This window comes from bacterium, from assembly GCA_004322275.1.
Classification (GTDB): domain Bacteria; phylum Desulfobacterota; class Deferrisomatia; order Deferrisomatales; family BM512; genus SCTA01.
Genome location: SCTA01000004.1, coordinates 1 through 45,592 on the forward strand (window position 1 = coordinate 1; position 45,592 = coordinate 45,592).

Here is a 45,592-nt window from a genome sequence, read left to right on the forward strand (position 1 = left end):
CGACCATGACCACGAAGCGGAGAGCGGCAGCAAAACCTGGGCCTTGCGAGAAGACCTTAATAAGGAAACCTTTAAGCGAAACCCAACAATACCGCCAGCATAGGCATTGCAAACGTCGGGCATCGCTTCGCTCCGCCCGACCTACGGCTCTGAGCGATAACAGGAAAGGGCTTTTGATCGGTTTTAAGATAGGTTCTTTTCAACGTCTGCGATTAGTTGCGCTGCGGAAACGCGGAACGTTTTCGCCAGTTGAATTATTGTGACGAGAGAGGGCTGTTGATGCCCGCACTCCAAAAGTGAAATAAAGGAGCGGTCCAGTCCGCTTTCAAAGGCGACTTCCTCCTGAGAAAGATTCCGCGCTTTTCTCAGTTCCCTCAGGGTTTTTCCAAAAGCTTCTTCTATAGTCAAGTCTGCATTCCTTCAGTAGCAGACCTAACACGAAGCCGGTTCTGAATCTGTTGACAACAATCAACAAAGAAGCATAAATAAGTTCTTCTCGTCCACGTGAATGTTTTGAGCGCATAATTTAAAACCGTATCAAAGACACTTAAGTGGTACCTCGTTAACGCTTTCCAGTGTGCTACGCGCATTTGAAGTAGTTTTTACCAACCCGGTTTGTCCCTGTGGAGGGAGAAGGACGACTGATGAAAAGACTTATTGGATTGTTCTCAATTCTTCTGATTGCCTTAACGCTCGGATGCGGGGGTGGAGGCGGCGGCAGTAGCGGTGGCGGAGGCACTACGGCTAAGACCACTTTCCTTGTCTACATGGTCGGATCGGATTTGGAAAACAATGGGGACCCGGAAGGTGGAGCAGCCACGGGCGATATTATCGAAATGGCTCAGGTCGGCTCAACTGCGAACGTTAATGTAATAATTGAGACGGGGGGAGCGGACGTTACTAACCAGATCGACTGGAAAACCGTTCAGCGTCACAAGGTTATCAAAGACGATATTGAAACAATCTCTAACCTCGGCTCCGTAAGCATGGGCGACCCCAATACCCTTAAGGATTTTATAACTTGGGGTGTGGCTACTTATCCAGCTGATAAATATCACCTCATCCTTTGGAACCACGGCGGAGGGACGGGTGGATTTGGATGGGATGAAGTTCATGGCAACGACAATCTTGAACTATCCGAAATTGATCAAGCCCTTTCACAGGCGGAGACCATAACTGGCGTTACCTTTGAAACCTTCGGTTTTGACGCTTGCCTAATGGCGACTATAGAGGTCGCTTCTCTAGCCAGTCCATACGCTAAATATTTCGTCGCCTCTGAGGAATCCGAACCGGGGCACGGGTGGGATTACACGCCAATCCTTACCGCGCTAAAAACAAACCCCGCTATAGCTGGCAATTCCTTGGGCAAAGTGATAGCTGATTCGTACAAGGCGCAAGCGGACGCAACAGCGGCTCAATACCGCGCCGCAGGTGAAGCATATAACCAGGAAAAAGAAATAACGCTCTCCGTAATGGATTTGTCAAAAATTGCAGATGTGTCCACTGCGTGGGAAAGCCTGATGGCTGTCGCCACTCCTTCTACACAACTCGAATATTACACTTTCGGAAAAGCGGTAGAGTCCACAAAACAATTTGGAGTGTCAAAAGACCCCGGGAATCCGAGCCAAGGGCTTGCGGATCTTTCGGATATGTCGTCAAAGCTTTCTGCCGATTACCCAACCGAAGCCAATGCAGTTAATACAGCCGTTTCTCAGGCCGTGATTTACAAGGTAGGCGGAAGCCTTCAAGCCCGCGCTAAGGGTCTTAGCGTGAAGTTGCCTTCCAGTCAGGAACAATTGACGGATTATGCATCTTACACAGACTTGACTGAATACGTAGCCGCCCTTGAAGGATATTGGTCTTTCCTCGTCCCCGATACAAACCCTCCCTCTTTCTCGAATGAATCGGTTGATTGGGGCACGGGAACCTATTACGCCGACGTTGCTGGCGACGATATAGCCAGTCTGTATACGACAGTTTGGTATTATGATCCGGTAAGCGGCAATCCAATGTTACTCGGCATGGATACTCCTGACGGATTTGATGGGACGACACTCTCTTATGGGTTGCCGGATTCATGGATTACTCTCGATGGTAATTTCGTTTCCGTCTTTGTATTGGAAGAGGACGGCGACAACTATCTTCTGGATATGCCGGTTCTTCTCAATGGCGAGCAAATGGATATTTTGGCATGGCTGGATACCGGAGCAGGAGAATATCAGATTTTAGGCGCTTGGCCGGGCTTTAATGGTCAGATGGCGGCACGCGAGATACTCCCCATTAAGAGTGGCGACGTCATAGCTCCTAATTTTGGCGTTTTGAACAGCACTACCGGAGATTGGGAGTATGTACTTGGAGATACTTTCACGGTTTCCGGTACTCCGGAGTTAGGCATCACTCCCCTTCCGTTAGGTGATTACGGCGTTGCTTTTTACGCAGAGGATTTTGCGGGAAACGGCGCTGTGTCAAATTTGCTTATTGGTCAGTACTCCCTTGCAAGGGGCTCACGCTCTGCTAGCCGTATGCCCCCGCTGTCCGGGGCAGCAAAAGAAGGGCTGCTTAAGCTGGTATCGCAAAAACGCGGAACAAAAGTGAACTAAAGTTCAAAAATGAGTGCATCTCGAAGAGGGCGGGCTACCCCGCCCTCTTCGACGCTAATGCTACAAATAAACCCTTATTCCTCCTCCGTCCTGCGTCCCGATTCTGCCGGTTTTCCTGAGGATTTCGCCGAACAGCTCCGCCCTGAAAAGCGGGATGGGTTTTTCTCCGGCGGGGGTTTCGGCGTGGAGGAGGCCGTCGTCAAGGAGGCGGCGAAGGAGCCTTGCTCCGAGGGCGTTTCTTCCTCCCAACCCGTCGGCGATTCCGAGCGCTTTTTCGATACCGGCCTCTTTTCCTCCCAGCGGCAATCCCTTGAGAAAATTTACGATTCTCGCTGATACGAAGAGGGTGAATATATCTTCCCTGCTGAAATTTTCGTTGTCTCTGCCCATCGCGGTGAGGCGGCAGCGGACGAAATCCGCCTCCGTGAAGTCAAACTCCTTCGCCATCGGCGACCCCGGCGCGAGGTAGAAGGGCGAGGCGCCCATCAGGACGGGGAGGCGGGCGAGGAAGGCGAAGGTTTCGGTCATCGAGGCGAGAGTTTCACCCGGCAGGCCGAGTATCTGGTAGGCGACGATGCGGTAGCCGAGCGAAAACCCGGTCAAAACCGTCTCGCGGAATTTTTCCCGGTCGAAGGGCCTTCCCGCCAGTTTTGAAACCCCTTCGTCGAGGCTGACGAGCGCGAGGTTGAGGTGTGTGAAACCGGCCCGCTTCATAAGGCGCAGCAGCTCTTCGTCGAGGCCGTGGTAAGAGACCCCGTTCATCGCCTGCAGGACAGGACCGTCTTCGGGAAATGCGGCGATTATCTCCCGGCAGAGTCCGGTGAAGAAGTCCCGGTCGAGGGTGAGGTTGTCGTCCTCGAAGTCGAAGACGCGGTAACCCGCCTCCCACCGGTTTTTCATCTCGCTGACGATATCGCTGACGGGCCTCGTACGGTAGCCGGAGCCGAAGACCGAGGAGACGGAGCAAAAGCCGCAGTTCACCGGGCAGCCCCGCGAGGCTAGCAGCGGAGCGAGGGGAAGCTTTCCCATCCGGTAGCGGCGCGGGTCGAAGTCCGAAAAATCCGGCGGTGGCAATTCCGCAAGCGGGTAGTTCGGTTCGACCGGGTTTTGCTGAATCTTTTCACCGCTACGGAAGGCGAGATTGGGAACCTTCGAGAGTTCCCCCGTTCCTCCAAGCGCCTTTACCAGTTCTACGAGAGGCCTTTCCCCTTCGCCGCGGATCACGTAATCCACGACTCCCGATTTCAGCAGGGAAGCAGGGGCCGACGACCCGTGCGCCCCGCCGGTGACGACAGGAACGCCGAGGCGGGCCTTGAGCTCCTTCGCCAGCGCGCGAGTGTCTTTATAGTAGGCGGAAAAGAGGCAGGAGATGCCGATTAAATCGGGCTTCTCCCTCTCGACTTCCCGCGCGATATCTTCAAATCCTGCTCCGAAATGATAAAAACCGTGGAAGGTTCCGAAGGGGCTCTTGTCGGGGTGGGGGTAGAACTCCCGGAGATCGGCAAGCTCCGGTAAAAGCTCTACGGTTCTTCTGCCGTGGCCCTGCCTGTAATCCCGGACTTCGACCTCAACGCCGGGGATGTGCTTCATTAGCGCGGCCTTGAGGGAACAGAGCCCGAGCGGCAGGAGCCTTAGTTCCGTGTCGTAGAAATCTCTCGCAGGAGGCTGGAGCAGGAGTATCTTCATCGCGCATTTCTATCACAAGGGACAAAAAAAAGCCCCGCTTCGATGTAAAGCGGGGCTCTCAAGGTTAATGAAGAGTTTTTTTACGGACGTGTTACCGCGTTGTCGTTGGCGGTGTCGCCGTCTTCCTGGAACCATTCCGCGACCACCGGGTAAGCGGAAAGGTCGAGGGCGCCGTCGAAGGTTCCGTTGTCAAGCTGGTCTATGGAGTCGAAGATTATTCGCTGCGCGTAGATGCGGTTGTGAGTGTAGGCTCCGGCCTCGCTGGCGAGAATCTTCTGGTTCTGGAGAGCGCCGTAATCGTTCAGCGTCACCAGCGGGTCGTTGACGTTTGTAGAGTTGTCGATGTCGAGGTCGATGTAGTTCTGAACGTCGTTGTTGAGGTAGTCGGAGAGGAGCTGGTTGGCGGCGGTGAAGCCGGTTTTCTGCTCTTCGAGCTTGGCGGCGGTAATCGCGTAGGGATCGACGTGGCAACCGGCGCTGTCGCAAACGGCCTGATTGGTTATGGCGGTGATTACACCCGCCTCGGTCGTGACCGCCGCGAGGGTGTGCCCGGCGCCGTCGTTCATGTGGCAGGACGCGCAGGGGCCTCTTCCGGTTTCAGGCGAGTCGGCGTTCAGGCCGATCTTGTCGTGCTTGAAGTAGGCCACGGGCGTGTAGCTGAGGCTCGGGAACTCGAAGAGGGTGTGGGTCTTCGCGGCGTAGAGGATGCCCGCCGCAGGCAGGTAGTGTATGCGCGTGCTGGTTGAGCGGGCCGCGGAGGTGGTCTTCAGGTATTCGCCGTTGGCGCGGCCGCCGTGGCACTTGACGCAGACCACGGATTCTCCCGCGTCGGCGGTTCCGAGGGTGGCGAAGGTGTTGCCGTCGCGATCGACGAGAATGACGGCGTCGGAGGTCTTGACGCCTCCGGCGTTGTTCTTGTGGCAGCCCCAGCAGTAGAGCATTTCGTTCTGGCCGGAGGAAACCGCCTCGTCCACGTCGGCGGTCGCCGGGTCGTCGGCGGTCCATCCGGCGAGATGGGAGAAATTGTTCAGAGAAGGATCGTAGGACGCGGGACCCTTTATGAAGTTGGAAAAGCCCGTCGCGGTGTGGCAGACCTGGCACGCTTCCTCGTCAGCGCTGTCCCAGTCAACGTCGGACCAGCTGGAGGCCGCGCCCGCGGCCTGCACCGCGACGCTCTGCGCGAGGGTCCTGTCCGTGGCTCCGGCCGCAGCGGTTTCCTTGGCTGCGAAGACGGTTCCGCCGTGGCCTGTTTTTGCCCAGTCCTCGTTGATCGCCACGCCGCCCTTGTGCACGTCGTGGCAATCCCTGCAGGAGCGCTCGCTTGCGTCCTTCACTACGTAGCCTTCGATTACGTCGGTGGTATCCGGGTCGTCGAAGTGGGTTGTAGCGATTATGCGGCCCCATCTCTTGGCGTGGTAGAGCAATTGGGTTCCGCCGGTGGCGCTGATCAGGCCGGTGTCCGAGGTGGAGCCCGCAGCGGCCGGGTACTGGGTGCCGGTCAGCTTCACGTTGTCCTTCTGGTGGCAGTTTATGCAGGTGTTGTACTCGGCGGAGGCTGTGACTTCGCCGGTATCCTCGTCTTCGTTCTCAGCCTTGAGCAGTTCGTTGGGATTGTGCGCATCGTGACAGGTGGCGCACTGGATGTTCGAGGCGGAGGGAACGGGTAGAACCAGTCCGGCGAGCTGCTCGACGGTGGTTACGTCCTTGTAGAGCTTGCCGCCTTCGTGATTGTGGCACCTGGCGCACTTGGCCGAGTTGAAAAGCTCGTCGGCCCCGCCGTGGCCGGATGACTGGTAGGCGGCGAGTATGTTGTTGCCCTCCGGGTGGTAGGGCAGGTGGCTGTCGGGGATGGTTGCGTGGCAATTTCCGCAGATGGCTACTCCCGGTGTGGGCACGGGCATCGGGCCGACGCCGAAATGTTCTCCGCCCGCGCCGTGGCAGGCTTCGCAGGTGACAGCGGCGAGCCCGCCTTCGGGTATATTGGCGGCGGGTATGGTTTCCTCCAGGGTGACGCCGTCGCCGACGGGATCGTGGCAGGTCAGGCACTCTTCCTCTTCGGCGGAAACGTGGGTGGAGTGAACGACGTGCTTGCTCTCAAGAAATTCCGAAACCGCCTTTGAGCTCCAGGTAAAGCCCTCATGGCATTCGATGCACTTGTCCGCGCCGGTGAAAGCCCTTCCCTCGGCGTCTACTCCGAAGGGGTTCTGAAGGCCGGCGGTTTCATCCGCAGCCGAATCGAGGTTGCTTGAGCAGCCGGTGATGGCGAGGGCCAGAAGGGCGGCGCTCGCGGGAACAATGAAAATATCGCGGGTTTTCATCTATTCCTCCTTTATTAGTGGCACTTGCGACAGGTCTTGCCGCCGCTGGCTTTATCCATTTTACCTTCAACGTCTTCCCACCCCTGGGGGTGAGGATTGACACCTATGCCCGTTATGGCGCTGTGGCAGGTCAGGCACTCGTCACCCTCTGGGTGGCATACCTCGCAGGTGGCGAGATTCCTTCTGGCCTCGCGGGCGTGGTCGCGGGTCCAGTTATGGGAGGGCAGCACCGAGCCCTCCGGGTGGCAACCCGCGCAGGAATCGGGATCTTCGGCGAAATCCCCGTGATTGGAACCGCTCACGGCTATCGAACTCCAGCCTTTGCGGTGAGAGAGCACCGAGAGGTCTTCGTCCCTGAAATCCTCGTGGCACTCGACGCAGTAAGAGTTCTCGTGGCACCTGGCGCACTTTTGCTGATCGGTGCGCGCCGCGATGGGGTGGCTGACGGCGAATTCGCCACGGTGGATGTTGAAGGGGGCGTTGGCATAGTCCCCCTGCTCGTCGGCTTTGCCGGCTTCGTGGCACTCCGTGCAGCCTATTGCGCCCTGGAGCTTCCCCTCGTCGTGGCATTTTTCGCAGGTCTTGTAGTCGCGCAGGGCGAAGGGGCCGTGGTCGAGGCTCCAGAGAGGGCCGTGGGACTTGAGACCCGTGAAGGTGACCTCCGCCATGAATTTTTCGTCATGGCATTTTTTGCAGGTTTCGTTCGAGGGAATGACGCTTTGGTCGCCGGGCAGGTGACAGGCGGCGCAATCGCCGCCGGTTACGTACTGGCTGACGTGGTCTTTCATCGAGAATTGCGCCGCGAAGGCCAAGGTAGCTCCGCCGAGGCCGACTAGCGCGAGGATCATGATTTTCTTACGCATCGCTTGTCTCCCTGGTCTAGAAGCGGTAATTCAGCCGTACGCGGCCGAGGTAATATTCGTCGTAAAGGGCGCTGTCGGCCCGTTCAAAATTGGCTTCGAGCGAGAAGGAATCGGTAAGCTCGGACTTTGCGAAGACCCAGTAGCGCCTGCTGAGCGTCTCGTCCTTCTCCTCGATCCTTCTTTCCAGCACGTCGTAATTGACGCCGAAACCGGGCTCGAAGTAGCGGTTGACGAGGTATGCGTAGCGCAGTTTTATACCCTTGAGGCTCTGCCCGTCCTCGTCGTCGCGGAAGGTGCCCAGAAGGTACCCCGACCAGACGCCGGTGCGCAGCTTTTCCGCGCCCGCTTCGTATACGTTCGCGTCGGAGTAGTCCTCGTACATCTCATTCGTGTATCTGGCGACTGCAAGGTACCCTTCGCCCATCCTGCATTCGTACTCCAGCCCCGCCTCCCTGTATTCGCTGACGGCGAAGACCGAGTAGATGGAGGTGGACCGGAAAACCGGGATATCGTAGAGGTAGCGGGCGCGAAGCGAATGGCGCTGAGACGGGTGGTAGTCCGCCTCGGCGAAAAAGTGGCTCGGCTGCATCAAAAGGAGGTTGTACTGCGCGGCTGCGAAGAGCTCGAAAGAGTCGCTAAAGTCGTAGCGGCCGTCGACACCCGCCAGCTCCTTTGAAAGGTCGCTGGACTCCCACTCCTGAAAGTAGGCCACGGAAAGGTCGCCGTCGTCGTGGAGGGCCAGCTTGGCGGAAGCCCCGTAGGACTTGTCCCCGGCTTCGTACTCGTCTTTCTGCGATACCCGCACGCCTCCGAAGGCTTTCAGCGTAACGGGCCCAAGCCCCCGCGAGGTCAGATCGACGCCGTCGATTATTCCGGCTCCGGCGGCGGTGGATACGAATTGCCTTCCGAGCCGAAGGTCGAGTTTTTCGAGGAGCTTTTCCTTTTCGATGTAGGCGTAGTAAAGCCTGCTGTCCCGGTCCACCTCGTTTTGCAGATCGTCGGCGAGTCTCCCGTAGCCCCTGAATTTAAGGCCGGAATACCCGCCGAGATCGCGGACGTTGAGAAAGCCGTAGAGGTAAGCCGGCACCGCCTGATCGCCTTCGGGGGTGTCGAACCATTCCACGGTCGCCGAGAGGCGACCGGAGAAGGATTGCTCTGCGCGCGCGCCCGCGATGAATGGCGCGCACAGCGCGAGCGCCGCAGAAAGTAACAAAATTTTCCTCATGTCTCCTCCCTGACCGGCTGGTTAAAGATTATTTTGTGAACCTACGAGGCGGGAAATTAATCCGCATGGCTTATGCGCAAATTCGACCCACCATGGTTAAATACTACAATGTTTTTATTTTTTTCCAACCCCGGAAGGACAATTTAATTGGTAAAGAAAAACATTTTTTCGCGGAATGCTGCTTCGCGGGTGTATTTCCGGCGGGCGTCGGACAAAAATTATTTACCGGATTCGGGCCTTCCCCAAGCGGATTTTTTGCATTAAGCTGTATATAAAGTAAAACGCTGTTTAAAAATGCGCGGAGGGGTTTCATGCATACGCAGGGCAGATCCATCCACGAGAGAATAGAGTGGCTCTTCGAGCTGGCCGAAAGGCATTCAACCGAGTACCGGAGCCCCGAAGCCTACCTCGCCCGCGAACACTACCTTGCCAAACACCCCACCGCCATTGCCGTCCTCAAGTGCATGGACGGGCGCATCAACATACCCGTCGCTACAAGAACCCCCCTCGGCATAATCAGCCCTTCAGGAACCTCGGGGGGATGTTCGACCTGGGGTGGCCCCACCTCGGCGAGGTGCTTGCCCACCACATCACGCAGATGGTCGCCAGCGGGCGAAGGGCGCTCATCTTCATCACCTACCATTTTTCGCGGGGAGACAATCACCGCAGCTGCGCCGGGTTCAATTACGACACCGAAAAGGCGATAGCCCACACTTACTCGATAAAAAGGCAGGCGGAACATATCTTCGGCGCGAACCACGGCACCGTGTACCCGATAGTCTGCGGCTTCGAGACCGACGAGGACGCGCTGATACTTCATGGCTGCAAGGGCGGCAAGCTCGACGTCTCGGCCCTTAAACCGGCGGACGCCAAATCCCTCGCCCCGCGCCTCTCCTCGCTCTTTCCCGATATGCCCGACCAGATGCTGGAGGACATTTTGCCCCTTTTGCGCGGTAACATGCTCCATATAGAGAAGGTGCGGCGAACACCCCGCCTGCTGGACATAGAGCACCGCGAGTGGATGATCTGCCTCGGGCGGGGGTTCGACTTTCTCCATACCCCGAACCTCGCCCTCATCATCGGCCCTTACAGCCCCGATCTCTCGGACCCTATACGCAAGGCCGCCTCGATAATAGAGTCAAACATGAAGGAGGGGAGGGTGCCCGACGACGGTTTCCTGCTCCTCGCCTCGGTTCCCTACGACGAGATAGGGGTGGACAGGGCGAGGGCGGAGCTTAAATCCCTCTTTTTGTCGGATTTCGCGGCGAACGTCATCCGCAGCGATTTCCCCGAGCTGGCCACGAAGATGTTTACCCACACCGCCGTGCTGGACTGGAGATCGAGGGCGTTGGAAAAGGTCTAGGTTCTCTTTACGGCGTCACTCCCGCGAATGCGGGAATAGACGGAAGCAGCCGGAATTATCAAGGTTTGCGTTTTCATTTCAGGTTTTTCGCTTTTTCCTCTATCGCCTTCAGGAGCGAATCGTAGGAATTCTGGAATAATTTCAGCCCGTCCACGAGAAGTTTGTCTGTGACCGCGTCGATGTCGATGCCTGCCCGCGCGAGCTCACTTCTGCGCGCCGCGGCTTTGTCCACGTCGTTTTCGATGGTGGGCAGAACCTTGCCGTGATCCATGAAGGCGTTAAGGGTGGCCAGCGGCATGGTGTTTACCGTCAACGGCCCGATAAGATTGTCCACGTACTTGGTGTCGGGATAGGCGGGGTTTTTCGTTCCGCTCGAAGCGATGAGGAGCCTCTGGTAGTGAGCCCCGACCTCTCCCAGCTTCTCGCAGTGGGGGGTGGTGAAGATATCCTGGAAGCTCTTGTAGGCGAGCCGGGCGCTGTCGATGGCGAACTTTCCCCGAAGATCGGTCCGCCTGGCGTTCTCAAGCTCCCGGTCCATGGCGGTGTCCAGCCTGCTCACGAAGAGCGAGGCCACGCTGGAGGACTTTCTCAGATCGCCTCCCTTGTATTGGCGCTTTTGAAGCCCCTCGACGTAGGCGTTGGCCACCGCCTCGTATTGGGCGAGAGAGAAGATGAGGGTGACGTTTATGTTCACTCCCTCGGCGGTCAGAGTCCTGAAAGCTTCGATGCCCTCGGGGGTGCCGGGAACCTTGATGAGGACGTTCGGCCTCCCGACGGCCTTGAAAAGCCTTTTGGCCTCTGCGACCGTCTTGTCGCGGTCATGGGCGAGGGCGGGGTTTTCTTCGAGGCAGACGAAGCCGTCAACCTCGTTCGAGGCCCGAAAGACCGGAAGGAGCGCGTCCGCCGCCATCCGGATGTCCTCGAAGACGAGTGCTTCGTAAAGATCCGCGGGGCTCTTCGCTCCGCCCCTGACGGCTTCGGCAAGAGCTTTGTCGTAATAATCGCTCTTGGCTATGGCGTTTTCAAAGATCGTGGGGTTCGAGGTGACGCCCTTTAGCCCTTTACTCACCAGCTCCGAAAGCCCTCCGGAGAGGACGAAATTCCTGTCGATGTAGTCGAGCCACGCTGATTGGCCTAGTGAGGCGAGGTCTTCGAGTTTTCCCATTTTAGAGCTCCTGTCGTTACCCTTTCCAGGTCCAGTTTCTTATTTCCGGCATGTCTTCGCCGTATTTTGAGATGTACTCCTTGTGGTCCACCAGCTTTTCTCTGAGGGATTTCGCCGCGTATACGCCCTTGGAGCCCAGCTTTGGAACGCGGTCGATGACGTCCATCACGAGGTGAAAACGGTCGAGATCGTTGCAGACCGCCATGTCGAAGGGGGTTGTCGTGCTGCCCTCCTCCTTGTAGCCGCGAACGTGGATGTTGGGATGGTTCGTTCTCCGATAGGTGAGGCGGTGGATGAGCCACGGGTAGCCGTGGTAGGCGAAGATTACCGGCTTGTCCTTCGTGAAGAGCGCGTCGAAATCCTTGTCCTTAAGGCCGTTTGGGTGCTCCTCGCTTGGCTGGAGGGCCATCAGGTCCACCACGTTAACCACCCTTATTTTCAGCCCGGGAAAATTTTCGCGCAGGAATTCGACTGCGGCGAGGGTTTCGATGGTCGGCACGTCCCCGGCGCAAGCCATCACCACGTCCGGCTCGAAGTCCCTGTCGTTGCTTGCCCATTCCCAGATGCCGATGCCCGCCGAGCAGTGTTTCAGCGCCGCGTCCATGTCGAGCCACTGGGGGTTCGGCTGTTTTCCGGCAACTATCACGTTTATCCTGTTGCGGCTGTTGAGGCAGTGGTTGGCGACGCAAAGGAGAGTATTGGCGTCGGGCGGAAAATAGACGCGCACTATGTCGGCTTTCTTGTTGACCACCACGTCTATGAAACCGGGATCCTGATGAGAGAAGCCGTTGTGGTCCTGCCGCCAGACGTGGGAGGTGAGGAGGTAGTTCAGCGAGGCCACCGGACGCCGCCATTCGATTTCTTTCGACGCGACCTTAAGCCACTTGGCGTGCTGGTTGAACATCGAATCGACGATGTGAATGAAGGCCTCGTAGCAGGAGAAAAAACCGTGCCTGCCGGTGAGGAGGTAGCCTTCGAGCCACCCCTGACAGGTGTGCTCGCTCAGTATCTCCATCACCCGCCCCTCGCGGGAGAGGTTCTCGTCCTCGGGGAGTATTTCGTCCATCCAGACGCGGCCAGTCACCTCGAAAACCGGGTCGAGCCTGTTGGAGGCCGTCTCGTCGGGGCCGAAGACCCTGAAATTCTTCTGCTCCATGTTCAGGGCCATCACGTCGCGAAGATACCCGCCCAGAACCTTCGTCGCCTCGGCCGAGGACGCCCCCGGAGACGGGACCTCGACCTTGTACCTCTCGAAATCCGGGAGCCGCAGCTCCTTTAACAGCTCTCCGCCGTTCGCGTGGGCGCTCATCCCCATCCGCCGCTCCGGTTCCGGCATCAGTTTTTCAAGTTTCGCAACCGGCTTTCCCCCGGCGTCGAAAAGTTCCTCCGGGCGGTAGCTTCGCAGCCATTTTTCCAGTATCCCGATGTGACCGGGCTTCGTGGCGAGGTCGGTCAGCGGAACCTGATGGGAGCGCCAGAATCCCTCGGCTTTTTTACCGTCGATCTCCTTCGGACAGGTCCACCCCTTCGGTGTCCGGAATATTATCATCGGCCACTGCGGCCTTGATGTGACGCCGTTTTTCGCAGCCTGTTTTATACCCCTTATGTCGGCGAAGACCTCTTCGAGGGTCCCGGCCAGAAGGTTGTGCATAGCCGCCGGGTCGTCTCCCTCGACGAAGTAGGGCTTGTAGCCGTACCCGATGAAGAGGGATCTCAGCTCGTTCTTGCCGATGCGCGCCAGAATGGTGGGGTTGGCTATCTTGTAGCCGTTCAGGTGGAGTATGGGGAGCACCGTCCCGTCGCGAGAGGGGTTAAGGAACTTGTTCGAGTGCCAGGAGGTGGCAAGCGGCCCGGTTTCGGCCTCCCCGTCGCCGACGACGCAGGCGACGATGAGCTCGGGGTTGTCGAAGGCGGCTCCGAAGGCGTGGGAAAGGCTGTAGCCGAGTTCACCGCCCTCGTGGATGGAGCCGGGGGTCTCGGGGGCGGCGTGGCTCGGTATGCCGCCGGGGAAAGAGAATTGGGTGAAGAGCTTTTTCATCCCCTCGGCGTCGCGGGATACGGAGGGGTAAAATTCGCTGTAAGTTCCTTCCAGATAAAGGCTCGCGATGACTCCCGGAGCGCCGTGGCCGGGGCCCGCGACGAAAAGGAGCTCGGCGTCGTGTTTTATGATTATCCGGTTGAGGTGCGCGTAAAGGAAGTTTATGCCGGGAGTGGTCCCCCAGTGTCCCAGGAGCCTTGGCTTTACGTGCGAAAGCGTCAGAGGCTCCCGAAGGAGGGGATTGTCCAGAAGGTAAATCTGACCCACGGAGAGGTAATTGGCCGCACGCCACCAGGCGTCGAGAACCTCCAGTTCCTCCACGGAAAGTGAAAAGCCCATAACCGCTCCCTTGCGCAAAAGGTGTTCGGGCCGAAGACCCCGATGGGGTTTAAGCGTACACCCTGCGCCGGAATCGGCAATCTTGAATGCGTAGCCCCGCTCTTTCCGCCCCGGTTGTCTTGGCTTCGGCTTTTTCCGCAATGCATCGTTGCCGCCTGCGCCGGACGCTCGCCGTATAAAACGATACTGTCTTCGCGTCCTTGCTCGGCGGCGCCTCGCCTGACGAAAAAATCCAAAGCCAAATAAAAAACAAGGGAGATGCTCCACCCTCTCGCTACGGATTACTCTTATTTCAGGGATTCGAGCACGGCTTTTTTATAGTCGGCGCGCAAGCTTGAGTTCGATTTCACATTGTATTGATAGCACCAGGCGTGATAAAAAACCACGCATGGAATTTAAAAATTCTTGTACCGCATAAAGAAATTAAATTTAAATTATTTTAGTCATAATTAGAGGTGACACAGCCGGAATAAAAAGAAGGGGAAAGGAGGCGCCATGCCCGGAGCGTACGCTCACATGACTCTGGTCAACCAGTCCCTGGATCAGCGGAAGCTGGACGAGCTCGGGTTTCCCGAGAGGGCCAAGGACGCGGCGGGTTTGTTTCTCAACTTTTGCGAGCTCGGCTCGGTCAGCCCCGACTACCCCTATCTGGTCTTCGAGGAGAGCTCGAAACGATGGGCCGACGCGATGCACTACACCCGCACGGGGGGGATTGTGCGCGCGGGGGTCAGGGCTCTTCGGGAAATGAGGGGGGACGCGCAGCTCAAATGCCTCGCGTGGCTCTTCGGCTACGCCTCCCACGTCGTCGCCGACGTCACCATCCATCCGGTCCTCGACATCAACGTCTGCACTTACGCGGAGCATCCCAAGCTCCACCGCATCTGCGAGATGCATCAGGATGTTTACATCTTCCAGCGCATGAGGGTCGGCGGGGTGGGGGAGCACCTCAAGACCGGGATAAGAAGCTGCGTCGGCAAAGGAAAGACGATCTACTCCAACATCGACAGATTCTGGTCCTCTCTTCTCCAGGAAGTTCACCCCGCCGAATACGCCGCCAACAAGCCCGGGATTAAAAAATGGCACGAGCGCTTCTGCCTTGTCATAGACGCCATCGACGAGGGCGACCATCTTCCCGAAATCTTCCAGCACATGCTTTCGGAGCAGGGAGCGGTGTATCCCTCCCTGCTGCAGGTAAAAAGCAGCTACCTGACCGGCATGCGGACCCCCGGCGGAGCCCGTCCCCTTCACTACGACGAGATCTTCGATCAGGCGGTCCTGAACGCGCGAAAAGTTCAGCTTGAAATAGCGCGTGGGGTTTTCGAGGGCGGGGAGGAGTACGCGAGCCTGATACAGGACTGGAATCTGGATACCGGAAAAGTCTCCGAAAACGGCCCCGTGGCCTTCTGGGAGGGATGAGAGCTTATGAGAACCATGCACAAAAACCTTGCCGCCGTAACCCTGATCGCCTTTATCGCCTTTTGTTTTTGCGGCTGCACCTCGAAGGCCGACGTGAACATCGACAGGATGGCCTCCTCGCTCACCAAACTGAGCGCCATCGCCAACCGCTGCGCGAAAAAGCCCGATTACAGCTGGCTCGGCGACGGGGAATTTCTTAAACAATGCGAAACTTATCAGCCCGGGATCCTCGACGAGTTCAGGGGACAGACGCTCAGGGTTTCGCGCTCCGGCGGCTACGCGGTGGTGCTGGTCTGCGACGGCGGCGGGAGCCATGCCCTTCTGGAAGACGCCGGGTGCACCGCTCCTTTGGACATCAACTACGGCGCCGCTTCGTCAAAGCCGTGCGGGTTCACCATAAACGCCCGGGAGCTTTGCTCGTCCTCCCGGTGATCTTGTCCGGCTGAAAATAACGGTGAAAATTTCAGGCATTCAAGAAGGAGGTTCGCATGACTCGCAAAACGCTTCCCGGACGCAAAATGACCCTCGCCTCCAAAGGCGGCGCGGCAAGCGTCCCCGTCATGCTCGAATCCCTTAAGGGGGATCCGGGCCTCTCCGGAAACGGCTCCGGCAAGAAGGTCTTTCACGCCATGTCCCGGTGCAACTACTTCTGCATAGCCTCCGACGAGCCGGGCGGGGAGTTCGTCATGACGGAATCCGGCGGCTCCCATCCCTCGCCGAGCTTCCTGATGGTCGGGATGCGCGGAGTCATACTGGGGCCGCCCGGAGGGGACCGTTTCAAAACCTCGGCGGAGATTCGCAGCACCTTCAAAGCCGTGGAATACATGGAGGGCGAGGGGCCGAGCGGCTTTTACATCGACGTGGACGACCTCTGGCTGCCCGCGTCGCTCCTTGTTTCGGCGGCTTCGGGCCAAAAGCAGAGGACCGGGACGGTCTACAGGCTTTCGCAGGAACTTTTCAGGCTGGCTTATTCCCACCGGCGCGGCTCCATCGGCGACGACGCCTATCTGAAAGAGTGTCTGCGCTATGAAGGAACCGTTGAGCCAAGCCCCGAGGAGAGTGAGTCCTTCCGCCAGTGGTGGAAAGAGGAACTTGAGATCTCAAGGGGAAAATATTACGAGGCGAAGGCAAAGGGACTTACGCTCAGGCGCCGCGAAGAGTTGACGCCGGGGAAGGGGTGAGAAGATGAGCGAACTTAGGATAACCCTTATCGACGTGGGGTGGGGCGACAGCATCCTTATCGAATCGGAGGACGAAAGCGGAAAAATCCACTGCGCCCTCATCGATTCCAACGACACCGGCGAGAGCCTCTCCTCCTTCCTCTTCCTTAAACGCCACTTTGAAAAAAGGGGGATAACCACCCCCACGAAGGAACCCCTCTTCGACTGGATAATGCTCTCCCACGGCCACGCGGACCACGGGCAGGGGCTGAAGGGGATAGTAAGGAGCTTCGGCGCGAAGCGCCTTTTGTACCCGAGAATGCCCGAAACCGATGCCATACCTTTCTTTACCGCCCTCGTCATGGAGGCGAACGGGGGAAAGGGGCGCATCGGAAATCATCAGGCGGTTGACGAGGGGACGCTGCTGGAGGATCTGGGCGACGCCTCGCTGGACATACTCTGGCCCCCTGCCGGTTATCAGACCGACAACCTCAACAATAAATCCATAGTGCTCGCCATAACCCTCGGCGAGGTCTCGGCGATCCTGACGGGAGACGCCGAGGGGGAGGTCTGGGACAAGATAGCCGGAAAGATTCCGGCCAACGCGCGCTTCTTCAAGGTTCCGCACCACGGCTCTAAAAACGGCGCCTTCTCGGGGAAAAAGACCCCCTGGCTGGACAGACTCTCCCCCGAGGCCACGGTGGGAATAAGCTGCCACATCCGGCCCTTTAACTTCCATCATCCCCACAAGCCGGTCCTCGACGCGCTGGAGAAATGGAAAAAGAAGGGGGCGAATCCCGGCGGGGAACCGGCGGCGCTTCGGACCGACGTGAACTACCACCTGACCTTCGCCACCGACGGGACAAGCTCAAGGACAACTTACAGCCACTAGGGTTCGCCAGCGGGGGAGACGACGTATTTTTCCGCCAGGAAGACCGGGTGGTAGCTCTCCTTCGCCTGGCGAAGGCCGGTGTCGCCGAGGTCCTGCTCCCGGTTGACGTACTCGTACCCCGAAAGGGAGTTTCGGCTAAAGTCGCGGTTCAGGACCTGCGCCAGTCCGGCCTGGGAGGGGGCGGTCTTTTCAAACTGCACGACGAAGGTTTCCTCGTTCAGGGGTTCCCCGAGGCAGTAGGCCAGCACCTTGCCCTCCCGCTTTATGACGGCTCCGGTGAGGCCCAATTCGGCGCGGTGTCTGAGCGCCTCCACCGCCGCCTCCGTCTCCTGCGCCGCCGAGGGGCGTTTCGCGGGGCAGTACTCGTCGCACCAGCTTTTTGCGATATCCACGCACTCGGGGACGTACTCATCCGAAAATTCCGCGTACTCAAGGCCCGCCCCCTCCTCGCGCAGAAATTTTTCCAGCCTGTTTTTTCTCTTGTGATACCGGGGGCCGGACAAGGAAGCCAGATCCTCCCGCAGGTAGACGTAGTCGGCCTCGTCCCTGTCGCTTCGCACCTTCCACTGCGGGCCGCTAAAGTGCCTCTCGGCCATTTCCTTCGGCACCGGAAAGAGAATCCGGGGCCGACCCGTTTCCCGGAGGTAGCCGAGAAGGGCCGCGACGGCCTCCTCGTAGTTCCCTTCGCCCCAAGGCGGAAAGGCGTAAGGAACCGAGTCGTACCCGCGCCCGAGCGCGAAGAGAAAATCCCCCCGCCTGCTGAGCCGGTAGCCGTGAGTATCGCGGAAGAGGTAGAGGTTGGAGAAGGTCATCTCCGAAATGGGGCGGTTCATTTTTCCCAGAACACCGGCGACCTGCTCGCGGTAATCGAGAGAAACCTCGCAAAAGTCCGGAAAAGACGTGATTTCAGCCATTTTTCAGATTCCCAAAAATCGTGCGCCGCGCTTTCGCGGTTAAAGCCAGCCCCACAATTGTCGCCCCGGCTGGCCCTTTTGCAAGAAATGATACATCGCCCCGAGAAAAACTCTGTGCTTTTTTGTTACCCGGTGGTTTGATTGCAGTATATGCAAGGTGTTGTTATTGTTTTCAGGTAGAATTTTACAAATTCCGAAATAATCTCCGGACTCCCCCAGCGGGACCCGGCGGCGTTTACATATGGTTTTCCCTGAAAGGGCGGTTAGTGAACATAGCTGATAAAACGACGGTAAAAAAGCATCGTTTTGACGGGTACGGGTTTGTGCTCGTCTCTCTGGTTATAGGGGCTCTTCTGCTCCCCGGATTCCTCTTCGCCGCCCCCGCAATGCCGCAGCCGGTAACCGTCGGGCAGCCTGACGGCTCCGTCCTGAAGATACGGGTCAGGGGCGACGAATTTCGGGCGTGGACCGAGACCGAAGAAGGTTACACGGTAATTAAAAACGACCGGACAAAGTTTTGGGAATACGGCCGGACCGGATCTTCCGGCGATATCGAACCCTCGGGAATAGTCGTCACTCCGGCCGAAAAGCCTCCCCAAACCCTGCAAAAGCACCAGAAGCCCGGATTCAACACTGAGAAATACGACAGGCTAAAGAAGCTGCTCGAAAACAGGCGCGCCGAAGTATACAAAAAAAGCTCCAGGGGCCGGGCGGCGACTCTTCCCGGGGCAAAGCCAGCCCAGGGCTTCGCCGGAGCGGCGGCGCCTTCTTCGGGTTATAACCCCTGGGATCCGCTGGAGGTTCCGCTGACCGGCACCCAAAACCTTCTGGTGGTGATGGTGAATTTTTCAAACAAATCTTTTGTCACTACCCCGGACAGCTGGAATTCGATCATCTTCAACACAACCCCGGGAGCGAAGTCCCTCTCCAATTTCTACAAAGACAACTCCGCCGGAATGATAACTTTTAATCCAGTTAACCACACCCAGCCGGGCAAGCCCAAAGGCATCGTAGCGGTAACCCTGTCGCAGGCGCACCCGAACAGCAAGGACAACTTTAATTACGACGTCGAGACGGCCTGGATAACGAGCGCCCTTTCGGCGGCGTCGGGTTACGTGAATTTCCCCTCCTACGATCTTGACGGAGACGGTTATCTGGGAACCGGTGAACTGAACGTTTACTTCATAGTCGCCGGTTACGAAAGTGCTACCGGTCCCGCATCGCCCGGTATCTGGGCTCACGCCTGGAGCGGGGATATCTACGTGGCCGGAAAGACAATCTCCCAGTGGGCGATGAACGGCGAGCTCTTCAACGACGGCCGGCAGATGACGATGGGAGTGATGACCCATGAGATGGGACACTCCATCTGCGGACTGCCCGACCTTTACGACACGTCCTACGCGAACGAGGGGCTGGGAATATTCTCGCTGATGGCGGGAGGGGCCTGGGGCTTTGTCTCCGGCGAGAGTTCAGGCGAGACCCCTGCCGGTCTGGATGCGTGGTCGAGGTATTACCTCGGCTGGACGGTTCCGTACGAACCGGGTTCAAACGGTGAGACCCTTACCTTTCCAAGGTCGCTCGATCAGCGGGACAACGTGGTCAAGCTCGTGGACGAGGCGCTCTCTTCAAAGGAGTACTTCCTCGCCGAGAACAGGTATGAATCGGGGTGGGACGCGAGCATATTCTACGGCTCCAGCGGCACCTCCGGACTCCTTGTCCTGCATGTGGACACCGCGGTCGGCAGCAACGACAGCAGTGCAGGACCCCATCAGGGGGTAATGGCGGTGGAGGCGAAAAGCAACGTCTGCTCGCCCTCGGGAGATTATGGCCCGCTCTGCGACGGACACTATACGAATCTGTTTTTCACCGGCAACAACGACAGATTTACCTACGAAACCTCTCCCGCCGCCAGATTGTACGACTCCCGGCCGGTAGACAGGGGACTGGTATCCGTTTCCGCCCCGTCTACAACGATGTCGGCCGTTTTATACAGGAATAACTCCGCCCCGCTGCTGTCCCCCATCGGCGACAGGCAGGTGGGCGTCAACGAATTGCTGGAGTTCACGGTATCCGCCGTGGACCCGGAAAACGGCGCTTTGACGTACAGCGCCTCAGCCTTGCCTTCCGGCGCACTCTTCGATGGCGTCAGCGGTTATTTTCGCTGGACTCCCACTCTCGCCCAGTCCGGCGTTTACAGCATCACCTTCACCGCTGCGGACAACGGACTGCCTTACGGGCAAAGCTCCAGCGAGACCATCACCCTGGTTGTGAACAACGATCCGCCGGTTCTGGGCTCCATAGGCGACAGAACCGTCAACGAGGGCGAACTTCTGGGATTCACGGTCCTGGCGGCCGACCCCGACGGCGACACTCTGACTTACAGCGCCGCCGGCCTTCCCTCCGGGGCAACGCTTGACGCGCTGAGCGGAGAATTCGCCTGGACTCCCGGCTACGCTCAGTCCGGCAGTTACAGCGTAACCTTCACCGTCAACGACAGGGGAGCGAATGTCGGGCAAAGTGACAGTGAAACAGTCACCATAACCGTAAACAACGTAAACAGGCCGCCCATCCTTGAGCCAATCGGAGGCAGAACCGTAAACGAGAACGAAACGCTCGCCATCGGGGTTGAAGCGGCCGATCCTGATGGAGACGCGCTTGCCTACAGCGCCGGGGAACTGCCCGCAGGGGCCACTCTCAACGTCGCCACCGGCGCTTTCGGCTGGACGCCGGGGTTCGACCGGTCGGGTACTTACGACGTGACCTTCGCTGTGACCGACGGCAGTCTCTCAGCCAGCGAGTCCGTGACGATTACCGTATTGAACGTCAACCGCGCGCCCGTGCTCACGGCTATCGGAAGCAGGAGCTTAAACGAGGGCGAGGGACTTGCTTTCACGCTAAGCGCCGTCGATGCGGACGGCGACGCGCTCGTTTACAGCGCCACCGGACTGCCGCAGGGCGCGAATTTCAACCCCACGTCGAAGACCTTCGACTGGACGCCCGGCTTCGATCAGGAGGGCTCTCACACGGTGACCTTTGCGGCGTCCGACGGCGCTCTTGGCGATAATGAAGAGGTGACGGTCACTGTAGTCAACGTGAACCGCGCGCCGGTGCTGACCGATATTCGCAACAAGGCCGTCAACGCCGGAGAGACCCTGAGTTTTACGGTGACCGCCGACGATCCCGACGGCGATTCGGTAACTTTTTATTTTTCCTCCCTCCCGGCGGGCGCGCTCTTTAACGCCGCGACCGGGGAGTTCGCCTGGACGCCGGGCGAGGAGATGAGCGGGAACGACTATAAGGTAATCTTCGGGGTCAGCGACGGCGGCTCGCCTAACCTCGGTGACAGCGAAGAGGTTGTCATAACGGTCGGAAGCAACGTCAACCGCCCGCCAGAGCTGAGTCCCCTTGCCGATCAGGCGGCGGAGGCGGGGCAAAACGTCTCCTTTACCGTTTCGGCGATCGACCCCGAAGGGGGCCTCGTCACTTACCAGATGGGCAACAAGCCGGTAGGGGCTTCCTTCGACAACGCCACGGGCGCCTTTGGGTGGACCGCGGCGGGAGAAGGAAACTATCTCGTTACCATAACCGCGACCGACAGCGGGGTTCCTCCGAAATCGGACACCGGCGAGGTGAACATAAGCGTGGGAGGCGTCAACCGCCCTCCTGTGCTCTCGAAGATCGGCAACCGCTCGATAAAGGAATTTGAAACCCTCGAACTGGTTTTGACAGCCTCGGACCCCGATTCCGACGTTGTCAACTACTCTGCCTCTTTACTCCCGGCGAATGCCGCGCTCGCGGGCCAACTGCTGGCATGGACTCCGGACTACGGTCAGGCGGGGAGCTATCCGATAACGCTGACAGCCACCGACGGCGGCTTTCCCCCCGCGCAGGACAGCGAGACCATCGTAATCACGGTCGGGGAAGTCAACCCTCCCCCCGTTCTCTCACCCATCGGCCCGAAGCAGGTAAACGAAAACGAACCGCTGGAAATTGTCCTTTCCGCCACCGACCCGGACGGCGACGCGCTGACCTTTTCCGCCGTAAACCTCCCGCCGGGGGCGACACTGGGCGCGGATACGGGAATCTTCAACTGGCTTCCGGGCTTTACCGACACCGGCAACTACAGGGTCACTTTCACCGTCCGCGACAACGACGCCGTTACGCCCCTTACCGACGGGGAAGAGGTGACAATCACCGTGGGCAACGTCAACAGGCCGCCGATACTAACTTCCATCGGCAATCAGAGCGTCACCGTGGGGAGCCCCCTGTCGCTTACGGTTACCGCCGCCGACCCGGACGGCGACGCGGTAACCTACGGCGCAACCAGCCTTCCCGCCGGAGCCGTCTTCGAGGAAGGGGAGTTCTACTGGACTCCCGGCGACAGTCAGGAAGGCGCCTTCAGCGTGATCTTCGTCTCCTCCGACGGCGACTTGACCGACAGCGAGACGGTCACAATCTCGGTCTATTCCCGGCTCTCCGGGGGCGGCGCGGCCGCAGGGTGCTTTATTGAGAGCCTCTGGCGGTAGAGAGAAGGCCCGCCGTTATTCCTTCTTCGGTTTGTCGGACTGCATGATGACGCCGGGTGCAAGCCTCTTTACATGGTATTTACCTTCGTATTTGTTTATGACGCTCAGATAGTTTCTCTGACTCCAGATCAGCATAAACTGATCCTGTTTTATGTAGATGATTTCACCTGCCACTGCGTTAACCTCCAGTTCTACTAGCCAGCGGTCCGAGCTGGAGAAAATCAGGTGTTTCCCGGGTTCCAGGCCAAAGTAGATGTAATCACTGCCGTTTGTAATACCCATCAGGGACGAGGGGTTATGGTCGTCGACAAATACCATGGTGGGCGTCGCTATAAGCAAGAAGGGCATTATTACAAGGAGTAAGGGGTGGGGGTTAGGGCGGACCACGTAGACCAGAGCCTTGCCTTGCTCGATGGATTTCGGGAGCGTGTCCCCGTCTTTTTGCATCTCGGCGAAGGAGGCGCACCCCTCGAAGAGGAGTGACAGAGCAAACACGGCCAGGAGAAGTATCCTTAGACTTTTCATGTGGCGGGTAGCCCCCGCGTTTTCCTTCGGAGCGGTCCAAAAATAGGAGTTTGCATGGGTTGTTACTTCGTTTCCGGCTTGTCAGCATGTTTTAGGACGCCGGGTTCGAGCCTCCTTACGAGGTATTTTCCTTCGCATTCGCTGACAAGGCTTAGTTCGTTCCAGTAAAGTTCGGGGAGGTAGCCCGTCCTCGGGCGCTGCCTTACGTAAATTATTTCGCCGGTTTTCGCGTTAACCTCCATCTCGGCCCAGTTTCCTGCGCTGGACAAAATCAGGTGTTTCCCGGGTTCGAGATTGAAACAGATGTACTGTCCGCCTCTTGTATACCCCATCTCAGAGGCAGGTTCCTTGTCATCGACGAAAACGTTAAAGATGTATCCGCCGCCGCCCGAGTAAGGACGAACCACGTAGATCATAGCCTTGCCGGGGGCGGGAGACTTCGGAAGAGTGTATTTTTCCCCATCTTTTTGCATCTCGTCGACAGGAGGCAAGGAGACGTACTCTTCGGGGTTGGCGGAATACCCTTGGAGTATGCCTCCCACCAGGACCTCGCATCCTGCGAGAAGCAACGGCAGCGCGAACACGGCCAGGAGCAGTATTTTCGTGCCTTTCATGCGGGCTCTTTTCGTTTGTTCCTGCGGGTTTCGTTTAAAAAAGGTTCGTGGCACAGAAAAAAACAGTCCGAAAAATTGAAGTTTCTTTTACTTTAGCAAGATGGCACTTTTTGTCAATAGCCGGGCTTTGTGCGTTTTTAAGGTTAAATCCCTCTCTTGTCCCTCTCCGTTCCTTGAAGTAAACTCCGTAAAACCTTAGGAATTTACTTCAGGGGTGAATTATGCTCATAGCGTCAGGTATTGCCGAAGCGATGCAGAAATCTTCCTGGATACGGAAGATGTTTGAGGAGGGGGCGAAGCTCAAGGCCTGCAAAGGGGAGGAGAACGTCTTCGATTTCTCAATCGGGAATCCGAACCTGCCGCCGCCGGAGGCCTTTTACCGGACTCTGGCCGAACTTGCAGGCGACCGCACCCCCGGCCTTCACGGCTATATGCCGAACGCGGGTTTCCAGGACGTACGCGAGGCCGTGGCCCTCCGGGTGAGCGTGGAGCAGGATACCGAGGTAAAGGGCGATTCGATAATAATGTCGGTCGGGGCGGGAGGGGCGCTGAACGCGGTCTTTCGCGCGATTATCGATCCGGGCGACGAGATAATCGTCCCGAAGCCCTTCTTCGTCGAATACGTTTTTTACGCGGCCAACCATCAGGCGGTGATACGGCAGGCGGCCACGACCCCCAGCTTCGACATGATAATCGCGACGATCGAGGCCGAGTTCTCGCCGAAGACGCGGGCGGTCCTCATAAACTCCCCGAACAATCCCACCGGAAAGGTCTATTCGGAGGAGAACCTTCGCGCCCTCTCCCGCCTGATCGAGAAAAAGAGCGCGGAATACGGGCGCGAGATATTCCTCATCGCCGACGAGCCCTACCGGGCGGTAATTTTCGACGGGGTAGAGGTTCCCGCCATCTTCCCGCTCTTCAAAAACGCCGTCATCTGTTCCTCCTTCTCCAAGACCCTGAGCCTCGCCGGTGAGCGTATAGGCTACATAGCGGTGAATCCCCGCGTGGACAACCTCCCCCTCCTCACCGGCGCGATTATCATGACCACGCGCATTCTCGGCTTCGTCAACGCCCCCGCGCTCGCCCAGCGGGCGGTGGCGCGCCTTCTCGACGAAAAGGTGGAGGTGGATTTCTACCGCGAAAACCGCGACCTTCTCCTCGAAGGACTTGCAGGCGCGGGCTACGAGTGCCGGAAGCCCGAGGGGGCTTTCTACCTTTTCCCCAAATCCCCGATTCCGGACGACGTGGCCTTCTGCAAACTTCTCCTCGATGAAAACATCCTCGCCGTCCCCGGAACGGGTTTCATGGGGCCGGGCCACTTCCGGCTGGCCTACTGCTCCTCGCGGCAGACCGTCACCGGCAGCCTGCCGGGGTTCAGAAGGGCGCTGGAAAAAGCAAAAGAGGGGTGATCCTCCATGATTCTGGTCGATGGACACAACCTTATCGGGCGTTCCCGCAGGCTCTCCCTCGACGAGGAAGAGGCGAGCAGGGAAGAACTGCTCCGGCGCATAGGCGCTGTAAAATCCCACAAGGGAGAGGCGGTCGTCGTCATCTTCGACGGCAACCGCCCAGGGGGAAACAGGGGGGAAAAGTCCGGCTCGGTAGCCGTCTTCTACACACCCTCCGGACTCAGCGCCGACGAGGAGATAATAAAAAGGCTCGACGCGGCCAAGGCTCCCCACACCGTCACCGTAGTAACCTCCGACCTCGGGCTGGCCGCAAGGGCGAAGGCGAGGGGGGCGCAGACATGCCCCTCCGAGCGTTTCTGGGAGACCCTTACACGCCCGAAAAACATGTCTCCTAAGAAGGAAAAGCCCGACCCGTCCGCGAAAGACGCCGAAATGTGGATGGAGATATTCAAAAGCGGGAAGAAAATACGGTAAATCCGCTAAATTTCAAAAAAACGTTCTTTCCGCTGGAAAAACGTCCTCAAAAAGAGTATGCAAAAATCGTCACGTTTTGATGGGGGGATTCACGGCGGCAAAACTCGATAAGGCCCACCCCGCCGCCGCAGGAAAACTCTCCCGTAAAAGTCGCTCATTTCCGCTTTGTTTCGCCTCCCGCATCGAGGAGGCGGTTTGGTTACTTCCGGTTAGTCTGCCTGATAAATCCGTCAGGCTTTCAACCATCGGGGCAACCCGGTAACTCAAGAGGGAGTGAAGATGAAAGCACGACTCGGAATCAGTCTCGCAATTTGGTCGCTCGGCGCATGCCCTGCAAAGCGCGCCCGCGTTGGCGGCGCAAAGCATCTACTCCTCCGACATCGTAGACGGCCAGGTAATGACCGCCGACCTCGCTTCGGGCGCGGTAACAAACGCCAAACTTGGCTCTGACGTAGAGGCGAGAATCGCCGCAGTGGAAAGCGCGCTTGCGAACCTGCAAACGCAAAACACGGCCCTCGCGAGCGCAGTCGCGGCCCTCCAGACGGAAAACGCGAGCCTCCAAACCCAAGTCAACAACAAGCAGACCCAGATCGACGCGTTAGCGAGCGATGTCGCCAATCTTCAAGCCACCAACACCAGCCTTCAAAGCCAAATCAACCAGCTCGGAGCGGACCCCGTTTTCGAGCTAGGCAACTACGTCAGCATCGACACAAACACCATCAACGACCTCGCCGGACCCCACGTCATCTTCACCGGGGCGAATGTGCATGTAAGAAGCGGATCGGGGTACACCGATGAGAATCCGATAACCGGTTTAGGCAACCTGATTGTCGGTTACAACGAAAACTTGCTTTTCGGGCATCTCCGCACCGGTTCTCACAATCTAGTAGTCGGTTCTGAGCACGGATTTACAAATAACGCAGGATTTGTGGCCGGGTACGACAATTCACTTCAGGCAGCTTTTGCAAGCATTTCTGGAGGGGAAGAAAATACCGCCGCCGGGGCAAGATCGAGCGTATCAGGTGGTATTCTCAATGAAGCCAATGGAAACCTCTCCAGCCTAAGCGGAGGCTATAACAACAGAGCCAACGGCGCTTATTCGAGCGTAACCGGAGGGCAGAACAACATAGCAGAAGCTTGGGCCTCGGCCGTATCCGGGGGCCAGCAAAATTATGCGCTTGGATATTCCTCATCCGTAAGCGGTGGAGCTGTAAATCGTGCAGAAGCTGATTATTCCTCCATAAGTGGAGGTGAACACAACTTCGCAAGGGGTCTTGTATCTTCTATTAGCGGAGGCTTCTACAGATCAGCCAACGGTTCACATGACTGGGTTGCTGGCACCCTCTGGCAGGACCAATAACCAAGTCCCAAAAGGGGCCGGGCGGACCGGCCCCTTTCTTTTCACATTTTTTGGATAACGCTCGCGAGACTGGCGCGGGCGTTTGGATCGTTGGGAGAAATGCGGAGGGCTTCACGGAAGTATTTGGCGGCCTCGGCGTACTGTTTTTTCTCAGCGAGGCCGGTTCCGGCAATCATGTTGGCCTTGAATTCGCCGCCCAAAGCTTTTATGACTACTCGATCTTGGCCACCGGGCCAGCGAGAGGCGTTTTCAAGCGCCTTTTTCGCCGCGCCGGGCTTGTCGCCTGCAAGAAGAAGAACCCCGGCGAGCCGGTCGTTGAAGTCGTAGTCATTGGGGTTTATGGAGAGTTCCCTCTTCAAAAGCGCAGCCGCTTCGGCGTAGTTTTCCAGCATGGCGACGGCAAGTCCCCTGTAACCGCTGGCCCTCGGGAAATTCGGGTCGAGCGCGAGCGCCTGACCGCAGTAGTCGTAGGCCGCGCGGTAGTCCTGGGCGTAAAAGCTGGCTATGCCGAGATACTTTTTCGCCGCCGGGCTTTTCCCGCCGGTGATCTTGTCTGTGCGTCCGAAGAGGGTGGAGGTGTCCTTCCAGAGGGAGACCTGAGGATAGCTGCGCGCGGCGAGAAGGGACAGCAGAACCGCCCCGAAGATGGCGAGCGGCCTTCGGTCTTCGGCGAAACGCTCGTAAAGACGCGCCGCTGCCCAGACTATCCCGGCCATCAGCCCGACGTGCGGCACGTAGGTAAAGCGGTCTGCGAAGGAGTTGACGCCGGTTTTGACGATTCCGCTTCCTGGCAAGAGGACTAGGAGATACCAGAACCAGCCGAAGGCGATCTCGGGGGATTTTTCGCGAAACCTCCAGGCCGGAAAAGAAATCAGCGCAATCGCCGCGAGACAGATAAGCCCGAGCACCGCGTCTGCAGTTACGTTGTATTCCTCACCCCGCAGGTAGAGGCCTGCGGGCCAGAAGGTTTCGTAAAGGTAGGCGAGGTAATTTACGGCGGCGTTTAATATTCCGCTTAACCCGGTCCTTTGCCCCAACTCGCCGCCTTCGATTTGCTGCGCCTTTATCGTTACGACCGCGAAAACCGCCGAGAAGGCGAATAGGTGGGCTTTTTCGAGAAGAAGAGTTCGCCAGACGGGGAGATTCTCTCTGAATTTTCCTTTCGGGATGCGTCCCAGCGGCCAGAAGTCCAGAAGCAGAAGCGCGGCGGGCAGAACCACCACTACCGGCTTCGACATCAGGCCCAGAAGAGTCAAAACCGCGACCGCCGCTAGCCAGAGCCGCTTCCCGGTCTTCGCGTAGCTGACGTGGCCGAGGCAAGCCAGCAGAAAGAAAAAACCCGCCAGCACGTCTTTTCGCTCGGTCACCCATGCCACAGACTCGGCGCGTAGCGGGTGGAGGCCGAAAAGCGCGGCGGCGAAAAAGCTCTTCCAGTTCGAGCCGGTGGCCGAGCGAAAGAGCCAGAAGACTAGGAGGACGTTGAGAAGGTGAAGTATTGCGTTGGTGCGGTGAAACGCTCCTGCATCATTGCCGAAAAAACTCGCGTCGGCCATGTAGGAGAGCCAAGTGACTGGAATCCAGTACTGCTGCTGAAAATGCGAGAACGCCACCTTGACGCCCCCCCAAGCAAGTCCGCCGGTTACAAGGGGGTTTTGGAACACATAAGCGCCGTCGTCGATGTTGACGAATCCAAACCCCGTCGTTTGCCAATAGACGGCGAGCACGAGCAGAGAGAGGAGGAGCGCGGGAAGCGCCGTCGAATATTTTCTGCCGATCATGTGCTCATGATACACAAATCTCCCCTTGCGGTTAAAGTTTTTACTGCTTCCGCCTGAGATTCTCGAACGCTACCGAGGAAAAGATAATCCACAATATCTAGTGCCCGGCAAATAAAAAAACCACTTTCCCTAGTGCGTTTGCCCTTTACACCCCACCCTTCCTCGGCTAGAATTACCCCTCTGAAGGATTAAAAACCGGCGGCAAAGTGTAGGATGGGCTTTAGCCCATCGCTTGATTCCTTCCTGCATCAGCCCCGCCAAGCTTTTCGGGACGGGCCATGAAGATAAAGAAACTTGAAATCTTCGGTTTCAAAACCTTTCCAAAACCCACCGAGATTCTCTTCCACGAGGGTATAACCTCCGTCGTCGGGCCGAACGGCTGCGGCAAGTCGAACATCATCGACGCTATGCGCTGGGTGATGGGCGAAAAGTCCGCCAAGGGGCTTCGCGGCGAGGCGATGGGCGACATAATCTTCTCCGGCTGCGAATCCCGAAAGCCTCTCTCTTACGCCGAAGTCACCCTGACCCTCACCGACGTGGAGGGGTGCCTCCCCGAAAAGTTCGGCAATTACCACGAGATCGCCGTCACCAGAAGACTCGACAGAAACGGCGAGTCCGAATACTTCATAAACAAGACCCCCTGCAGGCTCCGCGACATCACCGAACTCTTCCTCGACACCGGGCTCGGAAAGCGCGCCTACTCGATCGTCGAGCAGGGGCGCATAGACGCTATCCTCTCCTCCAAGCCGGTCGAGCGCCGCTACCTCATCGAGGAGGCCGCCGGGCTCTCCAAGTACCGCGCCCGCCGCGACGAAGCCCTCGTCAAGATGCGCCACACCTCCGAGAACCTTGAGCGCCTCACCGACATAATGACCGAGGTCGGCAGGGAGATGGGGAGTTTGAAGCGGCAGGCGGGGAGGGCCAGAGCCTTCAAGGAGCTTCGCTCCGAAAAGCGCGGGCTGGAGCGCCAGTCGATGATTCACGGCTGGCGGGCGCTCGCGGAAAAGCTGGCGGCGGCGGCGGACGAGGTCAAGCTCGCCGACGAGGCGCTTGCCGCGGCGCGGGTCGAAGCCGACCGCCTCTCTCTGGAGCTCGAAGCCCTCCGCCTCTCCCTCCTCGAAAAATCGAAGAAGCACGAGGACTGCCAGCGCATCATCTACTCCCTCAAGGGGCAGATTTCCGAGCGCGAAAGCCGGTCGGGTTTCCTCGAAAAAGAGACCGGCGGCCTCGCCGAGCGCAGCCGGGGCGCGGAGGAGGAGTCAAAGAACCTCGAACGCCAGTCCGCCTCCGTCCTTGAGGAGATGAACGCCCTTGACGAAGAGTTTCAGCGCCTCTCCGCCCGCATAGAGGCCGACGAAGACGCCCTTGTCGAGCTTATGGAGGCGCAGTCGAAGACCCACGAAGCCAAACGGAAGGCGGAGCACGCCATCGAGGAGAAGAAGCGCGACCTCTTCGCCGTCTCCTCCAGGCTCTCAACCCTCGCGACAAACCTCGACCACGCCCAGCGGCGCGAGCGCGAGGCGCAAAGAAGGCTCGGCGACATCGAAAGGGATATGGAAGACCTCTCCGGCAAGATTGACGAGGTCAGCGCCGAGGCCGAATCCCACAAAAAAGAGCTTCACACCGCCAAAAACGCCCACGAAAACGCGCTGGAGGAGAGGGAGACGGTAGCGGAGGACTTGGAAGACGCCGTCCTTCACCGCGACAACCTCCAAAAGCGCGTCGAGACGACGAGGCGCGAGCTCGGGGCGGCAGAATCGCAGCTTGAAGCCCTCTCCAGCCTCAAGGACAACCTCGACATTTACGGCGAGGGGGTCAAGGCCTACCTCCGCCACGCGAGGGAGAAGAAGCTCTTCGGGGTGCGCGGCGTCATGGCCGACGCTATCTCCGTCCCCGGCCGCTACGAGGCCGCGCTGGAAGCCGCCCTCGGCGAGAGGCTCCAGTACGTCGTCGTCGCCGATTCCCTCCAGGCCTTCGAGGCGGTGGATTACCTGAAAGGAGCGAAGGCGGGCAGGTCCTCCTTCGCACCCGTAGATGCGCGCGACCTCAAGGCTGTAAAGATGCCCGAGGTGAAGGAACCTTGGGCCCACGGCCCGCTGGTGGACCTCGTGAGGATAGAGCCGGGCAGCGACAGGCTCGCCCGCGCCCTCCTCGGCTCCTTCTACGTCGTCGAGCGCCTCGAAAACGCCCTCGAACTCTGGCGCTCCGGCGCTTCAAACGCCACCTTCGTCACCCTCGAAGGCGAAACCGTCTCCCCCGAGGGCGTGGTCAGCGGCGGCGTCTCCAGCGTCGAGAACGCGGGGCTGCTGAAACGCAATCGCGAGATTCGCGAGCTTTCCGACCTGGTATCGCGGCAGAAAGCCGCCCTCGAAGAGGCGGAGGAGAGCTACGAAGAGGCCAGAACCCGCCACCGGGAGCTTGAGGCGCGGATAAATTTCATAAAGGAAGAGGCGCACCGCCACGAACTGAAGGTCGCCGACGCCAAAAAGAACATGGACATCAACTCCGAGCGCAAGACCCGCCTCGCGGAGCGTTACGAGGCGCTCGAATTCGAGCGCGACAACGTCGAGAGGGAGCTTTCACGCCTCACGGAGCAGATGGAGGAGATGGAGGAATCCCGCCAGAACCTCCTCATGGAGCAGGAGCGCGTCGACGAAGAGCTTCACGAGCTGAAAACCGCGCAGGAAGACGCCCAGATAGAGCAGGACAGGGCGCAGCAGGCGCTTTCCGAGGCCAAAGTGCGCACCGCCGCCGACAGGGGAAGGAAGACCGGCATCGGCGAGCAGGTGCGCACCCTCGGCCAGCAGCGGACGAACTTCGCCGAGCGCGCCAAAAGGCTGAAGCTGGAGGCGCAGAACCTCGAAAAAGAACGCGAAGAGAGACTGGCCGAACTCCAGAAGGTAAAGATCGAGCGCGAAGAGCTTGAAAGAGAACTCGGGAGGCGCGAGGAATCCTTTTCCGAGATAATGGAAAACCTCGGCGAGGAGCGCGGGGCGGTCGGCGAACAGGAACGCGCCGCCTCAGAGGCCAGAAGAAGCGCCGAGATAAAGAAAGAAGCCCTCACCACCGCGCAGTTCGGACTGCGCGAGCTGGAAATTCAGGCCGGGGCTCTGCGCGAGAAGTTCTCCGAGCACACCGAAGTCCAGGAGGGAGCGGACGCCGGGATGTCCTCCGACGAAGAGCTTCCCGAGGATTTCGACCCCGCGAAGGCGCAGGAAAAGATAATCGCCCTTAACGAGAAGCTCAAATCCTTCGGCGAGATAAACCTTCTTGCCGACACCGAGTACGAAGACCGCAAGACCCGCTTCGACTTCCTCGAAAAGCAAAAAGCCGATCTCGACCAGTCGCTCGAATCGCTCAAGAGCGCCATTCAGCGGATAAACAGGATCTCGCGCGAGCGCTTCGACGAGACCTTCAACGCCGTCAACGAAAAATTCCAGGAGGTTTTCCCGACCCTTTTCCGGGGCGGCAACGCCGAGCTTTTCCTCACCAACCCCGAAGACCTCCTCGAAACCGGCATCGACATAAACGTCCAGCCCCCCGGCAAGCGCCCGCAGAACCTCAGCCTCCTTTCAGGCGGCGAAAAGGCCCTCACGGCGGTCGCCCTCATATTCTCCCTCTTCCTCGTCAAGCCGAGCCCCTTCTGCATCCTCGACGAGGTTGACGCGCCGCTTGACGACCCCAACGTCGAGCGCTTCACTGACATGCTGCGCCAGATGGCCGGGGCGACCCAGTTCATGGTCGTCACCCACAACAAGATCACCATGGAGGCCGCCGCGCACCTCTACGGAGTTACTATGACGGAACCTGGGGTAACTGATCTTGTATCTGTAAGATTGACGGCGGGGTTGTCGGAAGTGGCGGCATAGGATTAAGTATATTCATGAAAATAAAAATCAATAAAGACTCACTTTATGAACATTTGAAGGAACAATTGTCTTTTATTCATAGGTCAGCGAAAGCGTTCGACGAAGGTTTTGAAGAGGAATCTAAACGCATGGCTGTGGCACTAAGGATTCTTTTTCATGATACAAAAAATTCGAGTTCGCTTCTTCGGCAACTTGGAATCAAAAATTCATATTTGTATAGAGATACCTATAAATATCATTTTACGCCAAACATAAGTGGACCTATTGAGGGCCTTACTGGTTTTTGCATAAAAGCTGATGGGACTGCAAATGCGTATCCTCTGTTAGATAATTTGCCAATAGAAAACAATTTATTAAGGTCATTTGAAAATTGGTGGAATCAGCAGGTTATAAGAGATAATCTAAATTCTGTATTTACAAGATGCAATCTTGTTCTTAATATTGCCGATACTGATGGCGGAGCGCATGTAGACCCAAGACTTGATTGTGAGTACGAAAAATTTGTAAAACAAAATTCTATGGAATGGTGGGTAATTGATAATGGAAATAAGAAACCAATCGGCGCACCGCATTTAGCAAGTATTCGCCAGATAGTTCATGAACTCTTTAGCAGCTTGTTTCAAGTTTACCCAGAGTTTAAAAATGATGCTAATATCGAAATTGACACTAACAAAAAAGTAGAATTTGCAAAAATACCAATAGAAAAAAATTGCCTTGGAAGAAATGAGCTTTGCCCTTGCGGGAGCGGATTAAAATTCAAGAAATGCCACATTTCAACGCAATCTAATTATAATTTGCGCAAAAACAATATAAAAAAAAGCACAATAAGTTGTGCCACTCCAACAAGTTTTATGCTTAAAAAGTCATAGCCCGTAGGTTGGGTGGAGCGAAGCGATACCCAACAATGACAATGAAGGATATTTGCAACTTGTGGGGCTGGCCGCCCCACTCCCGGCCCCACTTCTTTCTAAAAGAAGTGACAAGGGGAGCGGGGCAGAGCCCCGCAACCATAGCCCGATGGGCTAAAGCCCATCCTACATAACTGTAAACGTGCGAAGCACGCAAAAGTCACTGGTTTCCCGCTTTCGCGGGAATGACGCCGGGGAAGTGGTGCGTTACGCCGCTTCGCGGCTAACACACCCTACACAACCTGCCTTTTGCAAGGTATCAATCAACACGGCAATAAAAAAACCCCGCCAGTGGCGGGGTTTTTTACGTCTTCAAAACAAGCTCTAGCTGACGAACGAGCAGCAGTAGTCGCTGACCGTCCTGACCTTCATGGTGAACTTCGAGTTGGCGGGAACGTCGAAGGACGCGGGGCCCTTGATCGTCTTCCACTCTTTCGCGCCGGGGAGGAGCACGTCGAGCTCGCCCGACATTATCTCCATTATCTCGGCAGCGCCGGTATTGAACTCGTATTCGCCGGGCTGCATAGCGCCGAGGGTCTTCTTTGTGCCGTCGGCGAAAAGGACGGTTCTGGAGATTACGCCGCCGCCGAAGTAGACGTTGGCTTCGCGCACCACGGTAACATTCTTGAACTCGGACATGTTAATCCTCCGCTGAAAATTGCTTTTTGATGTTGTTTCAACGGCCTCGACTTATACAACTTTATTTGGCGCTCCCGAAAGGGAAAAGCACGGGAAGACTTTTGAAAAACGTCGCAGCGGTTTTTCTTACTCCACCGGCGCCTGTCCGGGGGCGGAGATGCCATAGGCGTCGAGAAGCGCGCCTTCCAGCCGCTGGAGTTCAGCGAGGGCCTTGAGATATCCCGCCGAGGCGCGGACGGTGCCCAGATGCGCTTCCATCTCGTCGCGCCGGGCGAGAGCGACTTCGTAGCCGGTGGCCCTGCCGACTTCGTACCTTTCGGAAGCCGAGCGGGCCTTTTCCGCCTCCAGCCTCTCCGAGGCCTTCGTCGCCTCTATCTGGTCCAGCTGCCTTCTCGCCTCGATGTGCGCCTTTCGCACGTCGGCTTCTATAAGCTGGAGGAGGTTCCCCAAGGCCTCTTCCGCCTGGCCTTTTTCGAGAAGCGCGCTCTTTTCGCTTGCCCTGGCGGCGCGGTTGCCGAGGGGAAAGCTGAAAGTGACCCCGGCGGAGGCGTCGTAGCTTTCGCCGAAGAATTCCCCCGCGGCTTGGCCGAAGGAGTCGGCGTAGCCGCTCTTGCCGAGGCGTATGAAGAGGTCGAGCTTGGGCAGAAGGCCGTTTCTGGTCTTGGCGACGGAAAGCTCGCCCCGCCTGATGTCCAGCCTCGCCTGATTGGCCTCCGGCCGAAGCTTTAGAGCGCCCCTGACCCCTTCTTCGAGCGGGGGGAGGGGAGGCGCGGGCAGCTCCTTGCTTTCGGCGGGAGCGATTTTAAGCGCGAAGAGGTTCTCCGAGGGCGGATTGAGAAGGCGAAGGAGGTCTATCCCGGCCTTTTCCAGCCTGCTGTCGGCGTCGATCACCGCCTGCCTGCGAAGGGCGACCTCCGCCTCGGCGGTCACCCGCTCGGATTCGGCGAGCTTTCCCGCCTCTATCCTGCCGTTGGTCTCGTCGAGCCCTCTTTGGGCCAGCGCGAGGGATTCCTCGACGATCTTAAGCTCCATGAGCGCCAGAGAGTAGTCCCAGTAAGCCGCTATCGTCGAACTGGCGGTAGACTCGGCGAGGGCGCGGACCTCGTATTCGGAGGCGTCGGCGTCGAGGCGGGCCAGCCGGACCTCGTAGAGGTTGGCTTCCTCGCCCTTTCCCTGCATCAGCGGCGCGGTGACGGCCGCTCCGAGGCGGACGGAGGAGGTTCCGGGGTCGGTTATCGAGGCGTTGGCGCTTCCCTCCAGTACCATTCCCATTTCCAGCTTTTTTGTGACCTTGCCCTCGGCGTCGAGGGTGTCGCTGGACTTCGAGGAGGGAGTGGATACGTCGGTGAACTTTTTCCCGGCCGAAAGGGAGCCGGAGACGACCGGGTCGAAGGCGGCAAGGGCTTTCTCCTCGTTCTCCCGCTTTATCGCCGTTATCGTCTTTTTGACCGCGTAGGCGCGGTTGTGCTCGAAGGCCATCCTGACCGCCTCTAAGACCGTGAGGCGAAGGGGCGAAGCGACGTTTTCCGCCGGGTAGGCGGGAAGGGCGAAGGCCAAGAGGAGCGCCGTGAGGCAGAGGCGGAGAGTTTTTTTCACTTTAATCTTCCTATTCATGGCGCAGCGCCTCGATCGGGTCGAGCCGCGAGGCTTTCCAGGCCGGGTAGAGGCCGAAGAAGATGCCGATACCGGCGGAGACTCCGAGGGCGAGGAGGGCGCTGTCGGTTTCCACCACCGTTTGCAGCGAGCCGAGCTTCGGTATCAGCAGTGCCCCGCCGACCCCGATAAGAAGCCCGATGAGGCCGCCGAAGCCGCTGACTATCACCGACTCGACGAGAAACTGCATCAGGATGTTCCCCTCGGTGGCGCCTATCGCCTTGCGGATGCCGATCTCCCTGGTCCGCTCGGTCACCGTCACTATCATCACGTTCATGATGCCGATACCGCCGACTATCAGGGAGATGGCCGCGATGCCGCCGAGGAGATATTTGAAGATGTTGGTGACCTCGGAGGCGCTCTTTCGTATCTCGTCCATGTTCATTATGTTGAAGTCGTCTTCGGCCCCGGGGAGGGTGCGGTGGCGCTTCCGAAGGAGGGTTTTCACGTCCTGCTGGATGTAGGGAATCTCCGTCTCGGAGACGGCCTGCACGTCTATCTCCCGGAGGTTTTCGACGCCGAGAAGCTGGCTCATGGCGGTGGTGTAGGGGATGAAGACCTGATTGTCGGGGCTTCCCCACCCTTCGCCCTTGGCCGCGACCTTCCCGAGGACTGTAAGGCCGATGCCGTTGACCTTTATCACCTCGCCGACAGGGTCGTTTTTGCCGAAGATCTTCTGCGCGATCTGGTCGCCTATGAGGGCCACGCGCATGCTGCGCTCGACCTCGCGCTCGGTGAAGATTCTGCCCCGGTCGATCTGGATGTCGCGTAGGGTGAAGTAGCTGGCCGAGGTGCCGAAGATGGACCCCTGGGTGTTCTGGTTGAAGTACTTGACCTGCGCGGAGCCGCGCACCACCGGAGCCACCAGCGAGACGCCGTCCACTTCCCGGGCTATGGCGAGGGCGTCTTCGAGCTTGAGATTCTGCTGGGTGCCGGTGGCGGCCCCCCGCGTGTCCCGCGAGCCCGGGGTGATTATCATCACGTTCGCGCCGAGGGAGGAGAGGCGCGCCAGAACCTGCTTTTGCGCTCCCGAGCCTATGGCGAGCATGGCGATGACGGCGCCCGTGCCGATTATTATGCCGAGGGCGGCGAGGAAGGAGCGGAGCTTGTTGGCCCCGAGACTCCTTACGCCGACTTTTATCGTCGAGGCGAGGTACATGTCCTAGACGCCTCCTTCGACGATCTTGCCGTCTACAAGGTGAATTCGCTTCTTGCAGTGGGCGGCGACGTTCGGGTCGTGGGTGACTATCAGAATCGTCCTGCCGCTGTCGTTGAGCTGCTGGAAGAGGGACAGAATCTCCCTGCCGGTGGCGCTGTCGAGGTTGCCGGTCGGCTCGTCGGCGAGGATGAGGGCGGGAGAGCCCACAAGCGCCCTCGCTATCGCCACTCTCTGGCGCTGTCCGCCCGAGAGCTTGGCGGGCTCGTGGTACATGCGCGAGGCGAGGCCGACCGTCTCCAGAGCTTCCATCGCCCGCTCCTTAGAATCGCTTCTTCCCGCGTAGACCAGCGGCAGCTCTACGTTTTCGAGGGCGGTGAAGCGCGGAAGGAGGTTGAAGGTCTGGAAGACGAAGCCGATGTAGCGGTTTCGTATCTGGGCGAGGCGGTTTCGCGGGAGTACGGCCACGTCCTCCCCGGCGAGGTAGTAATTGCCCGAATCGGGGTGGTCCAGGCACCCGAGGATGTGCATCAGGGTGGATTTTCCGCTCCCCGAGGCCCCGGTTATCGCGCCCATCTCGCCTTCCCTGACGCAGAGGGAGACGCCGTCAAGGGCGTTGACCACCTCTTCGCCGACCTGATAGCGCTTCGTGATGCCGCAGGTTTCTATGATTGTGCGTGGCATTTAACTTAACGCCCGAAGGGCATGGGGGGGCCGCCCTGCCACTTGCTCTCTACCTGCTGTTTTTTGATTATAACCGCCTCTTCTCCGGAAAGGCCGGAGACTATCTGGGTAAGCTGGCCGTCGGAGATGCCGGTCACGACGGGCCGGTCCTCATTTCCGGCGGGAAGCTGCACGGTCACGAATTCGCTTCCGTTCTTTCTGAAGACCGCCTCGGAGGGGACGCCGAGCACGCTTTCCCTCACCTCGATTATGATGTCCGCGCTCGCGGTCATCTCGGGCTTCAGCATATCCTTGTTTTGGGAGAGCACCTCTATCTTGACCTCGAAGGTGACGACGTTGGAGGTGTTGATTCCCCGGGGTGAAATTCTTTGCACCTCGCCCTGAAATTTCTCGCCGGGGAAGGCGTCCACCCGGAGGACCGCCTTCTGCCCTTCCTTGACAAGCCCGATGTCCGCCTCGTCCACCGAGGCGAGGACGAAAATCTTGTCGAGGTCGGAGATGATCATGATAGTGGTGCCGCCGCCGACGTTGGACATGGGCGAGGAGATTATCTGCCCGGCCTGAACGCTTCTCTGGGTTATGACGCCGCCGAGGGGAGCGAAGACGCGGGTGTTCTTGACGCGCTGGTCGGCGATTTCGAGGGCGAGTTTGTCGCTCTCGACGTTGGCTTTCGCCGCCTCAATCTCCTGCCTGTCCAGTTCGAGCGCCTTTTCCTTCGCGTCGAGCTCCGCCTCGCGGAGTTTCGAGGTTTCGATGTCGGATCTGGCCTGAACGGCCTGGGTCTCGGCGCTTTCCGCTTCCTCGGCGCTGGCGAGCTTTCTTTGAAGAAGCTCCCTTGTCCTCGCGGCCTTGGCCTCGGAGTCTTTTGACAGGGAAACGGCCGAGGCTAGGGCTACCCTGGCCTTTTCACGCTCGTTGACCAGAGCCCGCTCGTTGACCCTGAGGTTTTCCTCGGCGATCTTCTGCCGTGCGAGGGAGGAGGCGAGGGAGGTTTTGGCCTGATTGAGGGTGCGGTGCTCGTCGGTGGGGTCGAGTTCGAGCAGGAGATCCCCCTTCCTGACCTTGTCGCCCTCTTCGACGGGAAGATTTACGATCTCGCCGCTGGCCTTGCACTTTATCTCTACGTCGAGGTTGGGAACGACCCTGCCGCTGGCGGTAATCTTCTGTACGATGCTGCCCTTCGTCACTGCGGAGGTCTTTTCGGTTTTGACTACCTCGACCGGCCGGAGTTTGTACCAGGCGAAACCGCCCACCAGAGCCGCAACGGCTAAAACGACAAAAATCCACTTTTTCAAAGCATTCTCCAAGGGTCCCGGAGGAGCCGCTGTATATGTTCAAACAAACGTTTAAGCGCTTGGCGAAGACTTGTCAAGGGCCGTAAGTGCTTAAAAACATTACTTTACAAAAGTTTACTTAATTTCGTGACGGAACTCGTCTACGAGGACTTTTCCCGCCGCGACGACCTTGGCCCTGATCGTATAAGCGCCCTTCTCGGTCAGGTCCACGTTTGCGCCGTAGCCCTGGGTCATCTCCTGCGCCATAGCCTGCGCCTTGTTGCCGGAGGGGGCGATGACGAGGAACCCGGCGGTGCCTCCCTTGACGGGGGTTTTGTCCGGGGAAACGGGAAAGACCATCAGGTGGTGGGATTTCGTCTCCATCGCCGAGTGGTCCATCTTCATGCCTTTTGCCGCCTCGGCGGACATTCCCGCCTTGTTGTCGAGGAGGCGGTAGGTGAAGGAGAAGTTCTCGACTTTGGACTCGTGGATAACCTTGCCGAAGGTCTTTTCGTCTATGACTTGTCCGGCCTTCTCCACGGCGAGCGCCCCGGCCGCGAAGAAGAGGGAAAAGACGAGGCAGAGAACCGGCGATGCGAATTTTGTCTTCATTTGGCTTCCTTTCGTTTTTCGCTTTTGACGCGGCAAACGCTTGAACGTAGTACCGCTTTACAAAAATTAAAAGATATTTACAGGTTGTCAATTTGTGCGCAAAACGGCTGCCCGCCGCAGTAAACAATTTGCATACACATAACAACATTCAGGGGTTATAGTTAAGGGATGAAACTCCAGATAACAATGTTTTTCGCCATCGCCATCTCCATCTACGCGCTGATGCACCTCCTCGCCTGGTGGGGGGTGAGCCCGCTCTTTTCGGGCCATCCGCTCGCGGCGAAGGTGCTTTTGGTCCTCCTAGTTCCCCTTCTTTTCTCCATGCCCCTCATCCACATGTTCGAGGGCGCGGGGCTCGTCGGAATCGCGAGGGCGTTCGCCTGGGTCGGCTACACCTGGATGGGGTTCATCTTTCTGGTCTTCGTGTTCTCCGCGCTGGCGGGAATCCTTCACCTTCTTTTCTATACCGCCGCGAAGATCAGCCCCGGGTTTCCCGGAATTTCGATACAGGGAGTCTTCACCGCGAAGGCGATTCTCTTTCTTGTCCTCGCCCTTTGCCTCTACGGTTTTTACGAGGCGGGCGACATCAGGGTCGAGAGGGTAAAAATCGTCACCGGCAAGCTTCCCGCAAGCGTCAAATCGATAACGATAGCGCAGATAAGCGACGTGCACATAGGGCTGATAAACCGGGAGGCGAAGCTCAAAAAGATTGCGGGCATGCTGAGAGAGCTTAATCCCGGCCTCCTCGCGGCCACCGGCGACATAGTGGACGGGCAAACCGACTACCTCGACGGCATAAGCTCGCTCTTAAAGGATTTAGATCCCCCTCTCGGGAAGTTCGCGATACTCGGCAACCACGAGCATTACGCCGGTCTTTCCGGCAGCATCGACTTTTTGCAGCGGGCGGGTTTTACGATGCTCCGCGACGAGGTCGTGACGGCCGGGGGGGTGATAAACGTCGCAGGGGCGGAGGACCGGGCGGCGGGCGACGGAGCGCCCTATCTGAAAAGTACTCAGAATAACCTCTTCACGCTTTTTCTGAAGCACCGGCCCCTTTTCGACCCGCTGACGGAGGGGAATTTCGACCTCCAGCTCTCCGGCCACACCCACCGGGGGCAGATATTCCCCTTCAATTACATAACCGCGCTCAATTTCCCGCTGCAGGACGGTCTTTACGACCTTCCCGGCGGGTCGAAGCTGTACACAAGCAGGGGGACGGGGACGTGGGGGCCGCCGATGAGGGTTTTTTCGCCTCCGGAGATTACTTTTTTCGAGATTGTGCCGGAGTAGTCCGGCTTCCTCTTTCGTCGAAGGGCGGCGTCGTTTCTCGGGCGCGCTCCTTGCCGTATAAACGATACTGTCTGCGTCGCGCGCCCTGCGGACTCCTTGCCCTTCGCCGAAATAGTTTGCCGGAAGTTGAAAAAATCTTCCATGTTCCCCTCGCCAATCGGGGACGTTCTCAACTATAATTTCACAAGTTGTACAAATCCTTCCTGAAGCGGAGATCATGAAAGTCGAGATAAAACTCTACGCGGGGCTTGAGGAAAAACTTCCGGGAGGGCAAAGGAAGGTCGAGTCGGAGCTTCGCGAGGGGGCGACGGTGGGGGACGCACTCAAATTTTTGGCCCTTAAGGAACGGTTTTTAGCTATCATACTGGTCAACGGGGTTCATGCCGGGCCGGAAACGGTTCTTCGCGAGGGCGACGTTGTTTCCGTTTTTCCGCCGCTCGCGGGCGGTTGATTGATTTTATTTTACATTACTGGAGTTGCACAACTATGGCCGATACCCACCAGAAAGCACTGGAGATAAACCTCGACCCCGAAAAGTACGGGGTCTTCGCCGAGATAGGCGCGGGGCAGGAGGTGGCCCGCTGGTTCTTCCGCGTCGGCGGGGCCGCCGGGACTATAGCGAAGACCATCTCCGCCTACGACATGACCTTCAGCGACGTCATCTACGGCCCCTCGCAGAGGTACGTGAGCGAAGAGCGCCTCTGCCAGATGCTCCTTCACGAGTACGGACTTCTCGAAGAGCGCCTCGCCGGGAAGCGCGGGTCGAGGACCGCCTTTTTCGCCTTCGCCGACACCGTCGCGGCAAGGAGCTTTTCGCGCATCGAGGACACCCACGGCTGGATGGGGATTCGCTTTCAGCACGCGCCCGGCTCGCAGTGCTCGCAGGCGATAATCCACGTTAGAATGCTCGATCACGACAGCGTGACCCAGCAGGAGGCCCTCGGCATCCTCGGCGTCAACCTCATCTACGCCTCGCTTTTCCTCCATTCCGACAGGGATGCTTTCATCTCCTCGCTCCTCGACGGCCTCTCGCTCGAAAGGGTGGAGGTGGACATGATCGAGCTCGCCGGCCCCGCTTTCAGCGGCATAGACAATCGGCTTATGAGCCTGAGTCTCGTGCAGAAGGGGCTGACCCACGCGGCTCTCATCTCCTCCTCCGGCGAGGTGGTCCAGCCCGCGGCGATACTCTACAAAAAGCCGATAATGGTGGTGCGCGGCAGCTTCCGCCCCCTTACCCTCCAGATGCTCGACATGGTCGACCGCGCGATGGCGCAGTTCGTTCAGGAGCCGGAGATCGAGGGAAAGGAGGTAATCGTCCTCTGGGAGATGACCCTCCAGAACCTCATGCAGGGCGGCGAGATAAGCCACGAGGACTTTCTCGCGAGGGCGGATATGCTCGGCGCACTCGGCAAGACCGTTCTCATCTCCAATTACGACAGGTATTTTCGCCTCGCGGAGTACCTTTTCGGCTTCACCCGCGAGCCGATAGGGCTGGCGATGGGCGTCCCGACGTTAAAAGAGCTTTTCAAGGAGCAGTACTATCAGGACCTGCCGGGAAAGATACTCGAATCCTTCGGCAGGCTCTTCGAGACCAATCTTCGCATCTACGCCTACCCGCAGCGCGACGCCGTGACCGACGCCCTCATCGACGCCGACAATCTGCGCGTCTCTCCGCACCTTAACCACCTCTACGCCTACCTGCGCGAGAACAGGTTCATCGAGCCGATACGGGGCTACAACGAAAAGTGCCTCTCCATCTACCGGGGCGAGATACTCGACAAGCTACAGTCCGGCGACGACACTTGGGAACTGATGGTGCCGCCGGAGGTTGCTAAAGTCATCAAGGAACGCGGGCTCTGGGGATATGGTGAGTAGAAGGAAACCTCAAAACCGTGGTGAGCAGCCCCAAGTTCAAGGAGCCGCACAGCGAGAACCGAAGACATAACAAATAGTTAGTCAAGGTTCGAGCGAGCACGCGACACAGAAATTGGGGCGCACAACAGGTTTTGGTAAAGGGAGTTGGATGAACGTAAGCGTCAGGCTAGTGCGGCAGGAGGGGGAGGTTTCCTTCGTCCGGGCGAAGGACGGGAGGCCCCTTTTCGGCGGCCTGCGCTTCGCTGACCCGCAGGAGGCCCGGCGCTACCTTCACGAGGCGAACAAGAAAAGCGCAAGCAGCAGGTGGACGGAAGATGATTCCCAAGTGGGGAGAGAGCAGCTGAAGTTGATCTTCTAACCCTCGTCATTCTCGACCGAAGGTCGGGAATCCAGCGGCTTTACACGTATTTCTGGACCCCCGCCTTCGGCGAGGGTGACAGAGATGTAGGGTGGGCTCGGCTCACCAATCTATAGTTTGCGGGGTTTTTGCCCGCCGCCCTTTCTGCCTTCGCTCGTTGCTTCGCGTACGGGCCCGAAGAGGAGACGTAAAGATGGCTCGCCGATAAGCGTTGTGTTTGTTCGCTTATCGGCTCGAAGGTAAGTTTGTCTACACTACTTCTCATAACCTCCACTAAAGAGAAATCAATTTGAAGTTTTCATCCAGGCGGGCGGGGCCGCTGATGGCGCTCCTGAGCGCCCTTTTTTATTCGACGAAATCGCCTCTGGTGCGGATCGGGATAGAGGCAGGGGCGACCGTGCCCGCGCTGGCAGGGCTGCGCATGGTTTTTTGCGCCGCTATCTTTTTTATCGTCTCCAGATTCAGGAAAACCCGCCCGGGGTCCGGGCTCTGGCGCTCGCCCGCCCTGATTGCCGCCTCGCTCCTCTTCACAGTCTCGGTCATAGCCAGCTTTTACGCCGTCGCCTTCGCAGGGGTCTCGCTGACGGTGATACTCGTCTACTCCCATCCGGTTTTCGTCGCCCTTCTTTCGCGGATTTTCTACAAAACTCCCCTCGGCCCGGTGAAATCCTTCCTTCTGCTCACCGCCTGGGCGGGTTGCGCTTCGATAGCTCTCACCCAGCCGGGAGGAAGCGGGGGGAAGGACGTGCCGCTGGGATCGCTGCTGGCGCTTTTTGCCGCCGCGACCTACGCGGGGTATCAGCTTCTGGTTCAGCGCTTCTCCAAAAAAGCCTCTGCCTTCGAGATAGCCTCGGCGACCAGCTACTGGGCGGTCGCGCCCTCGCTTCTCATGTGGCGCTTCTCGCCGCCGACCGTGCCGCTGAAGGCCCTTGCCGTCACGGCCGGGCTGGGCTTTTTCTCCACCTTTCTGCCGCTCGCGCTTCTCGCCGGGGCGATCTCGCGCATCGGCGCGGCGCGGACATCAACCATAAGCCTCGCCGGACCCCTCTTCGGCCTCCTTCTCGCCCGCTTCCTCTTCGGCGAAACCCTCACCGCCGCGCAACTCGTCGGCGGCGGAGTCGTTTTCGTCTCCGTTTCGGCGCTGTACCTGATAAAGAGCCGCTGAGCCATTTCGTTCGACGGCTTCGGCTTTTGCCGCGGGGCTTCGTCGCTACTCGCTCGCGCTCCTTGGCGTAGGCACGCTACTGCCTTCGTCGCGCTCCCTGCGGGCTCCTCGCCCGGCGACAAAATCCTATGCCGTATTTAAAAGATGACGCAGCTTGCAATCCCTCCCCGGATAAAATATCCTCGCTTGGGACTGGACGAATCCTCGTGCGGGGATAATTATGAAAACCACAGATAAGATTGTTGCCGTTTCAGCGGTTATCGCCCTTGGTTTAACCATTATCGGTTGGGTGGCAAACTGGAAAACGGCAATAACCGAGCTTGTATTAGTCGGCGGAGGCGTATTATTTGTTGCGCTGTGCCTTGGGATATATCTATGGAAAAAAGATGAGCCAGCAGAGAAAGGAACTAGCCTAAATAATTCGCCCTCCGGTGAATCGTTCGACCTCCTTGTAAAACAAAACTATGAGCTTAATCGTGAGAACAAGGAACTTCGCGACGGCCATCGGAAGAAAGACGACGAGCTAAGAGAGCTTCAGGAGATAACCAAGGGACTTAGAGAGGCAAAACAGTCTCTTTCCGCCGAAGGCGAAAAGGGCGACAAAGACGCGGCCAAGGCCGCCGAACTGATGCGCGAGGGCAAGTTCGACGAAGCTGGCGAGGCTCTGGACGTTCTCATTCAAAAAGGTCAGGCGAACCTCAAAACCCTCGCCTCGCACCACTACAGCCGTGGACAGATATTCAAACTCCTGAACGACAATCCCTCCGCTCTTAAGCACTTCGAGAGAGCTTATCAGTTGGATCCGGAAAATACGGACTACGTGTTCGCTCACGCGCTCTCGCTTCAAAAAGGCTGCAATTTCCGCGAAGCCGAACTCGTCTACGCTAAACTTCTCGAACGTTACAGGGAACTCGCCCGGAAGGATCCGGGGGCGTACCTGCCTGACGTGGCGATGACCCTCAACAACCTCGGGATACTCCATAAGAATACCGGCAAGCTGAAGGAGGCCGAAGGGGAGTACGGCGAGGCGCTTGGGATATACAAAAAGCTGGCCGAAAAAGCCCCGGGAGCGTATCTGCCCTACGTTGCCGGTACCTTCAACAACCTCGGTTTGCTCCATTCAAACACCGGCAAGCTGAAGGAGGCCGAAGGGGAATACGCAGAGGCCGTTTCCCTCTATGAAAAGCTGGCCTCGGTTTACCCCGAAGCTTACGGCAAAAATCTTGGAATAGCCCGCCGGAACCTCGATGGGCTTCGCCAGAAGATGAAACAGCCGTAACATACGGTAACAGTACCTTCGAGTCCAAAAACATTCCGTTAACCTGTTTTTGGACGAGCCATCCTTTCGTCCTCCCCGTGGCCCGTAGGTGACGCAGGGAGCGGAGGCGGAAAGGGCGGCGGGGGGGTCTTAGTGAGCGCAGCGAACGAGTGCCCCCTCACGCCC

General features: G+C 58.2%; 34 protein-coding genes and 1 pseudogene. 18 read left to right on the forward strand and 17 right to left on the reverse strand.

Going from position 1 to position 45,592, the window contains the following annotated elements; translation table 11 throughout:
• Positions 1-183: 183 nt before the first annotated feature.
• The gene (locus tag EPN96_00910; GenBank protein TAL18577.1) at positions 184-408 is read right to left on the reverse strand and encodes an XRE family transcriptional regulator; all 225 of its coding nucleotides are present in this window, start codon (positions 406-408) and stop codon (positions 184-186) included.
• Between the two features lie 236 nt (positions 409-644).
• Here EPN96_00910 and EPN96_00915 point away from each other — a divergent pair, with 236 nt between their 5' ends.
• Complete coding sequence (locus tag EPN96_00915) at positions 645-2,600, forward strand: hypothetical protein (protein TAL18578.1); 1,956 nt, start codon at positions 645-647, stop codon at positions 2,598-2,600.
• A gap of 60 nt (positions 2,601-2,660) precedes the next feature.
• Here EPN96_00915 and EPN96_00920 read toward each other — a convergent pair whose 3' ends face one another.
• From EPN96_00920 to EPN96_00935, 4 genes are all read right to left on the reverse strand, one after another.
• Positions 2,661-4,286 carry a B12-binding domain-containing radical SAM protein gene (locus tag EPN96_00920; protein ID TAL18579.1) on the reverse strand — a complete coding sequence of 542 codons (1,626 nt, stop codon included), beginning with the start codon at positions 4,284-4,286 and terminating at the stop codon, positions 2,661-2,663.
• An 80-nt stretch (positions 4,287-4,366) separates the two neighbouring features.
• Positions 4,367-6,604, reverse strand: coding sequence for a hypothetical protein (locus EPN96_00925; protein ID TAL18580.1), 2,238 nt, complete (start codon positions 6,602-6,604; stop codon positions 4,367-4,369).
• Positions 6,605-6,618: 14 nt separating this feature from the next.
• A complete protein-coding gene (locus EPN96_00930) occupies positions 6,619-7,467 on the reverse strand; it encodes a cytochrome C (protein TAL18581.1) in 849 nt (282 codons plus the stop codon).
• Positions 7,468-7,483: 16 nt separating this feature from the next.
• Positions 7,484-8,692, reverse strand: coding sequence for a hypothetical protein (locus tag EPN96_00935; protein TAL18582.1), 1,209 nt, complete (start codon positions 8,690-8,692; stop codon positions 7,484-7,486).
• 311 nt (positions 8,693-9,003) lie between these two features.
• Between EPN96_00935 and EPN96_00940 the strand changes: the two are divergent.
• Positions 9,004-10,055, forward strand: a pseudogene (locus EPN96_00940) (hypothetical protein).
• A 73-nt stretch (positions 10,056-10,128) separates the two neighbouring features.
• On the opposite strand, the gene tal reads toward EPN96_00940, so the two are convergent.
• The gene (gene tal / locus EPN96_00945) at positions 10,129-11,220 is read right to left on the reverse strand and encodes a transaldolase (protein TAL18583.1); all 1,092 of its coding nucleotides are present in this window, start codon (positions 11,218-11,220) and stop codon (positions 10,129-10,131) included.
• A 16-nt stretch (positions 11,221-11,236) separates the two neighbouring features.
• Positions 11,237-13,597 (reverse strand): phosphoketolase family protein, encoded by a 2,361-nt coding sequence (locus EPN96_00950; GenBank protein ID TAL18584.1) that lies wholly within the window; start codon positions 13,595-13,597, stop codon positions 11,237-11,239.
• A 495-nt stretch (positions 13,598-14,092) separates the two neighbouring features.
• Here EPN96_00950 and EPN96_00955 point away from each other — a divergent pair, with 495 nt between their 5' ends.
• From EPN96_00955 to EPN96_00970, 4 genes are read left to right on the forward strand one after another with little or no spacing between them, the layout of a single operon-like run.
• Positions 14,093-15,013: a hypothetical protein gene (locus tag EPN96_00955; protein ID TAL18585.1), complete on the forward strand. Its 921-nt coding sequence runs from the start codon at positions 14,093-14,095 to the stop codon at positions 15,011-15,013.
• 6 nt (positions 15,014-15,019) lie between these two features.
• A complete protein-coding gene (locus EPN96_00960; GenBank protein ID TAL18586.1) occupies positions 15,020-15,445 on the forward strand; it encodes a hypothetical protein in 426 nt (141 codons plus the stop codon).
• Between the two features lie 56 nt (positions 15,446-15,501).
• Positions 15,502-16,194, forward strand: coding sequence for a hypothetical protein (locus tag EPN96_00965; GenBank protein ID TAL18587.1), 693 nt, complete (start codon positions 15,502-15,504; stop codon positions 16,192-16,194).
• A 4-nt stretch (positions 16,195-16,198) separates the two neighbouring features.
• Positions 16,199-17,065, forward strand: a complete 867-nt coding sequence (locus tag EPN96_00970) for an MBL fold metallo-hydrolase (GenBank protein ID TAL18588.1) — start codon at positions 16,199-16,201, stop codon at positions 17,063-17,065.
• On the opposite strand, the gene EPN96_00975 is transcribed toward EPN96_00970, so the two are convergent.
• Positions 17,062-17,979 (reverse strand): DUF2156 domain-containing protein, encoded by a 918-nt coding sequence (locus EPN96_00975; protein TAL18589.1) that lies wholly within the window; start codon positions 17,977-17,979, stop codon positions 17,062-17,064. The two genes, EPN96_00970 and EPN96_00975, sit on opposite strands and share 4 nt — an antisense overlap.
• Before the next feature lie 266 nt (positions 17,980-18,245).
• Between EPN96_00975 and EPN96_00980 the strand changes: the two genes are divergently transcribed.
• Positions 18,246-22,505, forward strand: a complete 4,260-nt coding sequence (locus EPN96_00980; protein ID TAL18590.1) for a tandem-95 repeat protein — start codon at positions 18,246-18,248, stop codon at positions 22,503-22,505.
• Between the two features lie 15 nt (positions 22,506-22,520).
• Here the strand turns inward: EPN96_00980 and EPN96_00985 are convergent, their stop codons facing one another.
• Positions 22,521-23,030, reverse strand: a complete 510-nt coding sequence (locus EPN96_00985; protein TAL18591.1) for a hypothetical protein — start codon at positions 23,028-23,030, stop codon at positions 22,521-22,523.
• A gap of 62 nt (positions 23,031-23,092) precedes the next feature.
• Complete coding sequence (locus EPN96_00990; GenBank protein TAL18610.1) at positions 23,093-23,503, reverse strand: hypothetical protein; 411 nt, start codon at positions 23,501-23,503, stop codon at positions 23,093-23,095.
• A gap of 362 nt (positions 23,504-23,865) precedes the next feature.
• Here EPN96_00990 and EPN96_00995 point away from each other — a divergent pair, with 362 nt between their 5' ends.
• The 3 genes from EPN96_00995 (at position 23,866) to EPN96_01005 (ending at position 26,887) form a co-directional block, all read left to right on the forward strand.
• Positions 23,866-25,053, forward strand: coding sequence for a pyridoxal phosphate-dependent aminotransferase (locus EPN96_00995; GenBank protein ID TAL18592.1), 1,188 nt, complete (start codon positions 23,866-23,868; stop codon positions 25,051-25,053).
• 6 nt (positions 25,054-25,059) lie between these two features.
• Positions 25,060-25,527: a hypothetical protein gene (locus tag EPN96_01000; GenBank protein TAL18593.1), complete on the forward strand. Its 468-nt coding sequence runs from the start codon at positions 25,060-25,062 to the stop codon at positions 25,525-25,527.
• A 397-nt stretch (positions 25,528-25,924) separates the two neighbouring features.
• Complete coding sequence (locus tag EPN96_01005) at positions 25,925-26,887, forward strand: hypothetical protein (protein ID TAL18594.1); 963 nt, start codon at positions 25,925-25,927, stop codon at positions 26,885-26,887.
• 41 nt (positions 26,888-26,928) lie between these two features.
• Here the strand turns inward: EPN96_01005 and EPN96_01010 are convergent, their stop codons facing one another.
• On the reverse strand, positions 26,929-28,680 hold the full coding sequence (locus EPN96_01010; protein ID TAL18595.1) for a tetratricopeptide repeat protein: 1,752 nt from the start codon (positions 28,678-28,680) through the stop codon (positions 26,929-26,931).
• A gap of 263 nt (positions 28,681-28,943) precedes the next feature.
• Here EPN96_01010 and smc point away from each other — a divergent pair, with 263 nt between their 5' ends.
• Positions 28,944-32,534, forward strand: coding sequence for a chromosome segregation protein SMC (gene smc, locus EPN96_01015; protein TAL18596.1), 3,591 nt, complete (start codon positions 28,944-28,946; stop codon positions 32,532-32,534).
• Between the two features lie 14 nt (positions 32,535-32,548).
• Positions 32,549-33,403, forward strand: coding sequence for a hypothetical protein (locus tag EPN96_01020; protein TAL18597.1), 855 nt, complete (start codon positions 32,549-32,551; stop codon positions 33,401-33,403).
• Positions 33,404-33,766: 363 nt separating this feature from the next.
• Here the strand turns inward: EPN96_01020 and EPN96_01025 are convergent, their stop codons facing one another.
• From EPN96_01025 to EPN96_01050, 6 genes are all read right to left on the reverse strand, one after another.
• Positions 33,767-34,081, reverse strand: a complete 315-nt coding sequence (locus tag EPN96_01025; protein ID TAL18598.1) for a pyrimidine/purine nucleoside phosphorylase — start codon at positions 34,079-34,081, stop codon at positions 33,767-33,769.
• A 126-nt stretch (positions 34,082-34,207) separates the two neighbouring features.
• Entirely contained in the window at positions 34,208-35,695 is a 1,488-nt protein-coding gene (locus EPN96_01030) for a TolC family protein (GenBank protein ID TAL18599.1), read from the reverse strand.
• Entirely contained in the window at positions 35,688-36,893 is a 1,206-nt protein-coding gene (locus EPN96_01035; GenBank protein ID TAL18600.1) for an FtsX-like permease family protein, read from the reverse strand. The genes EPN96_01030 and EPN96_01035 overlap by 8 nt, the downstream gene beginning before the upstream one ends.
• 3 nt (positions 36,894-36,896) lie before the next feature.
• The gene (locus EPN96_01040) at positions 36,897-37,574 is read right to left on the reverse strand and encodes an ABC transporter ATP-binding protein (GenBank protein ID TAL18601.1); all 678 of its coding nucleotides are present in this window, start codon (positions 37,572-37,574) and stop codon (positions 36,897-36,899) included.
• A 5-nt stretch (positions 37,575-37,579) separates the two neighbouring features.
• Positions 37,580-38,881, reverse strand: a complete 1,302-nt coding sequence (locus EPN96_01045; GenBank protein TAL18602.1) for an efflux RND transporter periplasmic adaptor subunit — start codon at positions 38,879-38,881, stop codon at positions 37,580-37,582.
• 102 nt (positions 38,882-38,983) lie between these two features.
• Positions 38,984-39,460, reverse strand: coding sequence for a hypothetical protein (locus tag EPN96_01050; protein ID TAL18603.1), 477 nt, complete (start codon positions 39,458-39,460; stop codon positions 38,984-38,986).
• A gap of 168 nt (positions 39,461-39,628) precedes the next feature.
• Between EPN96_01050 and EPN96_01055 the strand changes: the two genes are divergently transcribed.
• The 6 genes from EPN96_01055 to EPN96_01080 all read left to right on the forward strand — a co-directional run bounded on the left by EPN96_01055 (position 39,629) and on the right by EPN96_01080 (position 45,427).
• A complete protein-coding gene (locus EPN96_01055) occupies positions 39,629-40,750 on the forward strand; it encodes a metallophosphoesterase (protein ID TAL18604.1) in 1,122 nt (373 codons plus the stop codon).
• Between the two features lie 217 nt (positions 40,751-40,967).
• On the forward strand, positions 40,968-41,201 hold the full coding sequence (locus tag EPN96_01060; GenBank protein TAL18605.1) for a MoaD/ThiS family protein: 234 nt from the start codon (positions 40,968-40,970) through the stop codon (positions 41,199-41,201).
• Positions 41,202-41,236: 35 nt separating this feature from the next.
• Positions 41,237-42,625: a TonB-dependent receptor gene (locus tag EPN96_01065; GenBank protein TAL18606.1), complete on the forward strand. Its 1,389-nt coding sequence runs from the start codon at positions 41,237-41,239 to the stop codon at positions 42,623-42,625.
• Between the two features lie 148 nt (positions 42,626-42,773).
• Positions 42,774-42,983: a hypothetical protein gene (locus EPN96_01070; GenBank protein ID TAL18607.1), complete on the forward strand. Its 210-nt coding sequence runs from the start codon at positions 42,774-42,776 to the stop codon at positions 42,981-42,983.
• A 289-nt stretch (positions 42,984-43,272) separates the two neighbouring features.
• Complete coding sequence (locus EPN96_01075) at positions 43,273-44,148, forward strand: DMT family transporter (GenBank protein ID TAL18608.1); 876 nt, start codon at positions 43,273-43,275, stop codon at positions 44,146-44,148.
• Positions 44,149-44,368: 220 nt separating this feature from the next.
• On the forward strand, positions 44,369-45,427 hold the full coding sequence (locus EPN96_01080) for a tetratricopeptide repeat protein (GenBank protein ID TAL18609.1): 1,059 nt from the start codon (positions 44,369-44,371) through the stop codon (positions 45,425-45,427).
• Positions 45,428-45,592: the final 165 nt, after the last annotated feature.

Coding starts and splice junctions, on each gene's coding strand:
- EPN96_00950 (TAL18584.1), bottom strand. CDS start 13,597: ATGGGCTTTTCACTTTCCGTGGAGGAACTGGAGGTTCTCGACGCCTGG.
- EPN96_00960 (TAL18586.1), top strand. CDS start 15,020: ATGAGAACCATGCACAAAAACCTTGCCGCCGTAACCCTGATCGCCTTT.
- EPN96_00925 (TAL18580.1), bottom strand. CDS start 6,604: ATGAAAACCCGCGATATTTTCATTGTTCCCGCGAGCGCCGCCCTTCTG.
- EPN96_01065 (TAL18606.1), top strand. CDS start 41,237: ATGGCCGATACCCACCAGAAAGCACTGGAGATAAACCTCGACCCCGAA.
- EPN96_00985 (TAL18591.1), bottom strand. CDS start 23,030: ATGAAAAGTCTAAGGATACTTCTCCTGGCCGTGTTTGCTCTGTCACTC.
- EPN96_00970 (TAL18588.1), top strand. CDS start 16,199: ATGAGCGAACTTAGGATAACCCTTATCGACGTGGGGTGGGGCGACAGC.
- EPN96_00935 (TAL18582.1), bottom strand. CDS start 8,692: ATGAGGAAAATTTTGTTACTTTCTGCGGCGCTCGCGCTGTGCGCGCCA.
- EPN96_01035 (TAL18600.1), bottom strand. CDS start 36,893: ATGTACCTCGCCTCGACGATAAAAGTCGGCGTAAGGAGTCTCGGGGCC.
- EPN96_01000 (TAL18593.1), top strand. CDS start 25,060: ATGATTCTGGTCGATGGACACAACCTTATCGGGCGTTCCCGCAGGCTC.
- EPN96_01050 (TAL18603.1), bottom strand. CDS start 39,460: ATGAAGACAAAATTCGCATCGCCGGTTCTCTGCCTCGTCTTTTCCCTC.
- EPN96_00920 (TAL18579.1), bottom strand. CDS start 4,286: ATGAAGATACTCCTGCTCCAGCCTCCTGCGAGAGATTTCTACGACACG.
- EPN96_01060 (TAL18605.1), top strand. CDS start 40,968: ATGAAAGTCGAGATAAAACTCTACGCGGGGCTTGAGGAAAAACTTCCG.
- EPN96_01080 (TAL18609.1), top strand. CDS start 44,369: ATGAAAACCACAGATAAGATTGTTGCCGTTTCAGCGGTTATCGCCCTT.
- EPN96_01005 (TAL18594.1), top strand. CDS start 25,925: ATGACCGCCGACCTCGCTTCGGGCGCGGTAACAAACGCCAAACTTGGC.
- EPN96_01020 (TAL18597.1), top strand. CDS start 32,549: ATGAAAATAAAAATCAATAAAGACTCACTTTATGAACATTTGAAGGAA.
- EPN96_01030 (TAL18599.1), bottom strand. CDS start 35,695: ATGAATAGGAAGATTAAAGTGAAAAAAACTCTCCGCCTCTGCCTCACG.
- EPN96_00995 (TAL18592.1), top strand. CDS start 23,866: ATGCTCATAGCGTCAGGTATTGCCGAAGCGATGCAGAAATCTTCCTGG.
- EPN96_00990 (TAL18610.1), bottom strand. CDS start 23,503: ATGCAAAAAGATGGGGAAAAATACACTCTTCCGAAGTCTCCCGCCCCC.
- EPN96_01025 (TAL18598.1), bottom strand. CDS start 34,081: ATGTCCGAGTTCAAGAATGTTACCGTGGTGCGCGAAGCCAACGTCTAC.
- EPN96_00965 (TAL18587.1), top strand. CDS start 15,502: ATGACTCGCAAAACGCTTCCCGGACGCAAAATGACCCTCGCCTCCAAA.
- EPN96_00915 (TAL18578.1), top strand. CDS start 645: ATGAAAAGACTTATTGGATTGTTCTCAATTCTTCTGATTGCCTTAACG.
- EPN96_00955 (TAL18585.1), top strand. CDS start 14,093: ATGCCCGGAGCGTACGCTCACATGACTCTGGTCAACCAGTCCCTGGAT.
- EPN96_01055 (TAL18604.1), top strand. CDS start 39,629: ATGAAACTCCAGATAACAATGTTTTTCGCCATCGCCATCTCCATCTAC.
- EPN96_01070 (TAL18607.1), top strand. CDS start 42,774: ATGAACGTAAGCGTCAGGCTAGTGCGGCAGGAGGGGGAGGTTTCCTTC.
- EPN96_00975 (TAL18589.1), bottom strand. CDS start 17,979: ATGGCTGAAATCACGTCTTTTCCGGACTTTTGCGAGGTTTCTCTCGAT.
- smc (TAL18596.1), top strand. CDS start 28,944: ATGAAGATAAAGAAACTTGAAATCTTCGGTTTCAAAACCTTTCCAAAA.
- tal (TAL18583.1), bottom strand. CDS start 11,220: ATGGGAAAACTCGAAGACCTCGCCTCACTAGGCCAATCAGCGTGGCTC.
- EPN96_01040 (TAL18601.1), bottom strand. CDS start 37,574: ATGCCACGCACAATCATAGAAACCTGCGGCATCACGAAGCGCTATCAG.
- EPN96_00930 (TAL18581.1), bottom strand. CDS start 7,467: ATGCGTAAGAAAATCATGATCCTCGCGCTAGTCGGCCTCGGCGGAGCT.